The 57,671-nt window shown below is 73.0% G+C and carries 46 protein-coding genes, 1 pseudogene and 1 riboswitch (1 of these 48 running past the window's edge); of the genes and pseudogenes, 31 read left to right on the top strand and 16 right to left on the bottom strand.

Annotation, left to right across the window (positions count from 1 at the left end):
* Both ACWCPW_RS16520 and ACWCPW_RS16515 read right to left on the bottom strand, forming a co-directional pair.
* A protein-coding gene (locus ACWCPW_RS16520; RefSeq protein WP_449762243.1) for a helix-turn-helix transcriptional regulator crosses the window boundary here: on the bottom strand, positions 1-2,374 show its 5' portion. It extends 599 nt beyond the left edge of the window; only the first 2,374 of its 2,973 coding nucleotides appear in the window; it begins with the start codon at positions 2,372-2,374; its stop codon lies off the left edge, out of view.
* A gap of 128 nt (positions 2,375-2,502) precedes the next feature.
* Positions 2,503-2,850: a GNAT family N-acetyltransferase gene (locus tag ACWCPW_RS16515; RefSeq protein WP_449762242.1), complete on the bottom strand. Its 348-nt coding sequence runs from the start codon at positions 2,848-2,850 to the stop codon at positions 2,503-2,505.
* 351 nt (positions 2,851-3,201) lie between these two features.
* On the opposite strand from ACWCPW_RS16515, the gene ACWCPW_RS16510 reads away from it, so the two are divergent.
* A complete protein-coding gene (locus ACWCPW_RS16510) occupies positions 3,202-5,019 on the top strand; it encodes a glycosyl transferase (RefSeq protein WP_449762241.1) in 1,818 nt (605 codons plus the stop codon).
* Positions 5,020-5,080: 61 nt separating this feature from the next.
* Here the strand turns inward: ACWCPW_RS16510 and ACWCPW_RS16505 are convergent, their stop codons facing one another.
* Entirely contained in the window at positions 5,081-5,446 is a 366-nt protein-coding gene (locus ACWCPW_RS16505; protein ID WP_449762240.1) for a hypothetical protein, read from the bottom strand.
* Between the two features lie 294 nt (positions 5,447-5,740).
* On the opposite strand from ACWCPW_RS16505, the gene ACWCPW_RS16500 reads away from it, so the two are divergent.
* Both ACWCPW_RS16500 and ACWCPW_RS16495 read left to right on the top strand, forming a co-directional pair.
* Complete coding sequence (locus ACWCPW_RS16500) at positions 5,741-6,367, top strand: histone deacetylase (protein WP_449762239.1); 627 nt, start codon at positions 5,741-5,743, stop codon at positions 6,365-6,367.
* A 187-nt stretch (positions 6,368-6,554) separates the two neighbouring features.
* Positions 6,555-7,103, top strand: coding sequence for a DinB family protein (locus tag ACWCPW_RS16495; RefSeq protein ID WP_449762238.1), 549 nt, complete (start codon positions 6,555-6,557; stop codon positions 7,101-7,103).
* A gap of 25 nt (positions 7,104-7,128) precedes the next feature.
* Here the strand turns inward: ACWCPW_RS16495 and ACWCPW_RS16490 are convergent, their stop codons facing one another.
* Positions 7,129-7,806 carry a uridine kinase family protein gene (locus ACWCPW_RS16490; protein WP_449762237.1) on the bottom strand — a complete coding sequence of 226 codons (678 nt, stop codon included), beginning with the start codon at positions 7,804-7,806 and terminating at the stop codon, positions 7,129-7,131.
* A gap of 234 nt (positions 7,807-8,040) precedes the next feature.
* Between ACWCPW_RS16490 and ACWCPW_RS16485 the strand changes: the two genes are divergently transcribed.
* The 4 genes from ACWCPW_RS16485 to ACWCPW_RS16470 all read left to right on the top strand — a co-directional run bounded on the left by ACWCPW_RS16485 (position 8,041) and on the right by ACWCPW_RS16470 (position 11,440).
* Positions 8,041-8,361 (top strand): DMT family transporter, encoded by a 321-nt coding sequence (locus tag ACWCPW_RS16485; RefSeq protein ID WP_395859175.1) that lies wholly within the window; start codon positions 8,041-8,043, stop codon positions 8,359-8,361.
* Complete coding sequence (locus ACWCPW_RS16480; protein ID WP_449762236.1) at positions 8,358-8,927, top strand: TetR/AcrR family transcriptional regulator; 570 nt, start codon at positions 8,358-8,360, stop codon at positions 8,925-8,927. The genes ACWCPW_RS16485 and ACWCPW_RS16480 overlap by 4 nt, the downstream gene beginning before the upstream one ends.
* Before the next feature lie 330 nt (positions 8,928-9,257).
* Complete coding sequence (locus tag ACWCPW_RS16475) at positions 9,258-9,842, top strand: TMEM165/GDT1 family protein (RefSeq protein ID WP_449762235.1); 585 nt, start codon at positions 9,258-9,260, stop codon at positions 9,840-9,842.
* 472 nt (positions 9,843-10,314) lie between these two features.
* Positions 10,315-10,471: riboswitch (cyclic di-AMP (ydaO/yuaA leader) on the top strand.
* A 6-nt stretch (positions 10,472-10,477) separates the two neighbouring features.
* Complete coding sequence (locus ACWCPW_RS16470; RefSeq protein WP_449762234.1) at positions 10,478-11,440, top strand: NlpC/P60 family protein; 963 nt, start codon at positions 10,478-10,480, stop codon at positions 11,438-11,440.
* A gap of 235 nt (positions 11,441-11,675) precedes the next feature.
* Here the strand turns inward: ACWCPW_RS16470 and ACWCPW_RS16465 are convergent, their stop codons facing one another.
* The gene (locus ACWCPW_RS16465) at positions 11,676-12,596 is read right to left on the bottom strand and encodes an NADP-dependent oxidoreductase (RefSeq protein ID WP_449762233.1); all 921 of its coding nucleotides are present in this window, start codon (positions 12,594-12,596) and stop codon (positions 11,676-11,678) included.
* Between the two features lie 101 nt (positions 12,597-12,697).
* Here ACWCPW_RS16465 and ACWCPW_RS16460 point away from each other — a divergent pair, with 101 nt between their 5' ends.
* The 7 genes from ACWCPW_RS16460 (at position 12,698) to ACWCPW_RS16430 (ending at position 19,467) form a co-directional block, all read left to right on the top strand.
* Positions 12,698-13,729 (top strand): helix-turn-helix domain-containing protein, encoded by a 1,032-nt coding sequence (locus tag ACWCPW_RS16460; RefSeq protein WP_449762232.1) that lies wholly within the window; start codon positions 12,698-12,700, stop codon positions 13,727-13,729.
* Entirely contained in the window at positions 13,726-15,075 is a 1,350-nt protein-coding gene (locus ACWCPW_RS16455) for a sensor domain-containing protein (RefSeq protein ID WP_449762231.1), read from the top strand. The genes ACWCPW_RS16460 and ACWCPW_RS16455 overlap by 4 nt, the downstream gene beginning before the upstream one ends.
* A 53-nt stretch (positions 15,076-15,128) precedes the next feature.
* Positions 15,129-15,773 (top strand): response regulator, encoded by a 645-nt coding sequence (locus ACWCPW_RS16450; protein WP_449762367.1) that lies wholly within the window; start codon positions 15,129-15,131, stop codon positions 15,771-15,773.
* Between the two features lie 186 nt (positions 15,774-15,959).
* Complete coding sequence (locus tag ACWCPW_RS16445) at positions 15,960-16,850, top strand: hypothetical protein (protein WP_449762230.1); 891 nt, start codon at positions 15,960-15,962, stop codon at positions 16,848-16,850.
* 364 nt (positions 16,851-17,214) lie between these two features.
* Positions 17,215-17,769 carry a hypothetical protein gene (locus tag ACWCPW_RS16440; protein ID WP_449762229.1) on the top strand — a complete coding sequence of 185 codons (555 nt, stop codon included), beginning with the start codon at positions 17,215-17,217 and terminating at the stop codon, positions 17,767-17,769.
* A 150-nt stretch (positions 17,770-17,919) separates the two neighbouring features.
* Positions 17,920-18,504: a TetR/AcrR family transcriptional regulator gene (locus ACWCPW_RS16435; RefSeq protein ID WP_449762228.1), complete on the top strand. Its 585-nt coding sequence runs from the start codon at positions 17,920-17,922 to the stop codon at positions 18,502-18,504.
* Positions 18,505-18,564: 60 nt separating this feature from the next.
* Positions 18,565-19,467 (top strand): MBL fold metallo-hydrolase, encoded by a 903-nt coding sequence (locus ACWCPW_RS16430; RefSeq protein WP_449762227.1) that lies wholly within the window; start codon positions 18,565-18,567, stop codon positions 19,465-19,467.
* A 68-nt stretch (positions 19,468-19,535) separates the two neighbouring features.
* Here ACWCPW_RS16430 and ACWCPW_RS16425 read toward each other — a convergent pair whose 3' ends face one another.
* Positions 19,536-20,630 carry an ROK family protein gene (locus ACWCPW_RS16425; protein ID WP_449762226.1) on the bottom strand — a complete coding sequence of 365 codons (1,095 nt, stop codon included), beginning with the start codon at positions 20,628-20,630 and terminating at the stop codon, positions 19,536-19,538.
* The gene (locus ACWCPW_RS16420) at positions 20,627-22,012 is read right to left on the bottom strand and encodes an APC family permease (RefSeq protein ID WP_449762366.1); all 1,386 of its coding nucleotides are present in this window, start codon (positions 22,010-22,012) and stop codon (positions 20,627-20,629) included. Before ACWCPW_RS16420 ends, ACWCPW_RS16425 begins: the two co-directional genes overlap by 4 nt.
* A gap of 316 nt (positions 22,013-22,328) precedes the next feature.
* Here ACWCPW_RS16420 and ACWCPW_RS16415 point away from each other — a divergent pair, with 316 nt between their 5' ends.
* Positions 22,329-23,567, top strand: a complete 1,239-nt coding sequence (locus ACWCPW_RS16415; RefSeq protein ID WP_449762225.1) for an ROK family protein — start codon at positions 22,329-22,331, stop codon at positions 23,565-23,567.
* Between the two features lie 55 nt (positions 23,568-23,622).
* On the opposite strand, the gene ACWCPW_RS16410 is transcribed toward ACWCPW_RS16415, so the two are convergent.
* Positions 23,623-23,994 (bottom strand): transposase, encoded by a 372-nt coding sequence (locus ACWCPW_RS16410; protein ID WP_449762365.1) that lies wholly within the window; start codon positions 23,992-23,994, stop codon positions 23,623-23,625.
* A 21-nt stretch (positions 23,995-24,015) separates the two neighbouring features.
* Positions 24,016-24,366, bottom strand: a pseudogene (locus ACWCPW_RS16405) (winged helix-turn-helix transcriptional regulator); the annotation flags it as partial.
* Between the two features lie 94 nt (positions 24,367-24,460).
* On the opposite strand from ACWCPW_RS16405, the gene ACWCPW_RS16400 reads away from it, so the two are divergent.
* The gene (locus tag ACWCPW_RS16400; RefSeq protein WP_449762224.1) at positions 24,461-25,372 is read left to right on the top strand and encodes an imine reductase family protein; all 912 of its coding nucleotides are present in this window, start codon (positions 24,461-24,463) and stop codon (positions 25,370-25,372) included.
* A gap of 148 nt (positions 25,373-25,520) precedes the next feature.
* Here ACWCPW_RS16400 and ACWCPW_RS16395 read toward each other — a convergent pair whose 3' ends face one another.
* Positions 25,521-26,681 carry an FAD-dependent oxidoreductase gene (locus tag ACWCPW_RS16395; RefSeq protein ID WP_449762223.1) on the bottom strand — a complete coding sequence of 387 codons (1,161 nt, stop codon included), beginning with the start codon at positions 26,679-26,681 and terminating at the stop codon, positions 25,521-25,523.
* A gap of 446 nt (positions 26,682-27,127) precedes the next feature.
* Here ACWCPW_RS16395 and ACWCPW_RS16390 point away from each other — a divergent pair, with 446 nt between their 5' ends.
* The 8 genes from ACWCPW_RS16390 to ACWCPW_RS16355 are packed head-to-tail and all read left to right on the top strand — an operon-like array spanning position 27,128 to position 44,693.
* Complete coding sequence (locus tag ACWCPW_RS16390; protein WP_449762222.1) at positions 27,128-30,529, top strand: amino acid adenylation domain-containing protein; 3,402 nt, start codon at positions 27,128-27,130, stop codon at positions 30,527-30,529.
* Positions 30,526-36,123, top strand: coding sequence for an amino acid adenylation domain-containing protein (locus ACWCPW_RS16385; protein ID WP_449762221.1), 5,598 nt, complete (start codon positions 30,526-30,528; stop codon positions 36,121-36,123). The genes ACWCPW_RS16390 and ACWCPW_RS16385 overlap by 4 nt, the downstream gene beginning before the upstream one ends.
* Positions 36,120-37,634 (top strand): AMP-binding protein, encoded by a 1,515-nt coding sequence (locus ACWCPW_RS16380; RefSeq protein ID WP_449762220.1) that lies wholly within the window; start codon positions 36,120-36,122, stop codon positions 37,632-37,634. The genes ACWCPW_RS16385 and ACWCPW_RS16380 overlap by 4 nt, the downstream gene beginning before the upstream one ends.
* Entirely contained in the window at positions 37,631-40,831 is a 3,201-nt protein-coding gene (locus ACWCPW_RS16375) for a non-ribosomal peptide synthetase (RefSeq protein ID WP_449762219.1), read from the top strand. The genes ACWCPW_RS16380 and ACWCPW_RS16375 overlap by 4 nt, the downstream gene beginning before the upstream one ends.
* Entirely contained in the window at positions 40,828-41,046 is a 219-nt protein-coding gene (locus tag ACWCPW_RS16370; RefSeq protein WP_449762218.1) for an MbtH family protein, read from the top strand. Before ACWCPW_RS16375 ends, ACWCPW_RS16370 begins: the two co-directional genes overlap by 4 nt.
* Entirely contained in the window at positions 41,043-41,309 is a 267-nt protein-coding gene (locus ACWCPW_RS16365; RefSeq protein WP_449762217.1) for a phosphopantetheine-binding protein, read from the top strand. Before ACWCPW_RS16370 ends, ACWCPW_RS16365 begins: the two co-directional genes overlap by 4 nt.
* Complete coding sequence (locus tag ACWCPW_RS16360; RefSeq protein ID WP_449762216.1) at positions 41,302-42,765, top strand: condensation domain-containing protein; 1,464 nt, start codon at positions 41,302-41,304, stop codon at positions 42,763-42,765. The genes ACWCPW_RS16365 and ACWCPW_RS16360 overlap by 8 nt, the downstream gene beginning before the upstream one ends.
* Complete coding sequence (locus ACWCPW_RS16355) at positions 42,762-44,693, top strand: N,N-dimethylformamidase beta subunit family domain-containing protein (RefSeq protein WP_449762215.1); 1,932 nt, start codon at positions 42,762-42,764, stop codon at positions 44,691-44,693. The genes ACWCPW_RS16360 and ACWCPW_RS16355 overlap by 4 nt, the downstream gene beginning before the upstream one ends.
* Before the next feature lie 21 nt (positions 44,694-44,714).
* Here the strand turns inward: ACWCPW_RS16355 and ACWCPW_RS16350 are convergent, their stop codons facing one another.
* Positions 44,715-45,212: a cupin domain-containing protein gene (locus tag ACWCPW_RS16350; protein ID WP_331771250.1), complete on the bottom strand. Its 498-nt coding sequence runs from the start codon at positions 45,210-45,212 to the stop codon at positions 44,715-44,717.
* Positions 45,213-45,446: 234 nt separating this feature from the next.
* On the opposite strand from ACWCPW_RS16350, the gene ACWCPW_RS16345 reads away from it, so the two are divergent.
* Positions 45,447-45,569: a hypothetical protein gene (locus ACWCPW_RS16345; RefSeq protein ID WP_449762214.1), complete on the top strand. Its 123-nt coding sequence runs from the start codon at positions 45,447-45,449 to the stop codon at positions 45,567-45,569.
* A gap of 60 nt (positions 45,570-45,629) precedes the next feature.
* Here the strand turns inward: ACWCPW_RS16345 and glsA are convergent, their stop codons facing one another.
* Both glsA and helR read right to left on the bottom strand, forming a co-directional pair.
* Entirely contained in the window at positions 45,630-47,003 is a 1,374-nt protein-coding gene (gene glsA / locus ACWCPW_RS16340) for a glutaminase A (protein ID WP_449762213.1), read from the bottom strand.
* 248 nt (positions 47,004-47,251) lie between these two features.
* Positions 47,252-49,411: an RNA polymerase recycling motor ATPase HelR gene (gene helR / locus ACWCPW_RS16335; protein ID WP_449762364.1), complete on the bottom strand. Its 2,160-nt coding sequence runs from the start codon at positions 49,409-49,411 to the stop codon at positions 47,252-47,254.
* 524 nt (positions 49,412-49,935) lie between these two features.
* Between helR and ACWCPW_RS16330 the strand changes: the two genes are divergently transcribed.
* From ACWCPW_RS16330 to ACWCPW_RS16315, 4 genes are all read left to right on the top strand, one after another.
* The gene (locus tag ACWCPW_RS16330) at positions 49,936-50,073 is read left to right on the top strand and encodes a DUF3224 domain-containing protein (protein ID WP_449762212.1); all 138 of its coding nucleotides are present in this window, start codon (positions 49,936-49,938) and stop codon (positions 50,071-50,073) included.
* Between the two features lie 227 nt (positions 50,074-50,300).
* On the top strand, positions 50,301-51,104 hold the full coding sequence (locus ACWCPW_RS16325; protein WP_449762211.1) for a sugar phosphate isomerase/epimerase family protein: 804 nt from the start codon (positions 50,301-50,303) through the stop codon (positions 51,102-51,104).
* Positions 51,105-51,424: 320 nt separating this feature from the next.
* On the top strand, positions 51,425-52,345 hold the full coding sequence (locus ACWCPW_RS16320; RefSeq protein WP_449762210.1) for a hypothetical protein: 921 nt from the start codon (positions 51,425-51,427) through the stop codon (positions 52,343-52,345).
* A 65-nt stretch (positions 52,346-52,410) separates the two neighbouring features.
* A complete protein-coding gene (locus ACWCPW_RS16315) occupies positions 52,411-52,821 on the top strand; it encodes a hypothetical protein (RefSeq protein WP_449762209.1) in 411 nt (136 codons plus the stop codon).
* Between the two features lie 201 nt (positions 52,822-53,022).
* Here ACWCPW_RS16315 and ACWCPW_RS16310 read toward each other — a convergent pair whose 3' ends face one another.
* Positions 53,023-53,319, bottom strand: a complete 297-nt coding sequence (locus ACWCPW_RS16310) for a cupin domain-containing protein (protein WP_449762363.1) — start codon at positions 53,317-53,319, stop codon at positions 53,023-53,025.
* A gap of 259 nt (positions 53,320-53,578) precedes the next feature.
* Here ACWCPW_RS16310 and ACWCPW_RS16305 point away from each other — a divergent pair, with 259 nt between their 5' ends.
* Entirely contained in the window at positions 53,579-54,541 is a 963-nt protein-coding gene (locus ACWCPW_RS16305) for a GlxA family transcriptional regulator (protein ID WP_449762208.1), read from the top strand.
* 57 nt (positions 54,542-54,598) lie between these two features.
* On the opposite strand, the gene ACWCPW_RS16300 is transcribed toward ACWCPW_RS16305, so the two are convergent.
* Both ACWCPW_RS16300 and ACWCPW_RS16295 read right to left on the bottom strand, forming a co-directional pair.
* Positions 54,599-55,462 carry a helix-turn-helix domain-containing protein gene (locus tag ACWCPW_RS16300; RefSeq protein WP_449762207.1) on the bottom strand — a complete coding sequence of 288 codons (864 nt, stop codon included), beginning with the start codon at positions 55,460-55,462 and terminating at the stop codon, positions 54,599-54,601.
* Between the two features lie 97 nt (positions 55,463-55,559).
* Positions 55,560-56,183 (bottom strand): CGNR zinc finger domain-containing protein, encoded by a 624-nt coding sequence (locus ACWCPW_RS16295; protein ID WP_449762206.1) that lies wholly within the window; start codon positions 56,181-56,183, stop codon positions 55,560-55,562.
* A 38-nt stretch (positions 56,184-56,221) separates the two neighbouring features.
* Here ACWCPW_RS16295 and ACWCPW_RS16290 point away from each other — a divergent pair, with 38 nt between their 5' ends.
* Positions 56,222-57,505, top strand: a complete 1,284-nt coding sequence (locus tag ACWCPW_RS16290) for an MFS transporter (RefSeq protein ID WP_449762205.1) — start codon at positions 56,222-56,224, stop codon at positions 57,503-57,505.
* Positions 57,506-57,671 lie beyond the last annotated feature (166 nt).

The raw sequence follows: 57,671 nt of genomic DNA, 5'->3' as shown, positions 1-57,671 counted from the left end.
GGTCGGCCCGGACCGCGTCGGTCGGCTCGCCCTCGGCGTGCGCGCGGGCGGCCTCGATCAGCAGCGGGAAGGCGAACCGCTGGTTGCCGACGCCGAAACCGGCCCGCAGCTCCGCGTCCAGGATCTCGTCCAGTTCGGCCCGTCGGCCGAGCACCCGGGCCAGCGCGATCGCGGCACCGGACAGCGGGATCCGGTGTTGCGCCTCCTGATACTGCGCACGTGCGCTCTCCTGCGCGTGGGTCAGGTGGCCGGCGGCCTCGGAGACGTCGCCGCGGACCAGGTGGGCCATGGCCAGTATGCGTTCGGCGTGTCCGGTGGCGCAGCCGTCGGCGTTGTGCTCACGGATCTCGTCCACCGTCTTGGCCACCTCGTCCCAACGACCGAGCGAGAACAGGCTCTCCGCGAGGTTGCCCAGCAGGAACGCGCCCGCGTTGCGGATCACGCCTCGGTCCCGGGCCAGGTCCAGCGCGCGGCGGGCCGCCCGCACCGACTCGTCGTGCCGACCGACGCCCTCCAGCACCGAGGCCCAGTTGCCGAGCACGTAGACGAGGGTGTCCGGCTTGGCGCCCCGCGCCGCCTCGGCGACGCGAACCGCCTCCCGCCCGTGCGCGAGCGCCTGTTCCTCGTCGAGTTCGCCGACTCCGGTGAGGAACCAGGACAACGTCTGGTGGGTGGTGGCGAGCAGGTCCTGGTCGTCCAGTCGCCGGGCGATCCCAAGGACTTCCCGGGCCATCCGCACCGCCTCCTCGGCCGCTCCCTCGAGGAAGTGCGCGCGGGCGCTCCGGATCACCACGTTCGCGTACTCGATCGATTCCGGAAGGTCCTTCAACAGCCTTCCGGCGTGCTCCAGTTCGATCATGCCCGGGCCGCGGCCCAGGCGGCTCAGCGCCTTCGCCCGCTGGGTCCACAGGGCCGCCGCACGGACCGGCTCGCGCTCCTCGTCGAGCAGGTCCAACGCCTGGCGCAGCAAGGCGAGTTCGCGGTCGCCCGAGTTGTCGTAGCGGGCCGCGACGATGGCGCCGTCCAGCACCTGTGCCAGGGTCGTGCCGGTCAGTCCCTCGGGATCGGGGGCCTGGTCCCACATCGCGATCGCGCTCTCGTACAGCGTCCACGCCTCGCCGAACGCGTACCGGTCGGCGGCGGCCGCCGCCGCGGTCACGCTCGCGGGCAGGGCCAGGGCCGGGCGGCCTGCCGCGATCCAGTAGCGGGCCCGGCGGTCCACGTGGTCGCGATGCGGTGGCAGCTCGCCGCGCTCGACCAGGGTGTCCAGGGCCTCGGCGAACGCCGTGTACATCCGGGTGCGTTCGCCGGGGAGCAGGTCGCCCAGGGCCGCCTCGCGGACCAGCGCGTGCCGGAAGGAGTAGCCCTCGCCGTCCGACTCGGGCACCAGGACGTGGCCGGAGACCGCCGTGCGCAGCGCCGTCTCCAGCGTGTCCGGATCCAGGCCCGCCACCTCCGCGAGCAGCCGGTGCTCGACCCCGATGCCGCCCACGGCGGCCAGACGCACCACCCGACGGGCCTGCTCGGGCAGTTGTTCGATCCGGATCAGCAGCAGGTCGCGCAGCGTGTCCGAGAGACCGGCGAGCCGGCCGTCGCGGACGCCGGCGGCGAGTTCCTCGACGAAGAACGCGTTGCCCTCGGAGCGCTCGAACACCTGCTGGGTGAGCGCGCGCGAGGGCGGGGCGCCGAGCAGGCCGGTGAGGTGCTCCTCGACCTGGGGCATGTCGAGTCGGCCCAGTTCGAGCCGGCTCACCGTGCGGATGCGCTCCATCTCGGCGACCAGCCGGCGCATCGGGTGGCTGCGGTCCATCGCGTCCGCGCGCAGCGTGCCGACCAGCAGGATCCGGCCCCGACGCAGCGAGCGGACCAGGAACGCGAGCAGCTCGCGGGTGGCCGAGTCGGCCCAGTGCAGGTCCTCGAAGGCGACGACCAGCGTGCGCTCCTCGCCGATCCGCTCCAGTACGCGCAGCGCGGACTCGTACAGCCGGGCCCGCTCGGGCGCGGGGCCCTGGCCGGGTTCGGCGGCGAGGGTGGGCGAGATCCAGGCCAGTTCGCGGCGCCGGTCCCCGACCGCGGCCTCGAAGTCGTCGCCGAGCGCGCCGGAGAGGGTGCGCAGGATCGCCGAGAACGGCGCGAAGGGCAGCCCCTCGGCGCCGAGTTCGAGACACGCGCCGACCGCGACCGCGGTCGGCTCGGTCCGCCCGGCCGCCTCGACCAGGAATTGCTCGAGCAGCCGGGTCTTGCCGACCCCGGCCTCGCCGGTCGTCAACACGACGCGGGGCTCACCTCGATCGGCCTCGCCCAGCGCCTCGACCAGTCGCCCCATCTCGGGCTCACGTCCGACGAAGAGCGGCATACCACCTGGAACACTCACACGAGGCAGCTTGCCATGCGACACGACCCGAGGGTCAGCGCGGGTACGGACCCCTGCGGGAGCGGGCGGGGCAACGCGTTCACGCGCGGGCGGGCGGCGCGGGCGCGGGGTGGTCGCGGGGTGGTCGCCTACTCGGTGTCGGCGTGTTCGGCCATCTGTCGGGCCCAGCCGGCTCGGGCGAGGGTGTATTCGACCACGTCCGCGCTGTCCTCGGCGACCGGACGCAGCTCGAACCAGCCCACGAATCGACCGCCGGCCCGCTCCCGCGCGGCCCGGAAGCCGCGGTTGCCCCAGGCCGGATACTCGTGCAGCAGACGCGGCAGCACCCGGTCGCGGACGGCCTCGGGCGGGGTCGGACGGCCACCGGTGAGGTAGCGCATCACCTCGGGATCGCCGTCGAGATCGACCAGGTCCGGCAGGTCGGCTTCGGTGAACGGGCGCAGCTCCAGGCGCTGGGTCTCCAGAAAGTTCGACACGGCGCCATCCTCACCTGCGACACTCGATCGAGCCGGCGAATTCCGCCGCGACCGGCCTCGACCCGGAGAGCCGGTCGCCCCGTCGTCGGAGCCGGCGCGGAGGCGGCCGGCAACCCCGCCGTACGGTCCGCCGTTCGCTCCTCGTAGCATGGCCGGCGATCAACCGCCGTAGCGCGCCCCGCCGGGCGCTCCGGTCCCGGTACGCGCTCGCGGGGATCGCCCCCACCGGTCGAGGCGCGTCGCCTCGTCACCGCCCGACCGGGTGCCGGGGTGTGTTCGTCCGACCCGGGCGCCTCGCCGGAACCGTCCCACGCCCCTGGCGGCAGCAGCCCTCGGAAGGACCCGACATCCATGGCCGTCGCCGAAGCCCGGCAACGCACCCACCCTCGTCTTCGCGTACGCGAGATCGCCGCGCAGGAACTGTGGGGCGCCCGCGCCGTCGACTGGTGGATCGGCAGCCTGTTCCTGTGCCTCGCGGTGTGGTTGTACAAGGACCTGTGGGCCGACCTCGACCACGCCTATCTGGCCAACGGCGGCCAGGACCAGAACATGTGGGAGTGGTTCTTCGACGCCACCGCCGACGCGGTCCGCAACTTCCGTGACCCGCTGGTCTCGGACCTGCAGAACCACCCGCTGGGCGTGAACATGATGGCCAACACGGCCATGCTCGGCCTGGGCATCCCGCTCACCCCCGTCACGCTGCTGTTCGGTCCGAGCACGACCTGGGCCCTGGTGCTCACCGGCGGCCTGGCCGGCACCGCCTTCGCGTGGTATCGGCTGCTGGCCCGCCGGGTGGTGCGCAGCAGGCGCGCGGCGGCCGTGGGCGGCGCGCTGTGCGGATTCGCGCCGCCGATCATCTCGCACGCCAACGCCCATCCGAACTTCGTGGTGCTGTTCGTGATCCCGCCGATCATCGAGAGGCTGATCCGGCTGTGGCAGGGCGAGCGGCCGGTGCGCAACGGGGTCGTGCTCGGGCTGCTGATCGCCTTCCAGATCTTCATCGGCGAGGAGCCGCTGCTGTTCGCGGCCGTCGGCCTGGTGATCTTCGGGATCGTGTACGCGCTCGCGTCGCCGGACGCGGCCCGCGAGGCGGCGCGACCGCTGGGCATCGGGCTGCTGGTCGGCGCGGCGGTGTCGCTGGCGCTGGTCGCGTACCCGTTGTGGGTGCAGTTCTTCGGGCCGCAGCACTACACGACGCTCGATCACGAGTCGGGCAACGACGTGGCGGCGTTCACCGCGTACGCGAGCGACTCGCTCGCCGGTGACCACGCCGGCGCGGCGGCACTGTCCGAGGGCACCACCGAGGAGAACGCGTTCTTCGGTTGGCCGCTGGTGATCCTGGCCCTCTTCCTGGTGGCCTGGCTGCGCCGCGCGGCCGTCGTGCGCGCGGCGGCGATCACCGCGGTGGTCGCGGCGCTGCTGTCGCTGGGCCTGGACATCACGGTCGACCACGACGACACCGGCCTGCCCGGCCCGTGGCGGTTGCTGAGCGAACTGCCTCTGTTCGAGTCGATCCTGGTGTCCCGCTTCGCGCTGATCTGCGTCCCGGCGATCGCCGTGCTCCTCGCACTGGCCACGGACCGGATCCTGGCCCGGACCTCGATCCGCCCCGAGGCCGGGTCCGAGGGTCGTGAGCTCCCGGTACGGCTGATCTGGGCGGCGGTGCTGGCGATGGCGCTGCTGCCGATCGCGCCCACTCCGCTGGACGTCCGGAACCGGCGCCCGGTGCCGGAGTTCTTCGCCGACGGGCGCTGGCGACCGTACGTCGACAACGGATCCGTCGTGGTGGTGCCGCTGCCCAGCGTCGGCGACGCGAGCGCGCTGCACTGGCAGAGCGTGGCCGACCTGGGCTTCCCGCTCGCGGAGGGTTATTTCGTCGGCCCGTGGGGTCCCGACCGGATCGGCGTCTACGGGGCGGACTACAGCCCGACCTCGGCGCTGCTGGGCCGGGTCGCCGGCGAGGGCCAGGTCCCGGAGATCACCGACGACCAGCGCCGCGAGGCGCGCGAGGACCTGACCCGGTGGCGCGCCGACGTGGTGGTGCTGCCCGAGCACCGCTATCGGGCCGAACTCACCGCCACCCTGACCGCGTTGCTCGGCCCGGGTCGGCAGGTGGCCGACGTGCAGGTGTGGGACGTACGACACCTGGGGCCGGCGGCGGCGCGGTAGCTCGCGGTAGTCGAACGAGTCCAATTGGACTCGTTCGCACTCGTTCCGCCGGCCCGCGCCGCTACCCCTTCGCGGCCCACGCCGCGTCCGGTTCGACCCGGAGCACCAGCGCGGCCGAGTCGGCGCCGGCGCCCGTGCCGGGGCGCTCCAGTCGGTAGCTCAGCCTCACCTCGGCGCCCGCGTGCGGGAGGATCTCGGCGGCGGGCACCTTGAACAGGACCGGCCGGCCCAGTGCGTGTCCGGTGATCGGTACACACACGGTGAAGGCCGCCGTGTCCGGGCCCTGCCAGGACAGGGTGAGCAGGTCGCCGACCGCCATGTCGGCATACGGGGCGACCCGGACGGTCGCCTCCAGCGGGACGTCGTGGGCGTCGAGCACATTCGCGACGGCTTGGTCGACGGTGGGCGGCGGCAGCGGATCGGGCATCCTGGGCTCCTTCACGGTGCCTGCGCGGCGGCGGCTCGATCGGCCACGGCCCGACCGCACGGGACTTCGATTCCGGTCCGGGTCGACCTCTGGTCGAGCCGGGACCGGCCGGATTCGGCGCGTACTCACCACTGCCCCGAACCGGGCCGGGGCATCCCCGCTTTCAGCCCTCGGCCCGCCCGCTCCGCTCGTTCGGCGCACCACGGCACGCGTCCACCGGCGCGGCACCGGTGCCGGTACCGGTGCTGCTGCTGCCGCCGCTGCCGCCGCCGTCGCAACGCTAGGCTGCGACACGTGTGTTCCGACCTGGTCTGGTATGCCGCGTACGGGTCCAACATGCACGCCGCCCGCCTCGCGTGCTACCTGCGCGGCGGCCGGCCGTTCGGCGGTGCGCGGACCTATCCCGGTTGCCGGAACCCCGCCGCGCCGCGCGCCATCCGGCCGGTGGTGCTGCCGGGCAGGCTGTACTTCGCCTTCGAGTCGAAGTCCTGGACCGGCGGACTCGCGCTGTACGACCCGCTGGATCCGGGCCGGACCCCGGCTCGGGCCTACCTGGTGACCCGGGATCAGTTCGCCGATCTGGCCGCGCAGGAGATGTACCGCGCGCCCGGTGCCGAACTCGACCTGAGCACGCTGCCGGTCACCGGGCGGGCCACCCTGGGTCCGGGCCGCTACGAGACGGTCGTCCGGGTGGGCGCCGCCGACGGGCACGCGATCCTCACCCTGACCGCCCCGTGGCGCAGCGCCGACGCGCCCTGGAACGCGCCGGCCGCCATGTACCTGCGACACCTGACCGCCGGCCTCGTCGAGGCGCACGGCTGGTCCCGCCGGCGCGCGGCGCGCTACCTCGCGGGCCGTCCGGGCGCCGCCGGCACCTGGACCCCCGAGGCGATCGCCGCGCTGCCCGCGCTCGCGCCGTGATGCTCGACCGCGCTCGGGTGTCCGCGCGGGGCAACGGTCGACGAGGCTCCCGGGGTGTCCGTGATCGCGCCCCCGGAAAGCGTCTGCGAACCGGGGCGGGCCGACCGGCGCATCCGCCGCGTGCTTCCGGACCCGGTGTCGGTGCCGTCGGGCAGACTCGTGCCTTTGCCGAACCGGAAGGTGGATCATGGCCGAGTCGATCCCGCCCGTGCACTACTCCCCACGCTGGAGCGAGGACACCCGTACGTCGCCCGCCGAGCTGGGCGACGAGCGCGAGGTCCTGACCGGCTTCCTCGACTGGCACCGGGCCACCTTCGAGCTCAAGTGCGCGGGCCTGTCGGCGGAGCAGTTGTCCGAGCGGGCCGTCTCGCCGTCCGGGTTGTCCCTGCACGGCATGGTCCGGCATCTGGCCGGCGTCGAACGCTGGTGGTTCCACATCCAGTTCGCCGGCGACGACGTACCGATGCTCTACTACACCGACGACGACCCGGACCAGGACTTCGAGCGCCTGGACGGCGACCCGGCCGAGGCGTTCGCCCGCTGGCGAGCCGAGTGCGAGCGCTCACGGGAGATCGTCGCCGCCGCCGCGTCCCTGGACGACACCGGTATCCGCAAGGCCACCGGCAAGCCGTTCGCGCTGCGCTGGGTCCTGGTCAACCTGATCGCCGAGTACGCCCGCCACAACGGCCATGCCGACCTCCTGCGCGAACGCCTCGACGGAGCCGCCGGCATGTGACCGATCCCGGGGGGGCCGGCCCTGGTCACCCCGCGCACCCGCCGCCGTCTCGGCGAGCCGCCGAGGGCGACCGTCCACCGCCGCTGCCGGCGAGCGCGCGCCGATCGGGTTCGTTCCCTGCCGCGCCGAGCCCGTCCGCCCCGTCGACGCGTAGGTGGGGGCGGGTCCACGGACGGTCCCGGGCCAGGTGCGCGGCCTCGGCGGCGCGCCACAGCCGCCGGAACCAGGCGAGTCCGGGACCGTCCCGATCCAGGCTGCGCGCCGCGGCGAGTTCGGCCGGCGTGTCGACGTGCACGCGCAGCGCGGTCACCGGGCCGAGCTCGCGCCGCCCCGCGCCGACCCCCTCCAGGATCACCACCGGCGCGGCCGGAACCTCGCTGTAGCCGCTGATCCGGTAGCCGGCCCGGTCGTAGGTGTCGCAGCGGCCTGCCTCGTGCCGAGCCGGCAGTTCGAGCAGTTGGACGCGCAGCCGGGGCAGCCGGCCGAAGAAGTCCCCCGGCCGGGCGAAGTCGTCCAGGCGCACCACCGGCGCGCCACCCAGTCGCGCGGCGAGCGCGTCGGCGAGCGTGGTCTTGCCGGAACCGCCGATCCCGTCCACCGCGACCAGGCGCGTCGCACCGATCGACGGCGGCAACGCGGCGACGCACGCGGCCAGTCCGGCGGCCGTCGCGCCTCGAATGCGATCCGGCCGTTCGATGGGCATCGAAGCAGCCGATCCACCGGTTTGGGCGAACCCGGCGCCGGTCCACAAGCGCGTCGGAGCCGAACCGGAGCCGAACCGCAGCCGGGCCCGGCCGGCCCGAACCGGATCCGGGCCGGAGCCGGGCGGGTCGGACTCGGTCCGGGCCGGCGGCCGAGACGAGGGCTCCGGGCACCCGGGACGCATGCTCTTGTACATTTGTACTTGTACATCTGTACCACTCGGAGGGAGAGGCTCGTGGCCTGGCTGTTCCTGGGGCTGGCGATCTCGTGTGAGGTGATCGCGACCAGTCTGCTGAAGAGCACCGACGGGTTCACCCGGCTGTGGCCGACGCTGGCGTGTCTGGGCGGGTACGCGGGCGCCTTCTACCTGCTCACGCTGTCGCTGCGGCAGTTGCAGGTGGGCACCGCGTACGCGATCTGGTCCGGACTCGGGACGGTGGCCATCGCGCTGGTCGGCGCGGTGTTCCTGAACGAGCCGGTGACGCTGCTCAAGGCGTTCGGGATGGCGCTGGTGATCGCGGGCGTCGTGGTGTTGAACCTGGGTGGTGCGCATTGACCGCGGCCCGGGACCCGGAGGGTCGGCGACTGCGGATCGTGCGCGGCGCGTGTGAGGTGATCGCGGAGGTGGGCGTGGGCAACACCACGCATCGCCTGGTCGCCGCCCGCGCGGGTGTCCCGTTGGGAGCGACCACGTACTACTTCGCCTCGCTCGACGACCTGGTCGCCGCCGCGCTCGCGCACGCGTCGGCGGAGACGGTGCGGCTGCTGGAGGAGTGGGTGCGGCGGGCTCGGGACGCGGACGACCTGCCCGGGGTGCTCACCGCGCTCACCGCGGAATACCTCGCGGACCGCTCGCGCGCGCTGGTCGAGTACGAGCTGTACCTGGCCGCCGCCCGCAGCCCGGAGCTGCGCGGGTTCGCCCTGGCCTGGGTCGAGGGCGTCGGCGACTTCCTGTCCGTCCGGGTGGGACCGCGCGCCGCCGCCGCGGCGCTCGCCGTACTGGACGGGACGATGCTGCAGGTGTTGACGCTGGGCACGACGCTGGACGAGACGCAGTTGCGCTGGTCGTTGGCCCGGGTCCTGGGCGAGGACGGGTCGTCGTGGGCGGACGGGTCGCCGTAGGCGTCCCGTCGTGGGCAGACGGGTCGTCGTGGGCGTCGAAACGGCCCGGTGCGCCGGGGCGCGGACCGGCCGGTGCCGCCGCCGGGTGCGGTAGGGTCGTGACCGCGAAGGGGAGTAGCCCCGTGAACCGGTCGTCGACATGCTGGAGTCCTCGGACTCCCGGTGGCCGGGCCCGTGGTCGACACGGGTGGGCGAGACCTTCGGCCAGGCATCGACGCATCCTCGTCTTCTCGTGGGTGCACCCCGTCGTGCCGGGCCGAGTGGTCCTCCGGTTGCCGTGCGGCGCTTCGTGAAGACCCGGGGCCCGGCTCTCGCAGAAAGCCACCCGGAATGCACCTCGACCTTCTGGCGATCCTGACCGCCTTCGGGCTGATCTTCCTCGCCGAACTCCCGGACAAGACGATGTTCGCGTCGCTTGCCATGGGCACCCGCATGCGTCCGCTCTACGTGTGGTTCGGCACCTCGACCGCGTTCGTCGTGCACGTGGCCCTCGCCGTCGGCGCGGGCGGCCTGCTCGGACTGCTCCCGGGCTGGATCGTCAAGCTCGTCTCCGCCGCCCTGTTCGGCTTCGGGGCGTTCATGTTGTTGCGCGGCGGTGCCGGCGAGGACGACGAGAACACCGCGGGCAAGAGCGTGACCGGCTTCCGGCCGGTCTTCTCGACCGCCTTCATGGCCGTGTTCATCGGCGAATGGGGCGACCTCACCCAGATCACCACGGCCAACCTGGCCGCCACGAACGGCACTTGGTCCACCGCGATCGGCTCGGCCGCGGCCCTGATGTCGGTGTCCGCGTTGGCCCTGCTCGCCGGGCGGTTCATCGCCAAGCGCCTCCCGCTGCAAACGGTGCAGCGGATCGGCGGCCTGTGCATGCTCGGGCTGGCGATCTGGTCGCTGGTGGAGGTGTTCACCGGCTGACCCACCCCCGGCGATGCCTCGTCCCCGCGGATGGCGCCCGCGCCGCCGGTCACCCGGGGCCGACCGGCGCGGCGGGGCAGGGGCGCCGGCGCGGGCGCAGATCGGTGGATCAACGGCATGTCCGGCATGACCAGTCGACCGGTTGCCCGAAATGTGATGTAGGCCGCATGGATAAAACGGACATAAATTATATAGCCGACTTCGAGCCGCAATTCATTTCCCGCACTTCGCGACGAGTCTCGACTATTTTCCGTTACCGCACGATCACACCACTCTCCGAGATATCCCCTCGTCATCACCGGTGCACCGGAGCCGAAGCCGGGAGAGATGTCGCATTTATTCCGCCTTTACCCGCAGGGCGGAGTCGGCGTTTCGGTTGTGATCTCCCATCCGCATTGCCTACCTTTCTCGCCGATTCACCTTTCGGGTGAACCCTGTCGCCGGTACGCCGAATCCCGTCGCCGGCAGCGGGAGGTCTACATCGAAGAATCCGACGGGAGCGGGGGAACCAGGTGAATCGCCGTGGCCGGGATCGTTCCGGTGACGGCTAGGGGTGAAGTCGCATAACGCGACCGGGCTGCTCCAGTCCGAATCCGACAGCTCACCTCGTAGGCGACAGGAGAGGACCCCATTTCATGCTGTCCACAAACGCTCGCCATCGCGCAGCTCGACCCACCAACGTCCGCCGCTTCGTCGCGGCGGTGGGCATCGCCGGCATGGGTGTCGTGATCCCGGTCGCCACCGCCGGTACCGCCCAGGCGCAGGCCCCCTCCACCTCCGAGCAGTCCCCCTCCGCCGTGCTGTCGGCGGTCCCCACCGCCGCGGTCGACGCGGCCCCGGTCCAGGACGCGCCCGCCGCGCCGGAGGCCGCCACGGCCGCCGACAAGGCGCGCTACGTGGTCCAGGCCGGCGACACGCTGTTCCGGCTCGCCCAGACCAACCAGGTCGACGGCGGCTGGCAGAGCCTGTACGAGCTCAACCGCGACGTGCTGCTCTCCGGCCCGGACCTGATCGAGATCGGCCAGGCCCTGCGGCTGGACGGCTCGGCGCCCGAGGCGCCCAAGGCCGCCGCGCCCGCCAAGCCGAGCATCCAGGTCCAGCCCAAGACCTCCGTCACGCCCGGCAAGACCACCCCCAAGCCGGCGAGCAAGCCCTCGGCCGACGTGTCGGTCAAGCCCGCCGCCAAGCCCGCCACCGGCGGCTCGAAGGGCAACCAGGCGCCGGCCGGCGGCTCCTCGACCGCGTCGAGCAGCAAGGCCGCCCAGGCCGTGGCCTTCGCCAAGGCGCAGATCGGCAAGCCGTACGTGTACGGCGCCACCGGCCCGAACGCGTACGACTGCTCGGGTCTGGTCCAGGCCGCGTACAAGTCCGCGGGCATCTCGCTGCCGCGGGTGACCAACGACCAGTTCGCCGCCGACACGCGCGTGTCGGTCGCCAACCTGCAGCCCGGCGACCTGGTGTTCTTCTACTCGGGCATCAGCCACGTCGGCATCTACATCGGCGACGGCAAGATGGTGCACGCGCCCAACCCGCGCAAGACGGTCGAGATCGCCTCGATCAACACCATGCCGATCGCCGGCGCCACCCGCCCGGCCTGATCGAACCGGCACACCGCCGCGGCCGGCGCACCCGTGCTCCGGCGAAGGTGACACAACCGCATAGTGGGACGCGCTTTCGGCGCCGTGCCCTCCGACGACGGTCGGAGCGCGCGGCGCCGCCGTGCGTTCCGGCGGACGCGCCGGTGCCTCGCCGGCACCGACGGGCGGCCGGACCGACAAGCGGGCGGGCGAATCGACGGGCGGCCGGACCGACGGGAGAACCGGCAGGCGGGCGTCAGACCGTCAGGACGATCTTGCCCGTGACCCGGCCGGTCTCCCCGCGCTCGTGCGCCTTGGCCGCGTCCGCCAGCGGGAACACCGAGTCGATCGCGGCGCGCAGTCGCCCCGCCTCGACCAGGTCCGCGATCTGCCGCATGGCCGCGTGGTCGGCCTCGACGAGCATCTCCTCGGCCCGGACCCCGTACCGCTCGACGTCCAGGTCCCGGACGTTGTTCACGATCGCGACGAGCACGCCGCCCCGGCGCAGCGTCCGCAGCGAGCGGGGACCGTATTCGCCGCCGACGCCGTCCAGCACGACGTCCACGTCCCGCACGACGTCGGCGAAGTCGGTCGTCGTGTAGTCGATCATCTCGTCGGCGCCCAGCCCGCGGACGAAGTCGTGCTTGGCCGCGCTCGCGGTGCCGATCACGTACGCGCCGCGCGCCTTGGCGATCTGTACCGCCAGATGACCGACCCCGCCCGCGGCGGCGTGGATCAACACCCTTTGCCCTTCCCGCAGTTCCGCGGTGTCCACCAGGGCCTGCCAGGCGGTGGTCGCGGCCAGGGGCAGCGCGGCGGCCCGCACGTGGTCGATGTTCGCGGGCTTGCGCACCACGTGGCGGGCCGCGGACACCACGTACTCGGCGTGCGCCCCGTTGCCGTACGGGTATCTCAGCATGCCGAACACCTCGTCGCCCGGTCGATGGATCGTCACCCCCAGGCCGACCGCCTCCACCACGCCCGACACCTCCCACCCGAGCACGAACGGCGGTTCGCCCAGGATCAGGCCGGTGGCCCGGTGGATCCAGTCGGTCGGGTTGACGCCCGCCGCGCGCACCTCGACCAGCACCTCGCTCGGGCCGGGCACCGGCCGCTCCAGGTCGAACTCCCGCAACACCTCGGGACCACCCAGCACATCCTGACCGACAGCACGCATGCCACTCGCCTCCCCGTCCGAAAGACCGACCCCCACATCGTGTCGACCATCCGGCGCCCCGCACGAGCGTCCGGAACGACGTGATGCGTACACTTCCGGACGTGAGCACAGTCGCGATAGCCGTCGCCGACGGGATCCTGCACTTCGAACTGGCCTTGGCCCACGAGCTCTTCGGCTCGGCCCCGCCGGTCCCGGTGGAGAGCTGGTACGAACTCGTCATCTGCGGGGCGGGCCCCGTGCGGGCCGACGGCCGCTTCCTCCTCGAACCCGACTGCGGACTCGACCGGCTCGCCCTGGCCGACACCGTGATCGTCCCCGGGTGGGCCGACCTCGAGGCGGACCCGCCGGCGGACCTCGTCGACGCCGTACGCACGGCGCACGAGGCCGGTGCGCGGGTGGTCTCCCTCTGCACGGGCGCCTTCGTACTGGCCGCCGCCGGCCTGCTGGACGGCCGGCGGGCCACCACACACTGGTCATACGCCGAGGCGCTGGCCACCCGCTTCCCCCGGGTCGAGGTCGATCCCGACGTGCTCTACGTCGACAACGGCAGCGTGCTCACCTCCGCCGGCAAGGCCGCCGCGATGGACCTGTGCCTGCACCTGATCCGTCTCGACCACGGCTCGACGATCGCCAACGCGGTCGCCCGCAGGCTGGTCGTGCCGCCGCATCGGCCGGGCGGCCAGGCCCAGTTCGTCGCCACCCCGATGCCCGAACAGCACGACCATCCCCTCGGCGAACTGCTCGCCTGGGCGGCCGGACGACTGGATCGACCGCTGACGGTGGAGGATCTGGCCCGCCGGGCGAACATGAGCTCGCGCCACCTCGGCCGGCACTTCAGGGCGATGACGGGCACCACTCCGCTGCAGTGGCTGCTGACCCAGCGGATCCACCGGGCCCAGGAACTCCTGGAGACCACGGACGACAGCGTGGATGCCATCGCCGAGGCCACCGGCATGGGGACCGCGACCACGCTGCGCCGACATTTCAACCGCACCGTCGGCGTGCCTCCGGACGCCTACCGTCGTACCTTCCACCGGCGGCGGGCGGACGGCACCGCGGCCTCGGCGCCGTTCCCGACTCCCGCCGCAGCGCCGCCGACGGCCGCGCCGCGCCGGATCGGCTTCGGGCCATGACCGATTCGCTCTCCCCCGCGGTCCGGGGCCGGTGGTCGGGCTCGGGGGTCGTCGCCCGCACGGGGCGGCGGACGCTCGTGCGGTCGCTGTACCTGCTCACCGCGCCGGTGACCGCCGCCGCCGGCCTCCTGGCCGTACTCCCGGCGGTACTCGGCGCGGTGTTCGCCGCGACGGTGGTGCGGTTGCGGCCCGGCGCCTCGCCGGTCGTGGCCCACGCCCTCGCGCCCGCGCGGTGGTGCGCCGACCTGGAGCGGTGGCGCGTCGCGAAGGTGCGTCCCGCCGCCCCGGGAGTCGAACGCGCCGACCCGCCGGCGCGGCCGAAGGGGCGAACCGAGGCGCTCGCTCCCGGGGCGTGGTCGGACACGATCCACGCGGTGGTGGTGCTCCCGGTCGTCCTGGTCACGTCGGCGTTGACCGCGCTGTGGTGGTTCGTCGGCCTCGCCTGTGCCACCTGCGCCCTGCGGTACCGGTACGCGCCGTCCGAGCCGTTGCGGCCGCTGTCCCTGAACGCGGGCGGCGGCGAATCGCACATCTCGGTGAGCCTGGGGTTGTTGTCGCCGATTGATCGGGTCGCCTTCGGGACCGCGGTCGGCCTGCTGTTGCTGGCCTGCCTGCCGCTGGTGACCCGGGTGTGCACGGCGGCCCAGGCCGGGCTGGGGCGGGCGCTGCTCGTCGACGCGTCCGCGCCGCACCGCAGGATCAGCGGCCTGGAGCACGAGCGGGACACCGCCCGCGCGCAGACCGTGGCCGCGGTGACGGCCGAGGCGACCGCACTGCGCCGACTCGAACGCGACATCCACGACGGCCCCCAACAACGACTGGTGCGGCTGTCGATGGAACTGGGGCGGGCCCAGCACTACCTCGACAGCAGGCCGGAGACCGTCCGGGCGGCCCTGGCCGACGCGATCGTCCAGGCCCAGGAGGCGCTGGACGAGTTGCGCGCGCTCTCGCGCGGCATCGCCCCGCCGATCCTGGTCGACCGCGGCCTGAACGAGGCGCTCGGCGCCCTGGCCGCGCGCTCCACCGTCCCCGCCGAACTCGACACCGTCCCCCTGCACCCTCGGCCGGCCGCCGGCGTCGAGACGGCCGCGTATTTCGTGGTCGCGGAGACCTTGACCAACGTGGCCAAGCACAGCCACGCGCACCGGTGTGCGATCGCACTACGCCACAGTGGGGGAACCTTGCGGATTTGCGTGACGGACGACGGGGTGGGCGGCGCGGCGCCGGCCAAGGGACACGGGTTGCGGGGTCTGGACGAGCGGCTGCACGCGGTCGGCGGTCGGCTGACCGTCGACAGTCCCGCCGGAGGCCCGACCACGATCACCGCGGAACTGCCGTGCTGTTGACCCCGCCCGAGCAAGCGCCCGCGCCGGCACCGGAGCACGCGGTCCGCGAACCGCTGCGGATCGTCGTCGCCGACGACTCGGTACTGCTGCGCGAGGGGTTGGTCCGCCTGCTCGTCGAGGACGGTCACCGCGTGGTGGACGCGGTCGGGGACGGGCCCGCCCTGGTCGAGGCGGTCCGCGAACACCGTCCGGACGTGTCGATCGTCGACGTGCGGATGCCGCCGACCCACACGGACGAGGGCCTGCGCGCGGCGATCACCGCCCGCACGCACGTGCCCGCGGCGCCGATGCTGATCCTCAGTCAGTACGTGGAGGCGTCCTATGCCGGCGACCTGCTCGCGGACGGCTCCGGCGCGGTCGGGTACCTGCTCAAGGACCGGGTCGCCCGGATCGAGGAGTTCCTGGACGCGCTGTACCGGGTCGCCCGCGGCGCGACGGTACTGGACCCCCAGGTCATCGCCCAACTGCTGACCGAGCGGCGCCGGGACGCCGCCGTGGGCACACTGACCGCACGGGAACGGCAGATCCTGGCGCTGATGGCCGAGGGCTGCTCCAATACGGCCGTCGCCCGGCGGTTGGTGGTCTCCGCCAGCGCGGTGGAGAAGCACATCGGGAACATCTTCGCCAAGCTCGGCCTGCCGCCCGACGATGCCCAACACCGGCGGGTGCTCGCCGTCCTCACCTACCTCCGGGGCTGACGCCGCGAAAACCGGCGCCGCGGGGCCGACGCCGCGCGCCCGGCCGCCCCGGTCTCCGGTCCGCTTCCGCGGTGTTCGGCCCCGCGCGGCCTTGCCCGACTCCCTTCGGGGGTGTGGACAGCCATACCCCCGGATGTCCGGCCTGCTCCGGTGACCGTGTGGCACCGGTGCGAAACCGTGGTCGGCATGACAGCACCACACCCCATGGGCCCCCGGCAACGTCCCGAGGCCGCACCGCGATTCGCGGGTATCCCCGGTCGCCCACTCGCCATGCTCACCACCCTCGCCGCGGCCCTCGTCGCCGCCCTCTTCCTCGTCCCGGGAAGGCTCGCCGCGATCGGATCGGCCGGCGGCTCGCTCGACGAGGACGAACTCGCCGACACCTTCCGCAAAGCGTTCGTCGAATACTGGAATGCCGGCGAACGGGATTTCTCCCCCGGTATGGAGAAGGTGGTCGACTACTGGTTCCGTTTTCACGTGACCAAGGCCGTGATCGCCGCGATCCTGCTGATCGTGCTCGTCATACTGGGCCACCTCGTCGTGAAGGCATTCCTGAAAGCGGGCGATCTCGGCGCGGGAGGGCGAACCGCCTTTGTCGCGGCCGGTGTTCTCCTCGCGCTGTTCGCGCTGTTCGCGTCGGTGACCGTGATGGCCAATATCCAGGGTGCGGTGGCGCCCTTCTCCTCGCTGTTGTCGATGTTGCCGACCGGCTCGACCGACGGGGAACTGACGGGCGCGCTCGGTCGGATCAGGCGGCATCTGGCCGCCCCCGCCGGCAGCGCCGACCGAACCCCGCCCCAGCTCGACGTGATGATCGGCGACTTCGCCCGCTACCACGCGGCGATGGCCGTGATCGGCGCCGTCGTCGCGGTCGTCCTGATCGGCGTGAGCGTGGCGGCGTGGCGGCGGTTCGCCGGAACGACGTCCCGCGATCGGCGAACACGGCGCCTGTCGGCCTGGTTCGGTGTGCTCGCGGCGCTGTCGGCACTGGTCCTGATCGTCGTCGCGGTGGCGAACACGACCACGGCGAGGGACTCCCGGCCCGCACTCGCGGCCTTCTTCGACGGTGGCTGGTGAGACACCTCACGGCGGCCCGAGCCCGGGCGGAACTCGCTTCCTCAGCAGCCGAGTTCGGCCCGCCCCTTCGGGTCACTCCCCCGGTCGGCCGTCGGGCCGCGGCTGCCACCCGGGTGGGCCCGGGAGATCATCCCCGGCACCCCTTGCGCTCACGTCCCCACCTGGGTACCGGCGTTCGAGGCGCGCCCCGCCGGAGACGATATTGCCCGAATAACCGGTTTCCGATGTTCCGTGTCGCCCCGATGGGCCCGTTCGCGAGCGAGTGGCCCCACCCCGGGGTGGGCCGCGGCTCCTCCCCCGGTCGCACCGATCACCCCTCCCGCGACGGACGTCGCGGCCACCCCGGGTTCGCGACGGTTGGGGCGTGAAGATCCTCAACGCATTGCATCCGAAGCCGACTTCCGCCGACACCGAGCGTCCCGTCCCGCGCTGGGCGGTCCGGATCGCCCACGCGATCCCGTGGGTGCTGTTGCCGCAGTGCCTGTGGCGCCTGCCGTTCGGGCTGGGCTTCGAGATGGGCATGCTCGGCGAGGGAGAGATGCCGGCCGTCTGGATCGGCCTCCCGTATGTGCTCACGCTCAGCGCGATCACCGAGGCACTGGGGCTGCTCTGCCTCGGCCTGGTCCGAGGGTGGGGCGAAGTGGCGCCCGCGTGGCTGCCGTTCATCGGCGGCAAGCGGCTCTCGCCGTACGCGGTGATCGTCCCCGCGACGCTCGGCGGTCTGGCGGTGACCGCGTTCTGGGCACCCGTACTGCTCTCCTGGTTCGGTCTGTTGGACGAGGGCGCGGGGTTCTCCAACGTGGGGTGGCGGATGTTGGCTCGGGTGTGCATCGCGCCGGGAATGTTGTGGGGGCCGATGCTCCTGGCACTGACCTACGCGTACTGGGTGCGCCGCTGCCGGCCCGCCGCGGACCGCTGATCGCCCGCCGCGCGGCGACGGCTCCGTGTCGATCGCCCGGGGTCGACCCGGCCCCGATCGGCCGTCGACGAATCGCCGGGGAGGATCCGCGGTGAAAAAAGTAGGTAGACCGGTCTAGTTTTTGTAGACCGGTCTACCTACTATCTAGCCATGGCAAGAAACAACGACACGCGCGAGCGGGTACTGGGCACCGCCGCCGACCTCTTCCAACGGCAGGGGTACTCCGGCACCGGCCTCAATCAGGTGCTGGCCGACAGCAACGCCCCCAAGGGGTCGCTCTACTTCCACTTCCCCGGCGGCAAGGAGCAGCTCGCCGCCGAGGCGATCACCCGCTCCGGCGGCGAGGTCGGCGAACGCCTGGCCGCCGTGGTACGGGCGGCGCGGGGCCCTCGGGACGCACTCGCCGGAATCGCCGCGCTGTTCGCCGACAACCTCACCGCGACGGACTTCCACAGCGGCTGCCCGATCGCCACGGTCGCGCTGGAGGCGTCGGCCGACAGCGAACCGATCCGGGTCTCGTGCGATCAGGCGTACGCGTCCTGGCTGGCCGGCCTCTCCCGCGCACTGGGCCACTGGGGCGTCGCCGAACCGGAGATCGAGCCGCTGGCCACGCTGATCCTGTCCGCCCTCCAGGGCGCGATCCTGCTCGCCAAGGTGCGCCGCGACGGCGCCGTCCTGCACACGCTCGGCGAGCAACTGGGCGCCTTGGTCGAGCAGTCGATCGAGACCGCGTAGGGCCGCGCGGACCGGCCGATTCCCGTGGCAACACACCCGACGAAAGCGAACGGATCCACCATGCGCGTACATCACCTCAACTGCGGTTCCATGGTCGAGATCGACCCCGCGGACGGCCCGGACAGTCCACTGCTCCCGGCCCGCGCGGTCTGCCACTGCCTGCTCGTGGAGACCGACTCGGCCGGCCTCGTCCTGGTGGAGACCGGTCTGGGCACCAACGACGTACTGCATCCGGACGAATACCTGGGCGCGGATTGGGTCGGCTACGCCGCGCCCGTCCTGGACCTGCGCGAGACCGCCCTGCACCAGGTCCGCGGGCTCGGGTACGACCCGCGGGACGTGCGGCACATCGTGCTCACCCATCTCGACCGCGACCACGCGGGCGGCTTGGCCGACTTCCCGCACGCCACCGTGCACGTGCACAAGGCCGAACACGCGGCGGGCATCGCCGGGGACGCGGACCGCTACCGTGCCGCGCAACTCGCGCACGGCCCGCGCTGGGCGACCTACGCCAGTGAACAGGGCGACCCCTGGTTCGGCTTCGACGCGGTTCGCCGACTGGACGGGTTGCCCGAGGAGATCCTGCTGGTCCCGCTCGGCGGCCACACCGAGGGCCACAGCGCGGTCGCCCTGGACATCGGCGACCGCTGGCTGCTGCACGCCGGCGACGCGTACTTCTACCACGGCGAGGTCGACCCCGACGCTCCCCGATCGCACCCGCTGATGGACGTCGTGCAACTCGCCGGGGAGGTGGACCGACCACTGCGCCTGGGCAACCACGCCCGCCTGCGCGAACTCGCCCGCCTGCACGGCGACGAGGTCGAGGTCTTCTCCGCGCACGACCCCTGGGAGTTCCAGCGCTATGTCCTCGCCGAGCCGATTGCCGCCGGCCGGGACGCCGGCTCGAACATCCTCGACCCGCACATCGCCGGTGCGAACCCGGCCGGAACTGCCCGCGATTGAGGCCGGCCCGGCACGGCCGACCTGCCGGGGCCGGGCCCGTCGAGCCCGACCGACCGAAGCCGGGCCCGTCAGGCCCGACCGGCGTTCGAGCCCACCCCCGCACCGGCCCCCGGGTGCCGTGGCAGGATCCCCGCGGCCAGCGAGAGCGCGCCCCGCAGCGAGGCGTCCTGGAGGAAGCGCGCCGGCACCACGTCGGGCGGGAACGGCGCCGCCGCGCGCACCCGTGCGGCCAGCGCCGCCAGGACCCGGGGGGCGGAGTGCATCAGGCCGCCGGTGACCGCGATCCGTTCCACATCCAGCGTGATCGCCAAGTTGGCGACGTGTAGCGCCAGTTCGTCCAACGCCTCGTCGACGAGCGCGCGTACCCGTGGATCCGGATCGGCGAACAGCGCGGCGGCGTCCACCTCGCGGCCGAGGAGTTCGCTGCCGCGCGTGGCCAACCCGATGCCGGAGGCGTACTCCTCCAGGGGTGCGCGTCCCGCGCCGAATCCGGTGTCGGCGCGCCCGCGCAGCAGGTAGCCGATCTCGCCGGCCGCCCCGTTCGCGCCGCTCACCACCCGCCCGCCGAGCACGATCGCCGCGGCGATCCCGGTGCCGACGGTGAGCAGGAGCGCCGGGTCCGCGCCGCGCAGCGCGCCCCAGCGCGATTCCGCCAGCGCGGCGCCCTTGGCGTCGTTGCCCACCGCGACCCGATCCGGGTCCAGGCCCAGCCCCTCGCCCAACGTGCCCGCGAGGGCCAGGTCCTGCCAGCCGGGCACGTTGGGGGCGAGCAGGATGCGGTCGGGCAGCACGATGCCGGGACTGACCGCGCCGACCGCCGAGCAGTGTGCTCCCGTGGCCGCGGCGGTCCGCGCGACGAGTTCGCGGGCCGCCTCGATCGCGCGCCGGACCGCCTGGACCGCGCCCTCGCGGGCGTCGGTGATCAGCCGGCTCCTCGCCAGCACCGTGCCGTCGGGACGCGCGGTGGCCAGCGCGATCTTCGTACCGCCGAAGTCGATCCCGCAGACGAAGGCCGCGCCCGTCCCCGCGCCGGAGCGGGCGATCGCTCGCTCCGGCGCGGGGACGGTGCCGGGGGTACCCGGGGTGCTCGGGGTACCCGCGGTGCTCGGGAGGCCGGGGGCGCCGGGAGTACCCGCGGTCCGGTCTCGGTGGAGCGCCGTCATGCGGGCTCCGCGACGTTGCCCGCGCCGACGACGCCCGTGCCGGCCTCGGGGTCCGTCCGGTCCAGGTAGCGCTCGTCGATCTCCCGGGGGCCGAACGGCCAGGTGCGTTCCACCTTGGCCCACACCACGAACGCGGCGCAGCCCAGTGCCACCCAGGCCAGCGCCCACTCGATCGGGTGGCGTCCCGGCGAGTTCTTGTCGGCGTAGCAGAAGATCGCGATCCAGCCGACCAGTGCGACCAGGGCCGGCACCGGGTACAGCCACATCCGGTACGGGCGGTCCAGGCCGGGTTGCCGGCGGCGCAGCACGATCAGCGCGGCGACCTGGGAGACCGCCTGGACGATCACCATCACGGCGGTGAGCAGCACGATGATCGTGTTGAAGTCGGTGTGGTTGCCGATCAGGAAGCCGGCCGCGGTCACCGCGCCCATGGTGAGCAGTCCCACCGTCGGGAAGCGGTGGCGCGGGTGCAGTCGGGAGAACTGTTTGAAGAACACCCGGTCGCGGGCCGCGTCGTAGGGCACCCGCGAGCCGCCGAGCAGGCCGGCGAACACGGACGCGAACGCGGTGATCAGGATCAGTACGGTCACCGTCTGCGCGGCGCCCTTGCCCCACGCCTTCTCCAGGACCAGCGAACCGATCGAGGAGGAACCGGAGATGGTGTCGGTGTCGGTGACTCCGAGCACGCCGATCTGCATGATCAGGTAGATCGCCATGATGCCGAGGATCGAGTAGACGATCGAGCGCGGCAGCACCCGGCCGGGGGTCTTGATCTCGGCGCCGAGGTAGGCGGTGGTGTTGTAGCCGAGGTAGTCGTAGATGCCGATGTTGAGGCCGCCGACGAAGGCGAGCCAGAAGCCGGTGGTGCCCAGGTCGAACGCGCCGTCGGGGTAGGTGAAGGCCAGGTCGGCGTCGAAGTTCGTGTAGCACGCGATGATCACCGCCCCGACGCTGATCAGCATGACCACCCACATGACGCTGCTCAACAGGCCGATCGACTCGATCCGGCGCCACAGCAGCAGGACCACCAGGATCACCACGCCGACGCCGACGAGGTCCCCCTCGGTCTGCGACATCGAGGGCCACAGGTATTGCAGGTACTGCACCATGCCCAGCACGCCGGTGGACATGATCAGCGGGATGAACAGGATCGCGGTCCACACGAACAGGAACGGCATCAGCCGGCCGGTGCGGTATTGGAACGCCTCGCGCAGGTAGATGTAGGTGCCGCCGGCGCCGGGCATCGCCGCGCCGAGTTCGGCCCAGATCAGGCCGTCGGCGAGGGCGAGCAGGGCGCCGGCGAGGAAGCCGAGGATGGCCTGCGGGCCGCCGAAGGTGCCGACCATCAGCGGGATGGTGACGAAGGGTCCGATGCCGCACATCTGACTCATGTTGATCGCGGTCGCCTGGAACAGGCCGATCCGGCGGACGAATCCGCCCTCCGACGTGGTCGCTCTTGGGCCGGCGCTCACCGTGAACCTCCAGAACAGGGGACGCCCCCGGAGGGAAGCCGGGGGTCGGAACGGGGGTGCGGAGGTGGGAACTTCGTGGTGCGACCCGGCGCGTGCCGGCGCCGGTTTGTAAAGTAAAATTCCTTAACTAATCCCCGTCAAGGGTGTGCCCGGATCCGACCCACATCTTTGCCCTTCCATGGCCGTTACAGTGGCGCGATCACCTCGACACCATGACGGAGAGCCGATGACCTCAGGTGGGATCCCACCGGAAAACGACCCACCCGCCGTGGCGCACTGGAACCGGGGCGTGCTGCGCAGCATCAACGAGCGCGTGCTCCTCGACCGGGTACGCGCCGCCGCACCCATCTCGCGCGCCCAACTCGCCCGCGACACGGGCCTGTCCAAGCCCACCGTGTCCACCGCACTGGAGGCGCTGGAGCGCGCGGGGCTGGTCCGCGCGGTGGGTCTGGAGACCGGCGCGCGCGGTCGGGCCGCGCTGCTGTACGAGCCGGATCCGACCGCGGGCTATGTCGTGGGCATCGACGTCGGGCGGTCCTGGATCCGGGTCGCGGTCGCCGATCTGGACGGCCGGTTGCTGGCCCGGCAGGACCGGCACAACCGGGCCCGCACGTCGGCGACCATGCTGGCCACCGCCACCGACCTGGCCCGGACCGTGGTGGCCGACGCGGGTCTGGCGCCGACCGCCGTGGTACACACGGTGATCGGCTGTCCGGGCGTGTACGACCGTGCGGCCGACCGGATCCGCTACGCGGTCAACCTGCCCGGGTGGGGTCGCCCGGGACTGCGTGGACGGATGGAGACCGCACTGGGCACCACGGTGGACATCGTCAACGACGCCAACCTCGCCGCGCTCGGCGAGTACCACAGCGGGGCCGGCGTGGGCTGTCCGCTGTTCGTGTACGTCACCGTCGGGACCGGTCTGGGCATGGGCATCGTCGCCGACGGACGGCTGTTCCCCGGAGCCTCCGGCGCGGCCGGCGAGATCGGCTTCCTGCCGCTGTCGCCGCGCCCCTCGGACCGGGTCGGGCACGGGGCGAGCGCGCCGGTGCCGCGTCGCGGGATGTTGGAGGACGCGGTGTCGGCCGACGCGGTGGTACGCGGCGCACGGGCACTGGGGATGACCGGGACCCTCACCGCGAAGGGCGTGTTCGACGCGGCCCGGCGCGGGGTGGAACCGGCCGCGGGGGCGGTGCGGCACGAGGCGCAGCGGCTCGCGCACGTGGTGGCCGCGGTCACCGCTGTGCTCGATCCCGAACTCGTGGTGCTGGGCGGCGGGATCGGCGCCAACGCCGACCTGTTGCTGGCCCCGATGACCGCGACGCTGCACGAGTTGACACCGCTGCGGCCCAGGGTGACGGCGAGCGGCCTGGGCGAGGAGGCGGTGCTGCTGGGCGCGGTCGCCACGGCGGTGTCCACGGCCCGCGAGAGGGTGTTCGCGCACCACACGATGGCGCAGGGCTGAGCGGGCCGCGAAGCTCGGGGCCCACCAGGGCGTTCCGCGTGGGAGCGAGGCGACGTCAGGCGCCTGCGTCGGTCCGGGCGGGTGTGGGTCGGCGTGCCACCTCGCCCAGCCGGCCGATCAGGGTGCGCAACACGCGTGTCTCGCCCGCGTCCACGCCGGACTCGGCGAGGCGGGCGTGCAGCGTGGCCAGGACCGCGGCCCAGGTGCCGTCGGCACACCAACGCCGGTGTCGGGCGTACGCGGTACGCCACGGGCCGAACCTGCCGGGCAGATCACGCCAACGGGTTCCGGCCCGGAAGCGGAACAGCACGCCGTCGACGACCTGGCGGTGCCCCCGCCACCGACCGCCCGGGCGGGTGCCGTCGGGTAGCAAAGGGGCGAGCAACGCCCATTCCGCGTCCGCGAGTTCCCCCTGCTCGCCGACCACTGACAAGACGATCAGCCGGTCCGCGTCGGCCCCGGGGTGCGGCGCGTCGCCGAGCAGGTGGGCCCGCCCCCACGCGCCGAGCGGGCGCAGCGCTTCGTTCAGCGACGCCCCGAGCGGGGTGAGCGAGTACTCGACGCGCAACGGCAGTTCGTCGTATTCCTCACGGTGCACGATGGCGTCCCGCTCCAGCTCGCGCAGATGCGACGCGAGTACCTTCTCGGTGATTCCGGGTACCAGCCTGCGCAGTTCGCCGAACCGGCAGGCGTGTTCGTCCAGGGCCCACAGGATCAGCACCTTCCACTTGCCGCCGACCACGTCCATCGCCGCGTCGGTGCCGCAGACGTACGCTCCCGGCCTGCGTGCGCTCGCCATGTCGCTCCCCTCGCCCGTGCGCCCGGGTCCGCCGGCGCACGCACCCCGAAGTGCGTACTTGTTCGACTCGGCGGCTGCGACCAGCCTATTCGGCATGGAATCCAACCTCTCCCGGACCGATCCGCGCGGCACCGACACCGCCGGCCCGACCCCACTCGCCCTGCTCGGCCTCGGTGCCATGGGCGGCGCGTTGGCGCGCAGTTGGCTGGAGGCCGGGCATCCGCTGACCGTGTGGAACCGCACCCCGAGTCGGGCCGAACCGATGGTCGCCGCCGGGGCGACGCTCGCCGCAACCGCCGCCGAGGCGGTCGCCGCGGCCGATCTGGTGGTGGTCTGCCTGCTCGATCACGCCTCGATGCGCGCAACGCTGGCCGGCGTCGACCCGGCCGGCAAGGACCTGGTCGACCTCACCACCGGCACGCCCGCCGAGGCCCGCGCCGGCGCCGCGTGGGCCGCCGAGCGCGGGGCCCGGTTCCTGGCCGGCGGGGTGCTGGCGATCCCGCCGATGATCGGCCTGCCCGGCGCCGGCGGCTCGGTCCTGTACAGCGGTTCGCGGGAACTGTTCGCGGCGCACCGCGACACGCTGGCGGTTCCGGCCGCGACCGGGTACGTGGGCACCGACCCCGGCTTCGCCGCGCTGCACGACGTGGCCCTGCTCAGCGCGATGACCTCGATGTTCGCCGGCATCTCGCACGCCTTCGCGCTGATCCGCGGCGAGGACATCGCGCCGGGTGCGTTCGCCGCGCTGCTCACCGACTGGCTCGTGGCGATGGCACCGGCCGCGCACCGCGCGGCGGCCCAACTGGAGAGCGGCGACTACCGCTCGGGGGTGGCCTCGACCCTGGCCATGCAGGTCGCGGGCGCGCCGACGCTGCTGCGCACCGCGGCCGAGCAGGGCGTCAGCACCGAACTGCTGCTCCCCTACCTGGCCCTGATGGAGCGCCGGCTGGCCGACGGGCACGGCGACGAGAGCACGACCGGGCTGATCGATCTGCTCACCGCCTGACCGATCCGGGCCGGGCACCGCGCGGCCCACCCGACCGCTCCGGGCCCGGCGCCGGGCGGCGCGGCGCGCAGGGGTCACCCGGCCTCGGGTCGCTCCGGGCCGGCGCCGGCCGAATATCGCCGCTCGGTGCCGATTTCGAGCAGGCCGCTCACGGCAGTTCGAGCTGCGGCGCGTGGTGTGCGCTGGTCCCGTCCAGCGCGAGGTCGGCGCAGATCCGGCCGAACATCGGAGCGAACTTGAACGCCCAGCCCGCCGCCTGGACCACGACCCGTTCCCCGTTCGGCACCCGGGCGGGCAGCGGACCCAGGAAGAACTGCCGCTGCGGGTCGAGGGGGAGCGCGGCCAGGCACGTGCCGCGCCGTACGGGGTGCGGCGACAAGCCGGGCAGGTGGGTGCGCACCCAGTCGGCGGTGTCCCGGATCCAACCGGCGTCCGGTACGGCCGTGGCGTGCTCGGCGTCGGGCAACTCCCGTGCGGCGTCTGGGGCGACCCGGATCAGGTCGCTGCCGGTCCACGGGTTGTGCCCGTAGCCGTAGCACCCGCCGCCGTCGGGCAACGCCCCGAAGGCGTACCAGGTGGGGTAGTCGGTGTCGTGGGTGCGCCGGGTGAAGTAGGCCGAACTCTGTTCGAACACGCGCAGGTCCAGCGCACAGCCCAGGGGTGCGAGCAGGTCGTTGGTGAACGGCCCCGAGGTCACGATCGCGGTGTCGCAGCGGTACCCGGCCCGCTCGGTGCGAATCGTGACACCGGTGCCGTCGGGTTCGATGGCCAGGGCCGGTTCGTACTCGTGGATCCGCACGCCGGCACGCAGGGCGAGGTGGACGAGGGTGTCCAGGGTGCCCTTGACGTCGATCACCCCGCCGTCCGCCTGGTGCAGGCCCCGGTAGTCGCGGGGCAGGTCGGCGAGGCCGAACCGGGTGCCGATCTCGGCTGCGGACATCGTTTCGAAGGGTACGTCCAGGCTGGTCAACACCTCGGTGGCGGCCCGCATTTCGCCGCGGGTGCCGGTGCCGTCGGACCGGCCCAGCCACAGACTTCCGGTCGGGTGCAGCAACGGGCGCCCGGCGGCGGCCTCCAGCCTGCGCCACAGCGGCACGGTGTCCAGGACCAACCGGCTCCAGTGCTCCTGGGCGTACTGGATGCGCCACTGTCTCTCCAGTCCGGCCGAGCCGCCCCGGTCGTTGGACATCGCGAACCGATCGAGCACCAGCACCGATCGCCCTCGGGCGACGACCTCGACGGCGGACGCGAGACCGATCGCGCCGCCGCCCACGACCACGACATCCGCGGCTTCCGACGGCCGAATCATCGACGACCTCCATTACCCAAAGTAATCGGATAGACACTTTAAGGGAGCGGTTCCGGCGCAACAATCCCCGTCACGTCGCGACTTCACCGCGCGACCGGCGCGAACAGGTCGCGCGCGCGGCCGACATACCGGCGATTTCCGGCCGGCGCGAGCATCGCGACCGAGGAACACCCGGTTGGTCTCCGGGGCCGGTCGGGCGGGTTCCGCTTGCTTCGAGGTCTGGACCAATATTCGATTTGGTATAGACCATTGACACCTTGTCGATGGCACTCCTAGCGTGGCCGACGCACGCCACGGGGGCGGACTTCGATCGGGCGACGTCAGGTCGTCCGACGCGCCGCCGTGCCGGGGCACGACGCCCGCGTCGGGCCCCGGAAACGGGAAGACGGCACGGCCGTTCGGTCGGCGCCGCACCTCCCTGGGGCGATGCCGGCGAGGGGGTCGAGATGGACGACGAACGAACGCTTTCCCGGGCGCGGATCGAGCCGACCGGGCACCGGGAGCGGATCGCGTCGACCGCATCCGCCCGCACGCCCGGCCGGCCGCACGCCGCGGTGTTGTCCTTCGGCCAGGAACGGCTGTGGTTCCTGGACCGTTTCGAGCCCGGCGACGCCGCCTACAACATCCCGTGGGTGCTGCGGCTCACCGGCCCGCTCCGGCCGGACGCGCTGCGCGCCGCGTTCGACGGCGTCGTCGCCCGACACGACGCGCTGCGTACCCGATTCCCCGACGACCAGGGCCGCCCGGTCGCGGTGATCGAACCCCCCGGCCCGGTCCCGATCGAGACCGTCGACCTGAGCGGACCGGGCGCCGACCGGGCCCTGGACCGGGTACTCGCCGCCCGGGTCAACGCGGGCTTCGACCTCGCGCTCGCTCCACCGCTGCGGGTGACCCTGATCCGGCTCGACGCGACCCGACACGTGCTGTGCGTGGTGCTGCACCACATCCTGGCCGACGGCTGGTCGCTCAACCTGCTCCGCCGCGAACTCGAACTGCGCTACAGCGCGCACCGCGACGGCGTGGACCCGGTGTTCGCGCCGCTGCCCTCCTACGCCGAGTACGCCGCCCGGCAGCGCGAGGCCGACCCGGACACCGACCGGGCGATCGACTACTGGCGCCGACAACTGGCCGACCTGCCCGCGTTCGAACTGCCGTCGGACCGCCCGCGTACCGCCGACACCGGTTCCGCCGCCGGCTTCCACACCCGCCGCATCGCCGGCATCGGCCCGCTCCTGGACGCCGTCGCCCGGGCCCGGCGTTGTACCCCGTTCATGATCCTGCTCGCCGGCTACCAGGCCCTGCTGCATCGCCACGGCGGACAGCGCGACTTCGCCGTCGGTGCGCCGATCGCCGGACGCGGCGAGATCGAACACGAGGAACCGATCGGCTACTTCTCCAACACCCTGGTCCTGCGCGCCGACCTGCGCGGCGAGCCGACCTTCGGCGAACTCCTGCGACGCACCCGCAAGACGGCGCTCGGCGCCTACGGGCACGACCGCATCCCGTTCGAACAACTCCTCGCCGAACTGCGGGTGGACCGCGACCCGGCCGCCCCGGCGCCGCTGTTCCAGACCCTGCTGACCGTGCACACCCAGGACCAGGACACCGCACCCGCGCACCGCTTCGCCGACCTGACCGCGGCGGAGGAGGACGGCGGGCATCGGGCCGCCAAGTTCGACCTCTCGCTCGACATCCGGCGCGCCGGCGACGACCTGATCGCCGTGTTCGGTTACCGCACCGCGCTGTTCGACGCGTCGACCGTGGCCGACCTGGCCGAGCGCCTGGAGATCCTGCTGCGCGGCGCGCTCGCCGACCCGGACACGCCCGTACACCTGCTGCCGCTGCTCACCGCACCGGACCGCGCGCGGCTGCGCGAACTCCGCCCGCACCCCGCCCCGGTGACGTCGAGCGGATCCGTCGAGCCCGCCGAGACGGTGCCCGCCGCCATCGCCCGGGTACCCGGCGACCGGATCGCCCTGCGCACCGCCGACGAGACCGTCACCTACCGCGAACTCGACCGGCGCGTCGGCACGTTGGCCGCCCGACTGCGCGCTGCCGGCGTGCGTCCCGGTGCGCTGGTGGGCGTGCTGTGCCCGCGCGGCCCGGACGCGATCGTGGCCCTGCTCGCCGCGTGGCGCGCGGGCGCGGCGTACCTGCCCATGGATCCCCGATACCCGCCCGCCCGGCTGGAGTTCATGCTCACCGACAGCGGGACCCGGGTCGTGATCACGGACGGCGCGTACGCCGACGGACTGCCGGAGGACGTGCGCGTCGTACGCGTGAACGCCACGCACGGCGCGGCACCCGCCGACCCGGCCCGAAACGCGAGCGGCGCACGCACGCACACCGCAGACACCGCGGACACCCCGGACACCGGGATGCCCGCCGACCCGGCCCGAAACGCGAGCGGCGCACGCACGCACACCGCCGGGACGCCCGCCGACGCGGTCGAGATCACGCCGGAGCACCCCGCGTACGTGATCTACACCTCCGGCTCCACCGGTACGCCCAAGGGCGTCCTGGTCCCGCACGGCGCGCTCGCCGCCCGGATCCGGTGGATGCGGCGCGGTTACCACATCCACGCCGACGACCGGGTGTTGCACAGCGCGTCCCTCAGCTTCGACACGCATGCCGAGGAGCTCTACCCCTGCCTGGCCGCCGGCGCCACCCTGGTGCTGCCCGCCCCGGACGCCACGCTGCCCGACGTGCTCGCCGAGGGCGGCGCGGACGACGTCACCGTGCTCGACCTGCCCACGCCCTACTGGCACGAACTCGTCGAGACCGGCGCCGACACCATCGCCTGGCCGCCCGCGCTGCGCCTGCTCATCCTCGGCGCCGACCAGGTCCGGCCCGGCGCCGTGGCCACCTGGCGCGCCAGGTTCGGCGATCGGGTGCGCCTGGTCAACTCCTACGGGCCCACCGAGACCACGATCATCGCGACCACCGCGGACCTGGGCCCCGCCGACGCCGACCGCCGGCCGCCGATCGGCACCCCCATCGGCGACACGCACCTGGTTGTCGCCGACCCGTACGGCAACCCGGTCCCACCCGGCGTGCCCGGCGAACTGCTGGTCGGCGGCGCCGGCGTCGCGCACGGCTACCTGGGTCGCCCCGCCGCCACCGCCGCCGCCTTCGGGCCCGACCCCGACGGGCCGCCCGGCACCCGCCGCTACCGCACCGGCGACCGGGTCCGGCTGCGCCCGGACGGGCAGTTGGAGTTCCTCGGCCGACTGGACGCGCAGGTCAAGGTGCGCGGCCACCGGGTCGAGCCGGGCGAGGTGGAGGCCGCCCTGCTCGCCCGCCCGGGCGTGGTCCAAGCCGCGGTCGTCACGCGCGAGCAGGCCCTGGTGGGCTACGTCGTCACCACCGCGGACCTGTCCGTGCCCGAACTGCGCGCCGACCTGGCCGGCCGGCTGCCCGCGCATCTGGTCCCCGACGCGCTGGTGCGGCTGGACCGGCTGCCGCTGACCCCCAACGGCAAGCTCGACCACCGCGCGCTGCCCGCGCCCGACCGCCGCGCCGACCAGGCGCACGGCTACCTCGCACCGCGCACCTCCGCCGAGGAACTGGTCGCCGAGATCTGGATCGAGGTGCTCGGCCTGGACAAGGCGGGCGCCCTCGACGACTTCTTCGAACTCGGCGGCCACTCCCTGCTGGCCACCCGCGTGGTCGCCCGGATCGCCGCCACCGCAGACCTCACCGTGCCGCTGCGCACGCTGTTCACCCACCGCACCCTCGCCGGGTTCGCCGCGGCCGTCGAAGACCTCCTGGTCGCCGACCTGGAGGCCCTGGACGACGACACCGCCGAGCGGCTGCTCACCGGCGAGAGGAACCGTCCGCAGCCATGAGCACGGAATCTTCAGCACGCGCGACCACGCTCTCCGCGACCAAACGCGAACTCCTGGAGCGGCGGCTGCGCAGACGCGCCGACTCCGGTCCGGTCATCCCGCGCCGCCCGGAAGGCACCGTCCCGCCGCTGTCCTACGCCCAGGAACGCCTTTGGTTCATGGAGCAGTTCGCGCCCGGCACGGTCGCCTACACGATCCCGATCGCGCGCCGCCTGCGCGGTGCGCTGCACACCGACGCGCTCGGCCGGGCGCTGACCGACCTGGCCGCCCGGCACGAGACGCTGCGCTCGCGCTACGTGGTGGACGAGGACGGGCAACCGCACCTGGACATCGCCGAGCCCGCGCCGGTCCCGCTCACCCGCGTCGAGGCGGCCGACGAGGAGCAGGCGCTCCTGCTGGTCACCGCCGCCATCGCGGTGCCGTTCGACCTCGCCGAGGGCCCGCTGTTCCGGGCCCTGCTGATCCGACTGGCGCCGCGGGACCACGTGCTGCTGCTGACCGTGCACCACAGTGTCGGCGACGGCTGGTCCAGCGAGATCATGATCCGCGACGTGCTCGCCGGCTACGCCGCGCACACCTCGGGCAGCCCGGCGCCGCCCGGCGAACCCCCGGTTTCCTACGGCGACTTCGCGATCTGGCAGCGCGAGCGGCTGACCGGCGAGGCGCTCGCGCGCGAGACCGCGTACTGGCGGACCGAGCTGGCCGGGGTCGAGCCGCTGGAATTGCCCACGCGCGGGCCCAGACCGGCCCGGCAGACCTTCGACGGCGCCGGATACGGGTTCGAGGTCGATCGCGAACTGCTGGACCGGCTCGGCGCGCTGGCCCGCGAACGCGGCGCGACGTTGTACATGGTGCTGCTCGCCGCCTTCCACCTCGTGCTCGCCCGGCACAGCGGACAGCGCGCCTTCGCGGTCGGTTCGCCGGTCGCCGGTCGGCCGCACCCCGAGGTCGAGGACCTGGTCGGGATGTTCGTCAACGTGCTCGCGCTGCGTGCCCGCACCGACGGCGACCCGACCTTCGCCGAACTCCTGGACCGCACCCGGGAGACCTGCCTGGAGGCGTACGCGCACCAGGAGTTGCCGTTCGCGCAGTTGGTCACCGAGCTGAACGTGGCGCGCGATGTGACCCGCTCGCCGGTGTTCCAGGCGGTGCTGGCCGTACAGAACTACGCCACCGCGAACGCCGCCGATCACGAACGCGGGCTCGCCGCCGAACCGTTCGGCATTCGGGCCGGGGGCACCCGGTTCGACCTGGAACTGTTCCTGATGGAGTGGCCGGACGGGCTGCGCGGCGCGTTCAACTACAACACCGACCTGTTCGACGAGGCCGCCGTCGCGCGCCTGGGCCGACACCTGGGCCGGCTGCTCGCGGTGCTGGCCGACCGGCCGGACGTCCCGGTGTCCACCCTGGACGGCCTGGACCCGGACGAGCGCGAGTCGATGCTGACCCGGTGGAACGACACCGCCGCGCCGGTGCCGGCGGACGCCACCCTGCCGAGCCTGATCGCCGCGCAGATCGCCCGCACCCCGCGGGCCGTCGCGGTCGCGCTGGACGGGCGCACCTGGACCTATCGCGAACTCGACACCGCCGCCGACCGGGTGGCGCACCGGCTGCGGGCCGAGGGCGTGCGCGCGGGCGACCTGGTCGCGGTCAGCGCCGAGCGCTCGCCCGAGTTGGTGGCCGCCCTGCTCGGCGTGCTCCGCGCGGGCGCCGGGTATACCCCGCTGGACCCGGAATACCCGGCCGAGCGCCTCGCGTTCATGCTCGCCGACTCGGGCGCGCGGGTCCTGCTCACCCACCGACGCCTGCCGGTGCCCGCCGACTGCGCCGCGCGCGTCCTGCCCGTGGACGACCTCGCGGACTGGCCCGCTCCCGCGCCCGGCGAACTCGCCGACGTGGCGCCCGCGCCCGACGACGTCGCGTACCTGATCTACACCTCCGGCTCCACCGGCCGGCCCAAGGGTGTGCCGAACACCCATCGCGGCATCGTCAACCGCGTCACGTGGATGCAGGACACCTACCGGCTCACCGCCGCCGACGCGGTGCTGCAGAAGACGCCGGCGAGCTTCGACGTGTCGGTGTGGGAGTTCTTCTGGCCGCTGACCACCGGCGCCCGCCTGGTCCTGGCCCGCCCCGGCGGCCACAAGGACGCCGCCTACCTGCGCGACGTGATCGCCGAACAGGGCGTCACCCTGGCCCATTTCGTGCCCGCGATGCTGAACGTGTTCCTGGCCGAGGAGGACGTCGAACGCTGCGCGTCGCTGCGGCGGGTGGTGTGCAGCGGCGAGGAACTGCCGCCGGACGCCGTGCGGACGTTCCGCGCGCGGCTGCCGGACTGCGCGTTGGCCAACCTGTACGGGCCCACCGAGGCCGCCGTCGACGTCACCGCGTGGGAGTGCGCGGGGTCGGTCACCACCGTGCCGATCGGGGCGCCGATCCACAACACCCGGGTGTACGTGCTCGACGACGCGATGCGGCCCGCGCCACTGGGCACACCCGGCGAGTTGTACCTGGGCGGGGTGCAGGTCGCGCTGGGCTACCACCGCCGCCCCGGGCTGACCGGCGAGCGGTTCGTGCCCGACCCGTTCGGGCCGCCCGGCGCCCGCCTGTATCGCACCGGCGACCTGGCCCGGTGGCGCCCGGACGGCACCCTCGCCTTCCTCGGCCGGCTCGACGGCCAGGTCAAGCTGCGCGGGCTGCGGATCGAACTCGGCGAGATCGAAGCGGCGTTGCGGGCCCGGGGCGGGATCGACGAGGCCGCGGTGGTGGTGCGCGAGGACAGCCCCGGAGACAAGCGCATCACCGCCTACGTGGTCCCGGCCCACGATCCGGCCGAGCCGGACGCCGCCGGATTCGACACCGTCGGGATCGACGCGGAGTTCGACACCGGGTTCAACGCCGGGTTCGACGCCGAGGCCGCGCGGGACGCGCTCAAGCGCACCCTGCCCGACTACATGGTGCCCGCCGCGTTCGTCGCGCTGCCCGCGCTGCCGCTGACCCCCAGCGGCAAGCTGGACCGCGAGGCGCTGCCGGCGCCGGCGGCCCGCCGCTCCAAGGGCGCCGCCGACGCGCCGCCCACCACACCGGCCGAGCTGCTGTTCGCCGGGATCTGGTGCGACGTGCTCGCACTGCCCGAGGTCGGCGTCGACGACGACTTCTTCGACCTGGGCGGCCACTCGCTGCTGGCCACCCAGGTGGTCGCGCGCGCCCGCCGGCAACTCCCGGGGATCGGCGGCCGGGCGGTCAGCGTGATGGACGTCTTCACGCACAAGACGATCCGCGAGATCGCCGCGCTGTCCACCCTCTCCGAGGCCGAACGCGGCCCGGCCCGGCTGCTGTACCGGCTCGGCAAACCCGTACCGAACGTGCGCCGCACCTTGTCCCTGGTCTGCGTGCCGTACGGCGGGGGCAGTGCGGTGGTGTACCAACCGCTCGCCGACGCGTTGCCGGACACCCACGACCTGTGGTCGGTGGCGATCCCCGGGCACGACGTCGGCGTCACCCAGGAGCGGCTTCCCTTCGACGAGCTCGCCACGCGGATCGTCGCCGAGATCCAGGAGCGGGTCGAGGGGCCGATCGCGCTGTACGGCCACTGCGGCGTCGGCAGCGCGCTGATCGTCGCGGTGGCCCGTCGACTGGAGGCGGCCGGACGCGAGTTGGACGCGGTGTACATCGGCGCGCAGTTCCCCTTCGCCCGCCCGCGCGGCCGCGTGCTGAGCGCGCTGAGCAAGGTCGCCGCGCTCGAACCGCTGCTCGGCGACCGGGTGTACGCCAACTGGCTGACCTCGATGGGTGCCGACATGGCCGACCTGGACGCCGATCAGATGAAGTTCATCATCGGCAACATGCGCCGGGACTCGGCGGCCGCCGAGGAGTACTTCACCGAGGCGCTGTCCGACGACCGGCCCCGACTGCGCGCCCCGGTCGTGTCCGTGATGGGCGACCGCGACCCGGCCGCCGACTTCCACCAGGAACGCTTCCGCGAGTGGTGCGCCATCGCCGACCGGGTGGCGCTGGTGATGCTCGACGAGGCCGGCCACTTCTTCCTCAAGCACCGCGCCGACGACCTGGCCGAGGTGATCACCCGCGTGCATCCGGCGCTGGTCGCGCACGACACCGACGCGCTGCCCACCCGCGAGGCGGACGGCCCCTGGTGGTTCCACGGCGCCGCCGGACCGCCCCGGGAGCCCGGCGGGCCCAAGGACACCGCCACCCGCGAACCCCAACCCGGGATGAGCCGGTTCCTGCTGGTGGCGTTCAGCCAACTGGTGTCCATCACCGGCTCGGCGCTGACCGAGTTCGCGCTGCCGATCTGGATCTACCTGGAGACCGGCTCGATGGGCCGGTTCGCGCTGTACGCGGTGATCGGCATGCTGCCCGGCATCCTGATCGGCCCACTCGCCGGCGCCATCGTGGACCGGCTGGACCGGCGCAAGGTGATGCTCGCCGGCGATGTGGCCGCGGGCGGCACCCAGGGCGTGCTGTTGCTGTTGCTGAGCACGGGCAACCTGCACCCGTGGCACATCTACGTGTTGCTCGGATCGTTGTCCATGGCGCTCACCTTCCAGCGCCTGGCCTACGCCTCCGCGGTGCCGCAACTGGTGCCCAAGCAATACCTCGGCCACGCCAACGGAATCGTGCAAATGGCGGGCGGAGTGGCCCAGTTCGTGGTCCCGCTGATCGCGGTGGGGCTGATGGCCGGGATCGGCCTGCGCGGCATCCTGATCCTGGACGTGGTCAGCTACGCGGTCGCGATCACCATCATCACGTGCGTGCGGTTCCCGCGCACGCTGCCCTGGCGTCGCCGCGAGTCGCTCACCGCCGAGATCAGACACGGCTTCACCTACTCCTGGCGACACCGGGGCTTTCGGGCCATGTTGTTGTGGTTCGCCGTGCTGAACCTGTTCCTGTCCCCGCTGTTCCTGCTGACCACGCCGCTGGTGTTGTCCTTCGACTCGCTCGGCGGCGCCGCACGCGTGTCGATGGCGGCGGGCGCCGGGGTGATCGTCGGCGGCATCGCGATGGGCTTCTGGGGCGGCCCGCGCCGGCAGCGGCTGCGCGGCATGTTGTGGCTGGCCGCCGGATTGGCCTGCGCGTCCGCGTTCACCGGGCTGCACGCGAGCCTGTGGGTGGTGGGGATCGGCGCGTTCGGAATGTCCTGCGCGCTGTCCCTGGTCAACGGCGTCTACACGACGATCGTCCAGGTCAAGGTGCCGCAACGCTTCCACGGCCGGGTGTTCGCGCTCAACACGCTCGTCGCGTGGTCCACCCTGCCGATCGGGCACGGCATCATCGCCCCGCTGGGCGCCGGGCTGTTCGAGCCGTTGATGGCCGACGACGGACCGCTCGCCGGCTCGGTCGGCACCGTGATCGGGCACGGCGAGGGCCGCGGCATCGGTCTGCTGTACCTGGTCTTCGGCGCCGCGATGGTCGCGATGGTGGTGATCGGCCTGCGTCTGCCGGTGCTGGCCCGATTCGACCGGGACGTGCCGGACGCGCCACCCGACGACGAGGTCGGCATCCAGGAACGCGAGCGCCGGCTCCGGGCCGAGGCCGTCGAATCCGCGCCCGCCCTCGCGGAGGTGTCGAGATGAGCACCAGCACCCGCCCGCGCCCGCTCCCGGCCGTGCGCCGGGCCCCGGAGAGCCTGTCCGCGCTGCTCGCGCACCGCGCCGAACTGGAGGCGGAGCGCCCGGCGATCCTCAGCGGCCGGGAGAAGTTGACCTTCGGCTCCTGGCACGAACGCGCCGACGCGGTCGCCGCCGGGCTGAGCACCCGCGGCGTCGGCGCCGGCGACCGGGTCGCGCTGTTGTACGGCAACGGCGACTGGATCGACTACGCGACCGCCTATCTGGGCGTCCAGCGGGCCGGCGCGATCGCGGTGCCGATGTCGGATCGCCTCGCGCCCGCCGAGGTGCGACACCTGCTGCGACACAGCGGGGCCGCCGCCGTGCTGCACCGCGCGCAACTGACCCCGCCCGACGCCGGCACCGGAGCCTGGACCGCGCCGGTCGAGGACATCGAGACCTACCCGGGCAGCGAACTCCCGCCGCCCGCGCCCGGCGACCTCGCGCAGATCCTGTACACCTCCGGCACCACCGGCACGCCCAAGGGCGTGGCCGCCACCCACGCCAACCTCGCGCACGGCTGCACGCTGGACGCGCGCCGCCGCCCGCTGGGGCACTCGGCGCACTTCCTGCACGCCTTCCCGGTCGGCACCAACGCCGGGCAGACCATGCTGATCAACGCGCTGGACGCCAAGGCGACCGCGATCGCCGCACCGCGCTTCACCCCCGGCCACTTCGCGCGACTGATCGAACGGCACGCGGTGGGCAGCGTGTTCGTGGTCCCGGCGATGGCGATCGAGTTGCTCGGCACGGACGCCGTGCGGCGCTGTGACCTCTCCGGGGTCCGACTGCTCGGCTCCACCGCCGCCGCACTGCCGCAGAGCGTCGCGCTGGGTCTGTCCCGGCTGTTCCCACAGGCCCAGATCGTCAACTACTACACCTCCACCGAGGCCGCGCCCGCGCAGACCACGATGCTCTTCGACCCCGAACACCCCGACTCGCCCGGGCGGCCCGCGTCGCTGCGCGACCTGCGGGTGACCGACGACGCGGGCCGGGTGTTGCCGGTCGGCGAGACCGGCGAGGTGTGGCTGCGCTCGCCGACCACGCCGCGCTCCTACTACGGCGAGGACAGCGATCCCGCGGTGTTCTCCGGGCGCTGGGTGCGCATGGGCGACCTCGGCTACCTGGACGCGGACGGCTTCCTGTACCTGGTCGACCGCGAGCGGGACGTGATCAAGTCCGGTGCGTACAAGGTGTCCACGTTGCAGGTCGAGGACGCCCTGCACGAACACCCGGGGGTGATCGACGCCGCCGCCTTCGGCGTCGCGCATCCCGTGCTCGGGATGACCGTCGCGGCCGCGGTGGTGCCCCGGGGCGATCTGACCACCACCGAGCTGCGGGTGTTCCTGATGGAGCGCCTCGCCGCACACGAACTGCCCGGACACGTGCTGTTCCGGGAATCCCTGCCGCGCAACGAGGGCGGCAAGATCCTCAAGCGTGAGCTGCGCCGGCTCCTGGACGACGAGGTCCGACCATGACTGTGACGAACGATCAGATACCTCCGACGACCGAGGGCGAAGGTGTGCGAGGCACCGCACCGCACGCCGCGGCGCTGCCCTTCGCGCCGCTGTCCGCCGCCCAGTTGGGCGTGTGGGTCACCGAGCGCACGCTGCCCGCCGAGTCCGCCTACCACCTCTCGGTGCTGCTGCGCTTCGACGGCCCGCTGGACGTGGCGGCGCTGGAGACGGCGTGCGCGGCCACCATCGCCCGGTACCCGGTCCTGGCGTCGGCGGTCGGCGAGGCCGACGGCACGCCCGGACTGGTGCCGGCCACGCCCGCGCCGATGCGGCGCGCGCCCGCCGACGACGCCACGGTCGAGGCGCTGATCCGCGCCGAACTCGCCATGCCCTTCGACCTGTACGCCGGGCCGCTCACGCGCTTCACGCTGTTCACCCTCGCCCCCGACCGGCACACGCTGGTGGTGACCGCGCATCACGTGGTCTTCGACGGGACGTCCAAGGAGATCGTGGTGGCGGGCCTGGCCCGGGCCTATCGCGCGGCCCGGGACGGCACGGCCGCGACCGGCACGGCGGTCGACGCACGCGCGCTCGCGGAGACGATCGAGGCCGCCGGCGCGGGGCCGGCCGGACCCGAGACGGACTCCACCGCGGTGTGGGCCCGGCACCGCGAGGAGCCGGGCCGCGCCGTGCTACCCGGCCTGCTGCCCACCACCCGCACGGGCCGCGAACCCGCGCCCGGCGTCGCGGTGCCGTTCACCCTGGGCCCCGAATCGGTCGCCGCGCTGGAGGAGGCCGCGCTGCGGCTCGGCGTCACCCACTTCGAACTCCTGCTCGCGGCCTGGCACGCGCTGCTGTTCCGCTACGGCAACCCACGCGTGCGCACCGCGGTGGAACTGTCCACCCGTGCCCCGGCCGACCTGCGCCGCGTGGGTCTGTTCGTCAACGAACTCCCCGTCTCCTCGCGGCCGGGCTCCGAGCGGGAATTCGGCGCGTTCGCCCGCGAACTGCGCGCGGAACTGCGCGCCCTGTACGCCTTCCGGGACGTGCCCTACAGCCACACCGTGCGCGGGCTCGGCCCCAGGACCGCACTGACCGAGCTGACCGTCAGCTACCGGCGGCGCACCCGCGCGATCGAACCGGTCTTCCCCGGCGTCGAGGCGCGGGTCGAGTGGATCGTGCTGCCGCCGACCGCGCGCAACACCGCGCATCTGCAACTGGTCGAGGGCCGCGATCGCATCGACGGCGCGCTGCACGTACCCACCGACGCGTTCGCGCCGGGCGTGGCCGCGCGCATCCCCGGCCACTTCACCACCCTGCTCACCACCGCGCTGGCCGACCCCGAGCTGCCGATCGGCGACCTGCCGCTGCTGAACGAGGCCGAACTGGTCCGCGTCCTGCACGCGGACAACGCCACCGACACGCCCTACCCGGCCCGGGACACCGTCGTCGACCTGTTCGCCGCACGGGCCTCTGCCGCCCCGGACACGGTCGCCGTGGTGTGCGCGGGACGGTTCCTGACGTATCGCCAGGTGGCCTCGGCGGCCTATGTGTTCGCCGACCGGCTGCGCGCGGCCGGGATCGGCGCGGGCGACCTGGTGGGCATCGAATTGGCGCGCACCGGCGAACAGGTGGCCGCCGTGCTCGGCGTGCTCGCCGCCGGCGCCGCCTACCTGCCGCTGGACCCCGGCTACCCGGCCGAACGGCTCGCCTTCATCCGCGCCGACGCGCGCGTCGCGGCGCTCGTCACCGCGGACGGCGCGCGACCGGCCGGCACGCCCGCCGAGGTCCCGACGCTGACCGGGCCCGACCTGTACGGCCCCGACCGGTTCGGCCCCGAACCCGGCCCGGTCGAACCGCCGACCCGTCCCGAACCGGGCGATCCCGCCTATGTCATCTACACCTCCGGCTCCACCGGCCGGCCCAAGGGCGTCGAGGTCTCGCACCACGCGCTGGCCAACCTGCTGGCGACCATGCGCGACCGGCTCGGCGCCACCTCGGCGGACCGCTGGCTCGGACTGACCTCGCTGTCCTTCGACATCTCCACCGTCGAACTGCTGCTGCCGCTGATCACCGGCGCGCGCGTGGTGCTGGTGGCCGACGACCGACACCGCGACGGCCCCGCGCAACTGGCCCTGCTGGAGCGCTACGCGATCACCCACGTGCAGGCCACGCCCAGCGGCTGGCGAGTGCTGCTCGCGGCCGGCCTGCACCGTCCCGGGCTGACCGCGATCACCGGCGGCGAGGCGCTGCCCGCCCCGCTGGCCACCGAACTGCGTGGCGCGGTGGGCCGGTTGATCAACGTGTACGGCCCCACCGAGACCACGGTGTGGTCCACCTACGCCGAGTCGGCCGGCGACGCGCCGCCCGGGATCGGGCTCCCGTTGGCGAACACCCGCGCGTACGTGCTCGACGCCCGGCTGCATCCGGTCCCCGAGGGCCTGGCGGGCGAGCTGTTCCTGGGCGGCTACGGCGTCGCACACGGCTATCTGGGCCGCCCCGGGCTGACCGCCGAGCGGTTCGTGGCCGACCCCTTCGGACCGCCCGGCAGCCGGCTCTACCGCACCGGCGACCTGGTCCGCCACGCGCCCGGCGGCGGACTGGACTACGTCGGGCGCACCGACGCCCAGGTCAAACTGCGCGGGCACCGGATCGAACTGGGCGAGATCGAGACCCTGCTCGCCGCACACCCGGACATCGCCCAGGCCGCGGTCCGACTGCTGGACGCGGACGGCGAACACGCCCGCCTGGTCGGCTATGTGGTGCCCGAGGCCGGCCGGCCCCCGGTGACGCCAGACCGGTTGCGCGCCCACCTCGCCCGCACCCTGCCGCCCGCGACGGTGCCCAACACCTTCCTCGTGCTGGACGCCTTCCCGCTCACCCCGAACGGCAAGCTCGACCGCGCCCGGCTGCCCGAGCCGGTCCCGGCCCGGCCCGAGCCGATCGACCCCACCGATCCCGCGGGCGCCCCGGGCGCGCCCGCCGACGAGGTCACCGAGACCGTCCGGGCGATCTGGGCCGAGGTGCTGCGGCTGGACGACATCGGCGTGGACGAGGACCTGTTCGACCTCGGCGGCCACTCGCTGACCATCACCCGGATCGCCGCGCGCATCCGCAAGCGGCTCGGCGTCGAGGTCCCGCTCGACGTCTTCTTCGACACCCCGACCGTCACCGGCGTCACGGACGCCATCCGCGAACTCCAGGAGCAGCAGCGATGAGCACCGACACCCAAACCCCCGAGGGCCAATACCGCGTGGTCGTCAACGACGAGGAGCAGCACTCGCTGTGGCCGCTGCGCACCGATCCGCCGGCCGGGTGGGTACCCACCGGATTCGTCGGCACCCGCGAGGAGTGTTCGGCGCACATCGACCGGGTCTGGCCGGACATCCGCCCGCTGAGCCTGCGCCGGCGCCTGGCCGGGGACGCGGCGTGAGCGCGGGGGCGCTGCGCGAGCGGGTGGCCGCGCTGATCGCCGAGGTCAGCGACGGCGAGGTCAGCGCGCGCGAAGTGCTGGACAACGACGGCTCGTTGACCGCGGTGGGGGTCAGCTCGCTGACCTTCCTGCGGCTGATCGACGCGCTGGAGGGCGAGTTCGACGTGTTCTTCGACCTGGACGCCGACCTCGACTTCGTCGAGGACCTGGACGGCCTGGTCGAGCGATTGACCCGAAACGGCGCGGCGGTGGGTGATGGTTGACACCGGCGCGCCGAGATCCCGGGTCACGGGCGAGGATCCGGTCGCCGGCGCCGATCGCGTCTCGGCGCAGTTCGCGGTCGCGGCCGGCGGCCCCGTCGAGGCGCCGCTGACGTGGGGTCAGCGGGCGATCTGGCAGGCCATTCGGCGGACCGCGCCCAGCGACCACTACTTCAACATGACCCGGGTGCTGCCGATCGCCGATCGCGGTCGGCCGGTGGACGTGGCCCGGGCGAGCGCCGCGCTGGGTCGGCTGATGGAACGTCACGACGCGTTGCGAACCCGGCTGGTGGCCGCCGACGGCGAACCCCGGCAGGTGCGGCACCCGGTGGGCGCGCTGGCCGTGGAGGTGGTCGAGGCGGCGCTGCTGGAGGACGCCGACACCGTCGCGGCGGCGGTGGCCGAGCGGTTGGGGGCGACCCGCTTCGACTACTTCGGCGCGTGGCCGATCCGGGTCGCTCTGATCGTGCACGGCGGCCGGGTGCGCTACGTGGCGCTCGCGCTGTGCCATGTGGCCACCGACGGGCACGGCGTCGAAGTGCTCGTGCGCGACCTGCGGCTGCTGATCCGGCGCGGTTCGGCCGGCGGCCCGACCTCGGCCGGACCACTGGACCTGGCCCACGAACAGTCCTCGACGATCGGCCTGCGCCGCGGCGAATCGGCGCTGGCGCACTGGGAGACGCACTACCGGCGGATCGCCCCGACGGTGTTCGCCGACGTGATCGCCGAACCCGCCGCGCCGCGCTTTCGCACCGTGCGCCTGGTGTCCGCGGCGCTGGCCAGGGCCACCGACGCGGTCGCGGTGCGCCATCGGATCAGCCCGTCCGCCGTACTGCTCGCGGGCGCCGCCGTGTTGGCCGCGCGCGCGGGCGGGCGGGACACCGCGGTGATGTTGCCGATCGTGGCCAACCGGTTCCGCGCGGACAGCCGCGACCTGGTCGCCACCCTGTCCCAGGAGGGCCTGTTCGTCCTGGACCTGGACCCTGCCGCACGCTTCACCGACCTGTTGCCCGCCGCGTGGCAGGCCTCGCTGCGCGCGTACCGCAGCGCCGGCTACGACCCGCACCGGTGGAACGAGCTGATGCGGCGGATCACGGCCGAACGCGGGACCCCGATCCGGCCGTTCTGCTGCTTCAACGACATGCGCCTGGTGGATCGGCCGCCGGCGGCCGGCCCCGCGCCGACCACCGCCGAACTGGACGCGGCGCGCACGCACAGCCGGGTCGAACCGGCCGGCGGGCACGAGTTCGTCGCGTGCCGGTACTGCATGCACGTGGTCGCCGAGGGCGACGCGCTGGTGGTCAGCGTCACCGGGGACACGGCGTACCTGCCGGTGCACGCGCTGGAGGCGCATCTGGTGGCGCTGGAGGACCTGCTGGTCCGCGCGGCGGGTGGGCGGGAGTTGCCGATCGGCGCGTTGACCGGCTTCGCGGAGCGTGTGGCGGAGCCGGTCGCATGAGCATCCTGGCGTACGCCGGCGCGACGTCCGTGGTCGCGGGCGGCCGGCTGCGCTTCCACCTCGCCCGCACCGGCGGGGGCGAGGTCCGCGGCGAGGTCACCGTCGTGGACGCGACCACCGAACGCGTGCTCGCGCGCACCCGGGTCGACGGTGGAATGTGGGAGTTGGAGATCCCGGACGACTGGCCCAGCTCGCTCTACCGGGCCGTGTTCGACGACGGCACCCCGCTCGCCGGCGTCGAACCCCTGGACCACGAGGCCTGGTTCGTGGTGCGCGCGGCACAGCCGGGGGCGGGCGCGCCGATCCTGGTGTCGGTGCCGTTCGCCACCTGGCAGGCGTACAACCGCTCCGGCGTACCCGGGCAGGGCCTGTACTACGCCGAACAGCCGGACCGCGCCGCCCGGGTCGGTTTCGACCGGCCCGGCGGCGGACCACCACCGGAGCGCTGGGAGGAGGGACTGCTTCGCTGGTTGCGGGCGACCGGCCGGCCGGTCGAGTTCTGCTCCGGCCTGGACCTGCACGGTGGTGACGAACTGCTGGGCCATTACCGGCTGTTGGTGATCAACGGGCACGACGAGTACTGGTCGCGGGAACAGCGGGACACCGTCGAGGGCTTCGTCCGCGGCGGCGGCAACCTCGCGATCTTCGCCGGGAACACGGCGTGGTGGCAGATGCGCCTGGAGGACGACGGCCGCACCATGGTGTGCCATCGCGACGCGGTCGCCGACCCGATGTCGGCGATCGATCCCGAGCGGGTCACCGTCGAGTGGTCCAGCGCGCCGGTCAACCGGCCGGAGAACACCATGACCGGCCTCAGCTTCCGACGCGGCGCGGGCGCGTGGGGAGAGGGCATGAAGGTGATCCGGGAGGAGGCCTACATCGCCCGGTTCACCGACCACTGGGTCTTCGCGGGCACCGGGCTGGCCGACGGCGACAAGTTCGCCCAGGGCGCGCTGGGCTACGAGACGGACGCGGCCGAACTGGACTGGAGCCGCGGCGTCCCGCGCGCCACCGGGCGGGACGGCACCCCGCCGACCTTCGTCGTGCTGGCCACCGCCGACCTGCGGCACTGGGCCCGCTACGGCCAGGGCGGCGACGCGGTGATGGGCACCTTCCGGCTGGGCGCCGGGACGGTGTTCAACGCCGGCACCATCAACTGGGGCAGCGCGCTGGCCGATCCGGTGGTGGACCGGGTCACCCGCAACGTGCTCGACCGGCTGGCCGCCGACCGGCAGCCGCAGTGGGAGGTGATCGGGCCCACCGGCGACATCCGCGCCCTCGCGGCCTGCGAGGACGTGCTGTTCGCGGTCGACACCGACGGCGCGCTGGTCTGCCGCGAGGTCAGCGGCCAGAACCTGCCGTGGCGCGCGCTCGGCATCGCCGGATCGGTGGTGGCGCTGGCCGCGGCGCGCGAGGCGTCCGGCCCGCTGCCGTTGGTGCTGTACGCGGTCACGGCGGACGGTCGGTTGTTGCGCCGTGCCCCGGTCACCCGGCCCGCGCCGTGGACCTCGGTCGCCCGCCTGCCCGCCGACACGATCGCGCTCGCGCTCTGTGACGGCGGCCTGTTCGCGGTATCCGCCGACGACACACTGCACCACGTGTCCGCCGCCGAGTTGCCCACCGACCCGGACGCCCGGGCGCCGTGGCGCGCGCTCGGCTCCGCGGGTGGCGCGATCGCGCTCACCGCGATGAACGGGCGGCTGTACGCGGCCGATCGGGACGGCCGGCTGGCCACCAGGCCACCGGTGACGGGTACCGCCGGATTCGCCCCGCTGGCCGGCGAGCCGGCGGAACCGGGCACGGCCCGGGCGTTGACCGGTCACGCGGGCAGCCTGATCGCCACCGCGCCGGGGGCTCGGGTGCGCCGTCGGGCGGCGGTACCGGCGCCGGCGCCCGGACCTGGGCCCGCGTCCGGGTGGGGGAGGTAGGCGGGTCGTCGCCCGGCCGACCTACCCCCCGAGGTCCACCCAGTGGTTGTCGTGCCGCAGGAAGAACTGCGCGCGCTCCTTGTCGGTGAGGTGTTCGAGCTCGGGAATGCCCTCGAAGTAGGCCTCGCGCGGCGCACCGGGCGCGAATTGGAGCAACATCGAGGCCGGCTCGCCGGACTCGTTGCGGAACGCGTGCAGGCCGCCGACCGGCACGTACAGGAAGTCGCCCGCCTTGGCGTCGCGCCACGCCTCGCCGTCGAACAGCCGGATCGTGCCGGACAGCACGAAGAACGACTCGGAGATGGTCCGGTGGAAGTGCGTTCCCGGACCGCTGGGCACCGCGTGCATGTCCACCCGATACAGACCGAACTCGCCGTCCGTGGACTCGGTCGTGGCCAGGTAGTGGTAGCTCGCGCCGGCCGTGGTCAGTTCGGGCGGGTGCTCGGCCGGCCGGAAACGGGCGCTGACGTCGCCGCCCTCGTCGTGGTACCGGACTTCGGGGTAGGTCGGGTAGGACATTTCCGGGACTCCTGGTGGGATCGACGTGTTCGGGATGGGGTTCGAGGTGCGCGTGTGACGGGTGAGGCCTGGCGTACGGGTCGTGCTTCGAGTCCCGTGCCCGGGGCTCCGGGTGTGTGCCTCGGGATCGCAGCGGGAGGTTCGCCGGGATCCCCCCACACCGATGAGTTTCCGGCCGGCCGCGAGTCGAAGCATGTGACGGCTCGGAAACCAGTACGACTGTTCGAACCCGGCGTGCTGCCGACCGCTTTCGCCCTCACCGGCTCGCGCACCACCGGGGCCGGCGTCGTGATCAGTTCGTACGAGCGCACGGGCGCGCCCACCTACGGCACGTACGAACCGCCCGAGAGCGCGTAGGCCACGCGGTGTCGCGGGACGGGTCGGGACCGGCTTCGTCGAAGCCCGAACAGGCCCTCCTCACTCGGAGGATCCGGCCGGTGCCGCCGGCTCCAGCAGCCGGTCCTCGGACCAGGCCACCGCCTCCGCACGGCTGCGGAACGGGATCCACGGCGCCGGATCGCCGTCGTCGCCGATCGGGTCCAGCAGCGGCTCGCGGGCGGCGATGGCGATCTCGTGGCCGGAGGAGGCGAGGTCGGCCAGGGTGGCGTCCAGCATGGCCGCCGAGCCGACGGCCATCCGGGTGACCCGGTCCAGGTCCAGCACGATCCAGCCCGGGGCGGGCGGCGTGTACTCGCGCAGCGCGTGCAGCAGGTGTTCCGTCTCGGTGAACTCCAGGATCCCCTGCGCCCGAATGATCACGATGCGATGTCCCTCGCGGTCCAGCGTGGCGCGCTGCGCCGGGGTGCGGGCCCGATGGGAGGGGTGGTCGAGTGCGGTGGTGACGTCGGTGACGGTCGCGGCGTGCCGACCCGGTTGGTGCATCAGGTGCAACGCGAAGCGTTCGGAGAGCTCGGTGAGCGCGACCACACCGCGTACCGGGTTGCCCGCGCGATCCAGGGGCGGGCTGTGCACGGCGATCCCGAAGCGGGCGGGGCTGCACGCGATCAGGCCGCCGGACACCCCGCTCTTGGCGGGCAGCCCCACCCGCAGCAGCCATTCGCCCGCGGTGTCGTACATCCCGCAGGTGGCCATCACCGCGAGCGTGCGAACCGCCACCGACTCGGCGATCACCCGGTCGCCGGTGACCGGGTTGACCCCGCCGTCGGCCAGCGTCGCGGCCATCACCGCCAGATCCGCCACCCGGACCCGGATCGAGCACTGGCGGAAGTACGTGCGCACGGTCTCGTCCACGTCGCCGGACAACGATCCCGCGCCGCGCATCAGGTAGGCCAGGGCCCGGTTGCGGTCCCCGGTGTCGACCTCGGAGTGGTACACGTCCTCGTCGACGTCCAGGGGCCGGCCCGCGAACGCGGACAGGCACGCCCGGATCCGCTCGAAGCGGTCCTCCGGGTCGGCCGCCGGGACCAGGGAGGTGGTCACGATCGCGCCGGCGTTCACCATCGGGTTCGCCGGTCGGCCCGTGCCGGGTTCGAGGCTGATCGCGTTGAACGCCTCCCCGCTGGGTTCGGCGCCGACCCGACGGGCCACCTCGGCCGGGCCCAGCTCGGACAGCGCGAGCGCGTAGACGAACGGCTTGGACACCGACTGGATGCTGAACGGCTCGTCGGTGTCGCCGGCGAGGTAGCAGTTGCCGGACATGCTGACCAGGGCCAGCCCGAACGTCCCGGGGTCGGCCGAGGCCAACTGCGGGATGTAGTCGGCGACCTCACCGTCGGTCAGCGAGCTCAGCCGATCGTGGATCTCGATCATCGACGCGGTCACCGGGTCCATGGCGCCGACCCACCCCTCGCCGACCGAAACCCCGCACTTCGTCGCACCGTTCCGCTCCCGTCCGTCAGCCGAGGCCACCCGTCGCGCTCTTCGGCCCGATCGCGAGCCGAGTTCGCGGGCAACGGAGAGTCACCTATCGGCTTCGGGCCTAAACGCCCGGCCGGCAGATGGAAGCCACGAGGCCGACCCGGCCGGGCCGGCGGGACGCCGATCACGCACAGCGGTCCCGCCGGTCGGCGGTCACGGCGTCACGAGCCGGTGAGGATGACGAGTTGCCGGGTCGCCCTGGTCATCGCGACATAGCGGTCGACCGCTCCTTCGACGCCGTCGCCGAACGTCTCCGGGTCGATCAGGACGACCAGGTCGAACTCGAGTCCCTTCGACAACTCCGGGGTCAGCGACCGCACGCGGGACGTCGCCCGGAAGGTGGGATCGCCGATGACGCAGGCGATGCCCTCGGCGTGCTCGGCGAGCCACGTGTCGAGGATCGAGGTCAGCTCCGCGGTGGATCCGTGCCGCACGGGGACGCCGGCGCTGCGGATGGAGGTCGGCACGTTGGCGTCCGGAAGCACTGCCCGGATGACCGGCTCGGCCTCCGTCATGATCTCCTCCGGCGTCCGGTAGTTGATGCTCAGCGAGGCCAGGTTGATCCGGTCGAGCCCGACGCGCTCCAGCCGTTCCTGCCACGACTCGGTGAACCCGTGCCTGGCCTGGGCGCGGTCGCCGACGATGGTGAAGCTCCGGGAGGGGCAGCGCAGCAGCAACATCTGCCACTCCGCGTCGGTCAGTTCCTGCGCCTCGTCCACGACGATGTGCGCGAACGGCCCGGCGAGCAGGTCCGGTTCGACGCCGGACCGGGTGCTCTCGTCGATCAGGGAGTGCTGGAGATCCTCTCCGCGCAGCATCGTGACCACTCCCTCACCGTCGTCGTCGGCTTCGAGCAGGGCGTCGACGACGTCGTCCATGCGCTTGCGTTCCGCGGCGACGGCGGCGTCCTGCCGACGCTTGCGCCGCGCCGCCTCCGGGTCGCCGAGCCGCTGCCGTGCCACGTCCAGCAGCGGCAGGTCGGACACCGTCCAGGCTTGGGCGTCCGCGCGCTGCAGCGTGCGCACCTCCTCGGGGCTCAGCCAGGGCGCGCACATCCGCAGGTAGGCGGGTACCGTCCACAGGTCTCCGACCAGGTCGGACGCTTCGAGCAGCGGCCACGCGCCGTTGAAGGCGGTGAGCAGTTCCCGGTTCTGCCGCAGGGACCTGCGCAACAGGTCGACCGAGACGTCCTCGTCCTCGTCGTCGTGCTTGTCCACCAGGATCGTGAGCAGCTCCTCCCAGATCCGCTCGCGCGCCTCGTTGTGCGGCATACCGGGTTCCGCCGCCTCGAACGCCTCGGCCCAGTCGGCGGCGGTCAGCCGGACATCGGACCAGTGGGTCGTGATCGTCATGCCCTTGGTCGGGCGTTCCTCGTAGAACCGGACGGCCGCCTCGATCGCCTTCACCAGGTCCGCGGACGACTTCAGCCGGGCCACCTCCGGATCCGCCTCCACCGCGGCCGCGGCCCCCTCGGCGACCAGGTCCCGCAGCGTGCAGGTCTGTACGCCCTCCTCGCCGAGGCTGGGCAGGACGTCGGCGACATAGCCCAGGTAGGGCTGGTGCGGACCGACGACCAGCACGCCGCCCCGGCGGTGACCCAGGTGCGGGTCGGAGTACAGGAGGTAGGCCGAGCGGTGCAGGGCGACGACGGTCTTCCCGGTACCCGGACCGCCGTCGACGACGAGAGCGCCCCGCGATCCCGCGCGGATGATGGCGTCCTGGTCGGCCTGGATGGTACCGAGCACGTCCCGCATCCGGCTCGACCGGTTGCCGCCCAGGCTCGCGATGAAGGCGGACTGGTCGTCGAGCGCGGCGTGCCCGTCGATCTCGTCCGGGTTGAACACCTCGTCCCAGTAGTCGCTGATCCGACCGCGGGTCCAGCGGTATCGGCGCCGGCCGGCCAGACCCATCGGGTTGCCGTGGGTGGCGCCGAAGAACGGCTCGGCCGCGGGGGTGCGCCAGTCGATCAACAGTCGGCGACCCGCGCTGTCGGTCAGGCCGAGCCGTCCGACGTACACGGGCTCGGAGTCCTCCGCGCCGACCATGTGTCCCAGGCACAGGTCCAGACCGAAGCGACGCAGTGCCCGCAGGCGGGTGGTCAGCCGGTGGATCTCGATGTCCCGGTCCATCGCCTGCCGACCCTTGCCGCCGGGCGACTTGCGCGCGGCGTCGAGGCGGTCGGACAGCTCGGCGATCGACTGGTCGAGGCACTCCGCGATGGCCGCGAAGTGCCGCTCGTCGCCGGCGATCAGCGCCGGATCGGCCTTGGCGGCGAGGCGGTTGGGGAGGTCGAAGGCACTGGTGGTGGTCAGGGAGTTCAGGGATTGCACGGCAAAGCTCCGATCTGAGGTCGCTTGCGACCATGGCGCGTGGCAGGGCGTTCGGACCGTCGTGGCGGACCCGGTGGTGGTGGGTTCCGGCCCGAGGGTCCGAGTGGTTACGCGGATACGGGCGACCCGTCCCGGCTGATCGCGGCGAGCGGCGGTTCCGGGAAGTCCGCCGGCGCGCACACCCGCACCTCGGCGCCCGGGTCCCGCAAGCGCGGCGCGGGTCCCACCGCCGGTTCGGCGTCCCCCCGCGACCCATCCGTCGACAACAACACACGCACTTCGTGAATCTCCCATTTCCGCAGATGACGGCCCAAGTTCCGGCTCAGGTCGATGATTCTGCGGTACGACCGGGGCCTTGCCGCAAGGCCCCCGGTGCGCTATATGTTGTACATGGCGAGGAGAGCGTGTTCCCTCGCCTCTTTTCATGCGGCCGCCGGACGGACCTCCCGCGCGAAGCAGCGAAGCGACGGTGCGGCGGCGCGGTGCGTACGGCCCCGGGTTCGTGGACACTCCGCGTGAGTGCCGAGGAGTTGGCCATCCGGGTGGTCGCGGGTACCGGTACGGACGAACTCGTCGGGATCGGCGGCACGCTCGACATCGTCCGGGCGGACGACGACGGCCACACCTATGTACTGCACCACATGCTCGGCTGAACGGGGCCGTGTCGCGCCGGGTCGGCCCCGGGGCACCTCCGGCGGCGGGACACACCGGGAGCAATCTTGACCGACGATCGGCGGCGATCTAACCTCCGAAGCGGAAAGCGCTTTCCATACCCGGCGTGCCCGACCCACCGGACGCTCCCGGCAGGACGGCCGGGACCGACGGAACCGACGGGACCGAGCCGCCCGGGTCTCGCGCCGGGCAAGAGAGTCGAGGACACGTGAGCACACCCGAGGATCGTCGCAAGTGGGCGTTCAGTACGCTCGGCGCCCCCGGTCGACCGGTCCACGAGCACATCGTCCGGGCCATCCGACACGGCTGCACGGGTCTGGAACTACGGGTACACCAGGACGAGTTCGTCAATCTGGACCTTCCCGCCGGCGAACGTCGGGCAATGCGCGGCAGCATCGCCGACGCCGGCCTCGAAGTGCCCTGCCTGGCCGGTTACGCCGGCATCTGCGCACCCACGCCCGACCCGATCGTGCTCTCCACGATCCACCGACTCCTGGACCTGGCCCACGACCTGGCCGCACCGGCCGTCCGGATCTTCCCGGGCGGCACCGGCGAGGGCGACGCCGAGCGCGCCGAACGCCGACTGGCGACCCTGCTCCCGGAGGCGACCGCACGCGGCGTGACCCTGCTCGTGGAAACCCACGACTCGCACCCCACCGGCGCGGCGGTGGCGGACCTGGTGCGACCGTTCGGCGGCGCGGTCGGGGTGATCTGGGACGCGCTGCACCCGTGGCGCCACGGCGAGGCCCCCGCCGACACGGCCGCCGCCCTGGCCGGCCTGCTGCGCTACGTGCAGATCAAGGACGCCGCATCCGCCGGCGACACCGCACCGGTCCCCCTGGGCACCGGCTCGGTACCCCTCACCGTCATCGGCACCACGCTGCGCGAACACGATTGGCACGGCTGGATCTCGCTGGAGTGGGAGAAGGCCTGGTATCCGGAGGCCGTCTCGTTGGACGAGGCACTCCCGGCCGCCGCCGCCTGGGTGGCCCGGTTCGGCTCGCCCGGTTAGGCCCTGCCCGATACCCCGACAGCGGTTCGGTATCCGCCCTGGTCGGAGGCATCGCCGGGGGTGGAGGCGAGGGGCGGCGGACCGGGGCCGGTCGCGGCGAGCCACCGCCCCATCCGCGGTACCTCCGGGACGGCGAACGTCACCGGTGCGGGCACTTCGCCCCGAATCCACAAGGCCGGAATGCGCCGCTCCGTGCTCGCTTTCCGGATAGTGGCGGAAGTCGGCTCCCGGCTCTACTTGCTCCATGATCACCATGGCCGAATCGATGCGGTGCCGGCTTGAAATCAACGCCATGCAGTCGCGACCCAAGGACGTGTGAGGTGAGCGGCAGATGGGTCGCACGCCCCCCGCTGCGCGTCCTCGCGGCACTTGCCTGTGCGTCGATCCTCGCCCTGGCCGGTTGCGCGGCCGAAGACGACGAAGCCGCAGGCGGGAAGCCGCCGGCGTCGGAGTCGCCCCGCACTCCGCAGTCCTCGGAACAGGGGCCGCCACCGCCGATCGCGGCGCCCCGGCGCCTGACCGACATGCGCGGACAACTCCTTCCGATCGAGCCCTACCTCCTCGACCTCGACCAGATGCGGCTCATCCAGAACGCTCGGAGCGTCCTCGTCTCCGCATGCCTCAAGCGGCGCGGATTCGATGTCACTCTCCCCGTCGCGGCGGCCGGCACCGGCCCCAATACCCAGTCGGAGATGCGGTACGGGGCAGACCGGGCGGCGGCCGCGCAGTACGGGTATCGGGAGCCCGGCGCCGCGGTACACAAGCGCACGCTGCCGCCGATGTCGGACGCCGCACAGGAGGCACTGCTCGGCACGGGCGGCTGCGTCGAGGAGGTCGACGCCTCGTTCGCCGCCAAGGGCCTGCTGACCCAGGACCCCGACGTCGTGGTGAACATCAACATGAACAACATGCAGCGCTCGATCCGGGACGAGCGGGTCACCACCGCGTTCCGGGCGTGGTCCGGCTGTATGCGCGCCAAGGGTTTCGACTACCCAACGCCCATGGACGCGTCTGCCGACCAGCGCTGGCAGCAGGGATCGACCGCATCGCCGCAGGAGATCGCCACGGCCGTCGCGCACAGCGATTGCATGCGTGACAACGACGTCGCCGGCACCTGGTTTGCCGTCGAATCCGCGTACGAGCAGCGGGACATCGACGCGCACCAAGCCGAACTCGCGGACCTCGAGCGCCGCACCGAAGCAACCTTGCGCTTCTGCGCCGAGGTGACCGGACAGCGCTGACCGGCATTTCCGGGACGCCCTGACGGTAGTCAACCCCCGCAAATCTCCCCTGAAAGGGGTAATTCATGCGCATCAGGCAAGCTCTCTCCATCGCGGTCGCCGCAGTCGCGGTCGCGGCGGGCACCGTGGCCATCGCCCCGTCTGCACAGGCCGCCGGGCCCGGCAACTGCCAGTTGTACGACGCCTGTTACTACTACAACTCGAACCGGGGGGGCGCGTTCCACGGGTTCGACAGGGCAACGGCCATCACCGTCGAGCGCTTCGGAGGAGGTGGCAACGGCCAGGGAAGGCTCGTGAAGAACGACGCCGCCTACGTCCTCAATCGCAACGGGTACACCCTGCGGGTCGACTACAACTCCTCGAACCGGTGCGCTTACGCCTGCCAGTACGTTCCGGCGTGGACCGGCACCAACCTGAACTCGACCCTCCAGAACAACAACGCGGCGCACATCTGGGTCGGCAACTGGTCCGACTGACGTCGAATTCCGGGCTGGGTACTGTGCACGGCACAGCGCCCGCGGACGGATCGGTCGGGCCTCGAGCCCGGCCGATCCTTTGACGAACTCCCTTACATAGTCTCCGAGTTCCGTCTATATCCCACGACGAGGATGCCAACGGACATTGCATCCCGTAGGGGTGATGTGACCCGACGCCGTACGGTCGACCGGGCCCGGTCCTCAGGTCGTCGGTGCGGGGGTCATGGAGATGCCCAGCATGCGGGCGCCCGTTTCGCTGCGGGGGCGGTGGCGGCTGCCCGGCGCGAAGACCACGTAGCTGCCGGCGGGGTGGCGGTCGGTGCCCTCGATCACCTCGCCGCTGAGGACGTAATAGCGCTCCTCGGTGGCATGCACGTCCACTTCGGGCCATTCCGTCCCCGGGGCGAAGTCGATCAGCCAGCCGCGGGCGTACTCGGTGCCCGCCAGGCGGCGTCGGACGATCCCCGGGGCCACGTCGATCGGGGTGACGTCGTCCACGTGTACGGCGGATTTCCCGGCAGTCGGGTTCTCGGTTTCGGTCCGGTTCGTGGTCTCGCCGGGGTTCGTGGTCTCGGCGGGGTTCTCGATCGCGCACGGGGTCTTGGTGTGGTTCGGGTTCCCGATCGCGCTCGGTGTCTCGGTGTGGCTTGGAGTCTCGGTGCGGTTCGGGGTCTCGATCTCGCTCATGCGTCCACTCTGGTCCGGGGCTACCGGCCCGGACAGTGTCGGGAAAGACTCCTGTGGGTATATTCCTGCCATGCGTCGTCATCGGGTCGTGGCCGTGCTGAACCCGCCGCAGTCGCCGTTCGAGTTGGCCTGCGCCGCCGAGGTCTTCGGCACCGTGCGCCCGGATCTGCCGACGCACTACGACTTCCGGATCTGTACGCAGTCCCCCGGCCCACTGCCGACGACCACCGGCTACGCGCTGGTCGTGGAGGCCGGGCTGGACGCCCTGGCCGAGGCGGACACCGTGGTCGTGCCGGGCTGGCAACCACCGGGTGGCGAGGTGTCGGCCGAGGTCCTGGCCGCCCTGCGGGCCGCGCACCGTCGAGGCGCGCGGATGGTCGCGATCTGTACCGGCGCCTTCGTCCTGGCCCGGGCCGGGCTGCTCGACGGCCGCCGCGCCACCACCCACTGGCGCCGGACCGCACAATTCGCCGCCGGCTTCCCCGAGGTCGTCGTGGACCCGGACGTGCTCTACGTGGACCACGGCGACGTGGCCACCAGTGCCGGCACGGGCGCGGGCATCGACCTGTGCCTGCACCTGGTCCGGACCGACCACGGTGCCGGGTACGCCGCCCAAATCGCCCGCAGCATGGTGCTCCCGCCGCACCGCGAGGGCAGCCAACTCCAGTACGCGACCCACCCGACCCCGGCCCGGAACGGCGAATCGTTGGCCCCGCTGCTCGACTGGGCGGCGGAGCGCCTGGAGACCCCGCTGACCCTGGACCGACTCGCCGAGCAGGCCGGCCTGTCCGGCCGCACCCTGGCCCGCCGGTTCGCCGAACAGCTCGGCGTCAGCCCCGGACAATGGCTGCTCGGCCGACGCGTCGACGCGGCCCGGATCCTGCTCGAACAGACCGACCTGCCGGTGGAGACCATCGCCGGTCGCGTCGGCCTCACCAGCGCCGTCAACCTGCGCCGCCACTTCCGCTCCCGCGTCGGCACCACACCCGGCGCCTACCGCCGTACCTTCGGCGAGACCCGAACACCACAGTGAACCAACCGGATTCGCGGAAGCGCCGAACCCGGGCGGCCGGCACTCGCGCCTCGGCGGCTACCCGGGCGACCCCGGCGGGTCGTTCGTCCCCGCGAGGCGGGACAGCTCGCGCAGAATGCGGCGGCCCGCCTCGTCCGGTTCCGCGGGTTGGTACATGGTGATGCGCCGGCCGCCCTCCATCCGCAGCACCTCGAACGCGAGGGTGATCCCGCCGAGTCGCGGATGCCGGAAGGCCTGCCGGTCGCTGCGCCGCCGGCGGACGTCATAGCGTTCCCAGTGGGCCACGAACTCCGGGCTGGTGGAGCCGAGTTCGTCGACGAGCGCGGCCAGTTCGCGATCGGCCGGATCGGCGGCGAGGAGCGAGCGCAATTGGGCGGTGGTGCCGGCCGCGACCCGTTCCCAGTCGATGAACAGCGCCCGCGCCGCCGGGTGCAGGAACAGGTAGCGGACGGTGTTGCGCCGCTCGGGCGCCCACTCGGCCAACCCGGGGAAGAGCACGAATGCCTCGGGGTTGGCCGCCAGGATGTCACTGGTGCGGGTGAGCAGATAGGCGGGCCAGGGCCGGACGCGTTCCACCAGGGCGAGGATGCCCGGTCGCACCTCACGATCCGCCGGTGAGCCCCCGGCCGACGCGCGCTCGGCCGCGTGGTTGGCCAGCGCGTACAGATGCGCGTGTTCCTCTTCGTTCAACCGCAACGCGGCGGCGAGTCCGTCCAGGACCGTGCCGCCGGGATGGTTCTCGCGGCCCTGCTCCAGGCGCGTGTAGTACTGGATGCTCAATCCCGCCAGTGCGGCCAGCTCCTCCCGGCGCAGGCCCTGGGTACGACGCAGACCGGTGCCCGCGGGCAGCCCGACATCGCCGGGCTGAAGGCGCGCGCGGCGGGCTTGCAGGAATTCTCCGAGCGGGTGTGTTGGTGTCACCTCTCGATTGTCACAAAGTCACCGCCACAAAGACGGGGGCCGCGTACCGGTGCGCGGGACGCGGCCCTCCCGGCGATCGACGTGTGGGCTCGGCGCGCTATGCCCGGCCACGTCGGTGCGCCGCGACCCGTTCGCGGGTCGCGCAGCGGCGGGAGCAGTAGCGGCGGGGCGGGCCGCTGCCCTCGTTGGTGAAGACGTGGTCGCAGGTGCTCGACGCGCAGACACCGCCGGGTGGGCGCTGCCGGTCCCAGACCAGGATGGTCAGCGCCAGACAGGCCGAGGCGAGGAACCATTCGCCCCATGGCGCGTCGTCGTCGCCGTCCAGGTGCGGGTGCCACGGGCTGCGGCCGGCGTGCGAGGTGAGCCGGAGGGTGCCTCGGCCGCGCCGGAGCAGGCGATTGAGCGCGGCCGCGGCGGCGTCGACGTCCTCCGCGGCGAAGACCGCGCGCAGCAGCAGCGCGGCGGCGCGCAGGTCGGTGACGTCGGACGCGGTCAGGTCGAGGGGGTCGGACTCCCCGTACGCGCGCAGCAGTTCCGCGATGTCCGCCGGGGCAGGCGGGGCAGGCGGGGCAGGCGGGGCAGGCGGGGCAGGGTCCGTCGCCGGGTCGGCGGCCGTGAGGGCGTTGACCAGGGCGACCGTTCGGCGGGTCACGGCCTGGACCGAGTGGCGGGTGCTGGATCGCTCGTCGTTCGATGGCGGCACAGGACGACTGTAACGCATCTGGTGAATATTTGAGTTACCTGCGTAACGTGACGCGCATGACAAAGCGTTACGGATTGTGGTCCTGCCTCGCCGGAGCTGCCGCCGCGCGCACGGGCGATGAGATGTCGGGGCCGGCCCTGCTCCTGGCCGGGCTCGCGGCCACCGGATCGGCGGCCACCGGGTCGGCGCTGCTCGCGGCCGTCACCGCCTCGGCGGCGCTCGGCGGCCCGGTCTTCGGCGTCCTGCTCGACCGCTCGGCCCGACCGGGACGGATGTTGACCGCCGCGCTCGCCGGCTACGCGGTCGCGCTCGGGATGATCCTGTCCGCGCTGGGCGTGGTCCCGCTCGCGATCACCCTGCTGATCGCCGTGGGCGCGGGCCTCCTGGGCCCGGCCCTGTCCGGTGGCTGGACCTCACAGTTGCCCCGCGTCGTACCGGCCACCGATCTGCCTCGGGCCACCGCGTTCGACGCGATGACCTTCAACCTGGCGAGCCTGACCGGACCGGCCCTGGCCGGCGTCGTGGCGAGCGGGGCCGGCGCCGACACCGGGGTGATCGTTTCCCTGACGCTGATCTGCCTCGCACTGCCGGCGGCGTGGACCCTGCCCTCGTCCCGGGGCCGCGCCGCACGGGCGGGCCCGACCACGTCGATCGGCACCGACCTGGCGGCCGGCTTTCGCGTCATCGCCCGTACCCCGTCGCTGGCCCGGGCCACCGCCGCCTCGATGTGGTCCTGTGTGGGCCAGGGCATCCTGATCGCGTACAGCCCCGTGCTCGGCGACCGGGTGCTCGACTCTCCGGCGCGCGGCACCATCCTGCTCTCGGTCGTGGCGGCCTCGGCACTCGCGACCAACACACTCCTGGCCCGCCATCCCCACACGATGGGTCCGGACACCGTGATGTGGTGCGGGCCGCTGGTCCTGGCCGGTGCGCTGCTCGTCGCGACGATCGGCCACCCGGTGGCGCTGATCGCCGCGATGCTGCTCGCCGGTATCGGCGAGGGCCCGCAACTGACCGCGCTGTTCGCCATCCGCCACCGCGAGGCACCCGCCCACCTGCGCGGCCGGATCTTCACCACCGGCGCCGGCCTGAAGATCACCGCCCTCGCCCTCGGCGCGGCCCTCACCGGGCCCCTCACCACCCCGACGCTCCCGCTCCCCCTCTACGCGGCGGCCGGATGCCAGGCCCTGGCCGCCCTCACGTTCTCCATCCGTCCCTCGCCGAAGCACCGCACGCACCCGACAACCGAGGCGAACCCGCCCCCCACTCCCGGCTACCGCACGGCACACACCGACGAGACCGGCCCGGATCCGCGACGGAGCGACCTGGCCGGGCCTTGACCAAGGCACAAACGACCGGGCCGGGCTTTGACCAACGAACAGACGACCGGGCCGGGCCTTGCGGTGGGCGGCGTGGTGTGTGGCGTGGTGGGTGGCGTGCTGGTCAGGGGCGGATGATGTAGCGGCCGCGGAGGCCGCCTGCGGCGGTGGCCCGGTGGGCGTCGGC

The sequence above is a fragment of the Embleya sp. NPDC001921 genome (assembly GCF_053594475.1).
The sequence above is the reverse complement of the archived record's forward strand: the minus strand, read 5'-3'. Positions and strand labels throughout refer to the sequence as shown.

Coding starts and splice junctions, on each gene's coding strand:
- ACWCPW_RS16510 (WP_449762241.1), top strand. CDS start 3,202: ATGGCCGTCGCCGAAGCCCGGCAACGCACCCACCCTCGTCTTCGCGTA.
- ACWCPW_RS16505 (WP_449762240.1), bottom strand. CDS start 5,446: ATGCCCGATCCGCTGCCGCCGCCCACCGTCGACCAAGCCGTCGCGAAT.
- ACWCPW_RS16495 (WP_449762238.1), top strand. CDS start 6,555: ATGGCCGAGTCGATCCCGCCCGTGCACTACTCCCCACGCTGGAGCGAG.
- ACWCPW_RS16490 (WP_449762237.1), bottom strand. CDS start 7,806: ATGCCCATCGAACGGCCGGATCGCATTCGAGGCGCGACGGCCGCCGGA.
- ACWCPW_RS16475 (WP_449762235.1), top strand. CDS start 9,258: ATGCACCTCGACCTTCTGGCGATCCTGACCGCCTTCGGGCTGATCTTC.
- ACWCPW_RS16470 (WP_449762234.1), top strand. CDS start 10,478: ATGCTGTCCACAAACGCTCGCCATCGCGCAGCTCGACCCACCAACGTC.
- ACWCPW_RS16465 (WP_449762233.1), bottom strand. CDS start 12,596: ATGCGTGCTGTCGGTCAGGATGTGCTGGGTGGTCCCGAGGTGTTGCGG.
- ACWCPW_RS16455 (WP_449762231.1), top strand. CDS start 13,726: ATGACCGATTCGCTCTCCCCCGCGGTCCGGGGCCGGTGGTCGGGCTCG.
- ACWCPW_RS16445 (WP_449762230.1), top strand. CDS start 15,960: ATGACAGCACCACACCCCATGGGCCCCCGGCAACGTCCCGAGGCCGCA.
- ACWCPW_RS16435 (WP_449762228.1), top strand. CDS start 17,920: ATGGCAAGAAACAACGACACGCGCGAGCGGGTACTGGGCACCGCCGCC.
- ACWCPW_RS16430 (WP_449762227.1), top strand. CDS start 18,565: ATGCGCGTACATCACCTCAACTGCGGTTCCATGGTCGAGATCGACCCC.
- ACWCPW_RS16425 (WP_449762226.1), bottom strand. CDS start 20,630: ATGACGGCGCTCCACCGAGACCGGACCGCGGGTACTCCCGGCGCCCCC.
- ACWCPW_RS16420 (WP_449762366.1), bottom strand. CDS start 22,012: ATGTGCGGCATCGGACCCTTCGTCACCATCCCGCTGATGGTCGGCACC.
- ACWCPW_RS16415 (WP_449762225.1), top strand. CDS start 22,329: ATGACCTCAGGTGGGATCCCACCGGAAAACGACCCACCCGCCGTGGCG.
- ACWCPW_RS16400 (WP_449762224.1), top strand. CDS start 24,461: ATGGAATCCAACCTCTCCCGGACCGATCCGCGCGGCACCGACACCGCC.
- ACWCPW_RS16395 (WP_449762223.1), bottom strand. CDS start 26,681: ATGATTCGGCCGTCGGAAGCCGCGGATGTCGTGGTCGTGGGCGGCGGC.
- ACWCPW_RS16390 (WP_449762222.1), top strand. CDS start 27,128: ATGGACGACGAACGAACGCTTTCCCGGGCGCGGATCGAGCCGACCGGG.
- ACWCPW_RS16385 (WP_449762221.1), top strand. CDS start 30,526: ATGAGCACGGAATCTTCAGCACGCGCGACCACGCTCTCCGCGACCAAA.
- ACWCPW_RS16380 (WP_449762220.1), top strand. CDS start 36,120: ATGAGCACCAGCACCCGCCCGCGCCCGCTCCCGGCCGTGCGCCGGGCC.
- ACWCPW_RS16375 (WP_449762219.1), top strand. CDS start 37,631: ATGACTGTGACGAACGATCAGATACCTCCGACGACCGAGGGCGAAGGT.
- ACWCPW_RS16370 (WP_449762218.1), top strand. CDS start 40,828: ATGAGCACCGACACCCAAACCCCCGAGGGCCAATACCGCGTGGTCGTC.
- ACWCPW_RS16360 (WP_449762216.1), top strand. CDS start 41,302: ATGGTTGACACCGGCGCGCCGAGATCCCGGGTCACGGGCGAGGATCCG.
- ACWCPW_RS16355 (WP_449762215.1), top strand. CDS start 42,762: ATGAGCATCCTGGCGTACGCCGGCGCGACGTCCGTGGTCGCGGGCGGC.
- ACWCPW_RS16350 (WP_331771250.1), bottom strand. CDS start 45,212: ATGTCCTACCCGACCTACCCCGAAGTCCGGTACCACGACGAGGGCGGC.
- glsA (WP_449762213.1), bottom strand. CDS start 47,003: ATGGACCCGGTGACCGCGTCGATGATCGAGATCCACGATCGGCTGAGC.
- ACWCPW_RS16315 (WP_449762209.1), top strand. CDS start 52,411: ATGCGCATCAGGCAAGCTCTCTCCATCGCGGTCGCCGCAGTCGCGGTC.
- ACWCPW_RS16305 (WP_449762208.1), top strand. CDS start 53,579: ATGCGTCGTCATCGGGTCGTGGCCGTGCTGAACCCGCCGCAGTCGCCG.
- ACWCPW_RS16295 (WP_449762206.1), bottom strand. CDS start 56,183: ATGCGTTACAGTCGTCCTGTGCCGCCATCGAACGACGAGCGATCCAGC.
- ACWCPW_RS16290 (WP_449762205.1), top strand. CDS start 56,222: ATGACAAAGCGTTACGGATTGTGGTCCTGCCTCGCCGGAGCTGCCGCC.